The sequence below is a fragment of the Rugamonas aquatica genome, assembly GCF_009380215.1.
Taxonomy (GTDB): Bacteria; Pseudomonadota; Gammaproteobacteria; order Burkholderiales; family Burkholderiaceae_D; genus Rugamonas; species Rugamonas aquatica_B.
This window is the reverse complement of the sequence record NZ_WHUG01000004.1, coordinates 448,975-505,895: the sequence shown is the minus strand read 5'-3', so window position 1 is coordinate 505,895 and position 56,921 is coordinate 448,975. Positions and strand designations below refer to the sequence as shown.

The window sequence follows — 56,921 nt, the reverse complement described above, 5'->3', positions numbered from 1 at the left end:
CAGCAGCTTGCGGTACTCGGCCATCTCGTGGATGCGCGCCTTGATCAGGTAGTCGAAGTCACCCGACACCAGATGGCACTCCTGCACCTCCGGTATGCGCAGCACCTCGCGCCGGAACTGCTCGAACACCGGCCCGGACTTCTGGTTCAGCGTGATCTCCACAAACACCAGCAGCTTGGCCCCCAGCGCCGGCGGATCGATGCGCGCGTGGTAGCCGGTGATCACCCCGTCGCGCTCCATGCGCTTGACCCGCTCGATGGCCGGCGTGATCGACAAGCCCACCTGCTCGCTCAAGTCCTTCATCGAGATCCGCCCATCCTCCTGCAGGATGCGCAATATCTTTCTGTCCAGTTTGTCGAGGCTGCGGACCGATTCCTTTTGAATTCGCATGAAAATCCACTGAATTTATCAAGTTATACAGTAACAAATACTAGTGATACAAGCATACCATAGCGGAATATCTGGTATTCAATAATATTCGGGGGACTGTCATGCGCGTTGTAATCTTGGGTAGCGGTGTTATCGGCGTCACCAGCGCCTATTATCTGGCGCAGGCCGGCCACGACGTGACCGTACTCGACCGCCAGCCCGGCCCTGCGCTGGAAACCAGCTTCGCCAACGCCGGCCAGATCTCCCCCGGCTACGCCTCCCCATGGGCCGCGCCCGGCATCCCGCTCAAAGCGATGAAATGGATGCTGCAACGCCACGCCCCGCTGTCGATCACCCCGGACGGCACCCTGTTCCAGCTGCAATGGATGTGGCAGATGCTGCAGAACTGCAATGCCGAACGCTACGCCGTCAACAAGGAACGCATGGTGCGCCTGGCCGAGTACAGCCGCGACTGCTTCAAGGCGCTGCGCGCCGCCACCGGCATCGAATACGAAGGCCGCCAGCAAGGCACGACCCAGCTGTTCCGCACCCAGAAGCAGCTGGACGACGCCGCCAAGGACATCCAGGTGCTGGAAGAAACCGGCGTGCCGTACGAACTGCTGAACCGCGAACAACTGGTCGCCGCCGAACCCGGCCTGGACCAGAACAAGCTGGTCGGCGGCCTGCGCCTGCCCAACGATGAAACCGGCGACTGCCAACTGTTCACCACCCGCCTGACCGCGATGGCCGAACAGCTGGGCGTGAAGTTCCGCTACGGCGTCGACATCACCGGCCTGGTCAAGGCCGGCGAAGAAATCAAAGGCGTGCAGTGCGGCGCCGAGCTGGTGACGGCCGACTCCTACGTGGTCGCGCTGGGCGCCTACTCGACCAGCCTGCTCAAAGACCTGGTCAAGATTCCGGTCTACCCGCTGAAGGGCTACTCGATCACCGTGCCTATCGTGAACGCCTCGGCCGCACCGGTGTCGACCATTCTGGACGAAACCTACAAGATCGCCGTCACCCGTTTCGACGACCGCATCCGCGTCGGCGGCATGGCTGAGATCGCGGGCTTCGACACGCGCCTGAACCCGCGCCGCCGCGAAACGCTGGAGATGGTGGTCAACGACCTGTTCCCAGGCGCCGGCGACACCGCCTCGGCCAGCTTCTGGACCGGCCTGCGTCCGATGACGCCGGACGGCACGCCGGTCGTCGGCCGCACCGGCCTGCGCAACCTGTTCATCAACACCGGCCACGGCACGCTGGGCTGGACCATGTCCTGCGGCTCGGCTCAGCTGTTGTCCGACCTGATCTCGGCGCGCCGTCCGGCCATCCTGTCCGACGACCTGTCCGTCAGCCGTTACAGCCGCGACACCGGCGCGCGCCGTCCGCAGCTGGCCAACGCCTGATACCGCTTGACGCTTCCCCCCGCGCGCGGCCCCTGATACGGCGCCGCGCGCGGCTCCCCATGCGCCGCGCCGCCGCTTTTACCCCCACACTGTCGCATCGACGCCTCCTGCCGCTCAAAGAAGCCGCCCTCACCCCATGATGGCGTTGAGATTGGGGCTGCGCATGCGTATAATTTTGTTCATGAATAAACTCGAAGCATTCGGCCATATCGCGGCGCTGGCCATCCGCGGTGAACTGGTCTTCCCGACCAGCGTCAATGCGGCACTCCGCGTACAACTCGCGCTCGACGATCCGGAGTGCCCGGTGGACAAGGCGATCAGCCTGGTTCTGGCGGAACCGCTGCTGGCGGCGCGCACCGTCGCCATCGCCAATTCGGCGATGTTCAACCGCTCCGGCGCGCCGGTCATCACCAACGTGCGCGGCGCCATCATGCGCATCGGTTACCAGAACCTGTTCGCGCTGGCCGCCGCCATGGTGGTGCGCCAGTTCGGCAGCAAGATCGTCGACCCGCTGCTGCGCGCCAAGGCGGAAAAGCTGTGGGACCACACCATCGCCGTGGCCGCGCTGTCGCGCATCATCGCGCGCCAGGTCACCGGCATCAACCCGGACACCGCGCTGTTCGCCGCCATCGTGCATGAAGTGGGCGGCTTCTACCTGCTCTCGCGCGCCGACGAATTCCCCGGCCTGCTGGAAGAGGATCCCGAGAACTGGCATTCGGCCAGCGAAGAAATCATCACCCGCGAAGTGATGCGCAAGCTGTGCATCCCCGAGCCGGTGGCCGAAGCCATCGAAGGCCTGCGCGACAGCTTCATGTCGATCCCGCCGGACACCCTGCTCGATACGCTGCTGCTGGCCAATCACCTGACGCCGGTGAAGTCGCCATTGCAGGAAGCGCAGCGCGACCTGCCGCCGCATTCCGACTCCGCCATCGACCTGTTCATCGACGAACAGAAGCTCGAATCCATGCTGGCCGAAGCGAAGATCGACGCCATCGAGATGAACGCCGCGCTGCTGGTCTGAGCGGCGAGGATATCTCACCCCACCGGAGCGTAATTTGCTATCCTGATGGCCGCCACCATCACGGAGATCTTGAATGCAGAATGCGCCCCTGTCCTACGGTTCCGATTCATCGGGTCTGGTTTGCGGCTACCTGTTCGGCCGCGCGCCGGACAGCAAGGGCCTGCCGCTGGACGCCGACGCCGCGCGCGAGTGGCTGGCTGCGCGCGAGCAGCATCCGCAGGAGTTCATCTGGCTGCACTACAACCTGGCCAACACCGCCAGCGAAAAGTGGCTGCACGAGCACACGGCGCTGCCGGAAGAATTCTATGAAAGCCTGCACGAAGGCCCGCGCTCGACCCGCATCGAGATGGCCGACAACACGCTGATCGCCGTGGTCAACGACGTGCTGCACGATTTTTCCTTCGAACCCTCCGACATCTCCACGCTGTGGCTGAGCGTCGACAAGCAGATCGTCATCAGCGCGCGGCGCAAGCCGCTGAAAGCCGTCGACGGCCTGCGCAACGCGGTGCGCAACGGCGAGCCGATACGCTCGTCGGTTGAACTGCTGATCCACCTGCTGCGCGACCAGGCGGATGCGCTGATCAAGATCGTCCGCAACGCCATCAGCACCGTCGACGAGATCGAAGACAATCTGCTGGCCGGCAAACTGAAAACCAAACGCGCCAGCCTGGGCGCGCTGCGGCGCGTGCTGGTGCGGCTGCAACGACTGCTGGCGCCCGAGCCGGCGGCGCTGTTCCGATTGCTGCAACGGCCGCCGGCCTGGGTGGCCGAGATCGACGCGCAGGAGCTGCGCGAGTCGACCGAGGAATTCTCGATGGTGCTGGCGGACATGGCTTCGCTACAGGAGCGCATCAAGCTGATACAGGAAGAGATCGCGGCGCTGGTCAACGAAGGCAATAACCACAGCCTGTTCGTGCTGACCATCGTGACGGTGCTGGCCCTGCCGATCAATATCATCGCCGGTCTGCTGGGCATGAACGTCGGCGGCATACCGCTGGCGCAGGATCCCGAGGGCTTCTGGGTGGTGGTGGCGATCGTCGCCAGCTTCACGCTGATCGCCGGCTGGCTGGCCTTCCGCCGCCAGCGCGACGTGTCATAGGTGTGGTAGTGCTGAACCCTAATAATTCGCTTACATGATTACAGACCGAAGTATTCTGAGGATGTCAAACGCACTTTGCGCCGGAGCGATTGTGCTGTCCGCATTGCTGGCCTCTCGAACCATAAGCATGTCGTGGTTGCCTGCGCTCCCAATGTACGTTGGGATCATCTCAATTGAACGCGTATTTTGAGAGCGGATTGTGTTACGCAGTTTTTAACAAGGCAGAAGCCGTTCAAATGCCGACTGATTTTTGCGAAAATTTTGAAACTCATTTCGCTTCTGCTTTTTCTGGATCCTGGCTGCTGCTTTCGGCCGTGCTCAACTGGGCATCATGGAAATGCCAAGCGGAAGATTTTGTAGCATAGTCGCAGCCTCGTCATCGGGAGCGATGTCGGATTTCGGCCAAGAGCGGGCATGCAAAACAAATCAAGCTCCGCCGCTACTAATACGCCGATAACATTAGTGGTGTAAATCGAATTACTAAATTTGACTCGCTCGATGAAACTCTTCGTGTTCTTGTTCATTCTTGTCTCTTGCTGCGCTGCACAGGCCGATTGTTCTACCACGGTGCAATTGGAGGGGTTCGTCTCGATCAAACAATGTTCCCCCGCGAGTGGCCAGTGCATCCGCGCGGATGAAGCCATGTTTAACTACATGAATGCAAAGCCAGACGACGGACCCACGACACTGTCAATTGCCACCCATAGCAGCCCATGGCACTTATATGACGGGGACTACCGCATTCTTGAGATTGAAGAGCTAGCCGCCATGGTGCGGCAGCAAGGAAGCAAGATCAAGCGCGTGATATTGGTCGCATCGTGGAGCGGCATCGCGCCTGATTCGCACTCCAAGTCCCTGGCTCAGAAACTGTCAGAGGCACTTGATGGCTTACCCGTTACCGGGCAGAACGGGTTCGTGTGGGTATCGCCGAAAGGCGCACTGCACACGACGCACCAAGCTTTCACCGGCCGGGTCAGCGGCCCTTACTGGGTAGGCCAGAATGACCAAGTTATGGCGTCGCTGGTTCCGGGCTGGGCGATTGATTTGGAAGCTGAGTTCGTCAAAGCGCATGACGCGGCCGGCTTGCTGCAAGTTGGTATTGCAAAGGACATTTTCATGCTCTGCCCCGACGGCGCGCTGAAATCGTACGACGCCGGCGCAGCGTTGAATAGTCCTATTGCTGCATTCAACGCTGCTATCATGCGCCTCGAGCGGGACAAGCCTGGAGATGCGGCCGCTGCCGTCGCACTACTCAAGCAATCGGCCGCCCAGGGCGACAAGAAAGCCGAGAAGAAATTGAATTCCTTGATAAGGACAAGCCCGGCAATTTGAAGCTCAGTATCAGTCCGCTACAGGCCGACGTCCGCCTGGCCGTGACAAATCGTGAATTTTGCAAGCAGGCAAGATGCTATTCTCACCATGCGGGCAGCATCCGGCCATCAGCGGTCATCAAAGGGAAACAGCGGTCAATCATAAGCGAATGGAAAACATGAAAGTAAATCCGAACACAGCAGCCTATTGTCTTGTAGATACGGGCCGCACGTAGGCCGCAATACTTTCCCCCAATATGAAATTGGGAGTCAAATACAAAGTTGATGTCAAGAACTCGGCGCCGCCATTCGACAGTCTCGTCGTCGATGCCTGGACACTCAAAGAACATGGCGAACGGTGGTTCTACTTTGAGGACGGCAACCTAGGCCACACTGCTTCGTTCAGCTGGGAGGAGGCAAAACGACAAATGTTGGACGAGTCTTAACCCCTAAGTCGATCCAACACGATGCAGCTAACGGCCACTAGCGGCTATCCAAGATAAAAAGGGAAATTTCAGATGACAAAGTCGGAACGAGCAAGCCAAATTTGGGCTGTTTTAGCGTTTGCCGCTAAGAATCGCCAGTCACTGACCTATGGCATTCTTTCTAAGTTAATTGGCGTTCCTGCCGCAGGTCTTGGTAAGCTACTTGAGCCGATTCAATCCTACTGCCTCATCGAAGGATTACCGCCGCTGACAATTCTGGTTGTCCAGCAGGACACTGGCCTCCCAGGTAGTGGGTTCACCGGCGCAAAAGCTGAGGAGTTTGCTAAGGACCAAATGAAGGTTTTTAGCTTCGACTGGATCGAGCTTGGGAATCCTCAACCGGAAAAATTGGAAAAAGCTGTGCAAGAGCGTCCTTCGAATGGATGACTTATTACGGCCAACAGCAGCCGCTCGTTTTCGTGAACTAATACTTGATAAGAAGCCTAGATGGATAAATTTTCGTTGCTTGATCCCTTGGTGATATTCTTGAAAATGGTACCGGGAATTAAGCCGAGCATCGGCCATGGTTTGTTTGAGGATGGGACATGGTGGGTCAAATTTCAGATCGATATTGGGCATCCGCTGGCATGGCGAGTAGTCCAGGAAATGGGGCACATTTTGAATTACATCTCAATATCTGAACCTCTGCCGACTATCTTCAAACCGGTGTCGCCGCCGCCGTACATGAACGGTGGACCCAAGCACTTCCTGTCATGGGTAATCGAGTCCACTGTGCCGGAGTTTAGTCCAGCATTGTGCGCCGATTGGTTAGGTGGTCGGATGCCTTCACCGGTTAATGACCTTTCTCAGTGGCATCACGGCGATGCGGACGATGAAGAGTAATAACGAGATCGCTGTCAGTTGTCGGCCAAGAGCGGACCTACAATCGGATTCATATACGTCCACATCGTCTTTGAACGCTGAAAATTGAACGGTGACGTGTGAGAATTGAAGAGTATGTTTTCTTTGTTCGCGGCGCTATCATGTGGCTCTGCTCGTAGAACCATTGAAAGTAAAGATGATGAGATTTCAACCGAACCGTGCGACCCTTGTTTCCGTAGCCGCTTCCATTGTCGGTATCGCACTGGTCGCCAATGCCGTATTTTTGGTTCTGGGCGGCCAGCTGGGCCACGCCCTGATGCGCGCTGGCCTAGGCCTATATTGCTGCATCTGGGCCTTCGTCCCCTACGACGACTTCTTCCGCGTTGCGCGTATGCCGGTCGGTCTCGACGACAGCGCGGAGCGCAATGCCTACGCCAAGTTGTTTCCTCCTAGCCTGCTGCCAGCAATGTGGTTGTCGATGGCTCTGATGTTCGGCGGATTTGTCTATAACGTGGTTGACGTTTTTCGCTGAGCGCTGCTTTAACCTCGTTCGCTATCGACTAGGAGCCGACATTTATTTTATTGAAGGACATCATCGCTGATGGTTGCTACTAACTTGGCTGGGCGAATATTGAAAGTGAACCATGCTGGAGAGCATGGCGCGGTCAGCATTTATTCTGGTCAAATTTTTATGGCACGGTTTACTGCAAAACTCCTGTTGCCTGAGCTCCTAACATTCAGAGCGCATGAAGAGAACCACAGAGCTACTTTTCATAACGAGCTCCGACGCCGTGGGCTGAAGCGCTGTAAGAGCTATTGGCTGTGCGCAGCGGGCGGCTATGTGTTGGGAATCGGAACTGGATTGTTTGGCGCAAACGCGATATCGCTTACAACTGTAGCCGTTGAACGAACCGTGCTACGCCATCTACGTCATCAGACTGAACTCTTAGCCGACGACGCTGACGCCATCTCTGCAATTTCTAGTATCCTCAGCGAGGAGCAAGAGCATCATGACGCGGCAGAAAATCACAACCGTACACCTGGAGTGTTTGGGCAAATGCTGAGCTCAGCTTTAGCTGGCGCAACAGAGTCTGTAATATGGCTTGGCATGCGAATTTAGACGGCGAAAACGCCGTAACCGGCCACAAGCAGACCTAGTCAAAATAACCTAGTCCAGATGAATCCAATAATGCATAATTCAAAGCTCGTATCGCATTGGTTGTTGCCAAAATCGGTTCCTCTGGCCGTTGTTCCGGTTGTAGAGGTTCTTAGCAAAAAAGGCATCAAAGTCTGTCGCGTTGGAATCGAGAACCCAAAGGCGCCTACCCACTATGTCTTCGTGGACCAACCATTTGATGCCAAGGCAGTATTGCGTGAGCTACCCAACAGCAACGGCCTGAGCCTTGACCCCGATGGCTCAGGAATTAACTCTTTCGAATATGTCTGGGTCGGGTTTGAGCCAGACGTTTGCAGGCCGGAAGCCGGAGCAGGTAAGACTATGTGGCAAGTGGCGAACAATAGGCCATGGTGGAAATTTTGGGGCTAGAGGTCACGGGCGCTAACGGCCAAAAGCCGTCACTCATCACGATACCGATTTTTTGAAGTTAAATTTATTGCGAATAGAAAAAAATGAGTTTTCTAACCGATGTGTCGCCGCTATTGATTCCAATAATCGCTCTTCTCGTCCCGATTGCGGCAATCATTGCATGGGCCGTAGTGAAAATTACACGAATGAATTTATTGCATGAAACGGCACGGCATTTGAGTTCAAATGGCCAGTCAATTCCGCCCGAGCTATTGGCTGAGATAACGAGCCACAAGAATTCGTAACTGATATGATTTTTTAGCTAGTGGCCTCGTGAACGATGATAAAGACCCGCTTCCGTAAGTGGCCAACAGCCGCCATTAAAACTTGACGATAGATTTGTATGAACGAACGTCCAATACCTACTGCAGCACAAAGGGACGCGGCATCGGTGGAAATGCTGCGCGTATGGGTAGCTGAAAAGCAATTGCATTGCTCATTGAAGATCGGCATGTACAGGGACGGGATGGGCGTTGACGAGGAATTGGCTTGGGGAACGATACTTGCGGATGCGGCTCGGCATATTGCGCGAGCACTTCATCCTGAAAATGCTGATGAAGAGCAGGTAGCTCTGCAAAAAATTCGCCGTGGGTTAAACGAGGAACTCGCCGCGCCGACCTCGGATCTCAAAGGTGGGTTTGTATAATCGACTCAGTTCGGCCAGGAGCCGACCTTCAGTTGAACTGCGATTAGCAAGGTAAACTTGATATGTCGAAAGCAAAAGTCTTTCTGATGAACGTAGTTTTTGCCATGGTTGCAGCCAGTTTTACTTGCTGGCTTAGCGCCGAATTCCGAGCTGATGGCCCACTTGGTACGCTGCAGAGGTTAGTGCAACCGTTCGTTTTCTTGCCCTACTTGGCCAGTGCTATGTTCGGTGAGAACGCGCATTCTCCGAGCGCGCCGAGCTTTGCGGGTACACTCTTTGTACAGTATCTTTTATTGTTTGCGGTGCTTTCGAAAATTCTCAGACACAGTCGAGCAAGCACCTAACCGTTAATCAATTTTGTCTTTGGGCAGAAGCCGGCCAAATGCGGCTGCTCAGCCACTAAGAATTTTTAAGAAAAGACTGTCTAATGACGAGCCCCACAGAATATGCCGGGCTTCCTCGCGACACTAAGCGCGAGGACGAGATGTGCGCAGTGCTCAGAACGAAGAGTGAGCATGAGAAGTTTGAGTTCGTTTGGCGAGTTATGAGAATTAATCCAGGTGCCGGATTGCGGCTCGTTAAGCGAGTACAGCTTGTTCCAGTATTTTTGGAAGTTATCTTAGAACATGGCTTCGTCTATGGAAATGCTAGTTCAGTGCGAATGTTCTATGAGGCAACTGTCGATGGCTTAGGGGAGCGCCGCGTGTATCAATTAATTTCTGCTCATCTGGAAAGAGCGCCTTTAATCGTAGACAAGATGTTGTACTGGTTTCGGCCGGATGATGAAGCGCTTATGCAAGAAGTGCAGGCGTTGAAGGCAAGGTTTAATGAGATGTATCCTAGCTTCCAATCAAATCATAGCACTGGAATTCTTCCCACCGGTCGTTAGCAATTTGACCTTTGCATGTAGTTGAAATGTATGCGGTCTGCTTTAGCGAATTCGGAAAATAAATTCGAAGGTCCGAGATGGGGCGGAAGCAGCCTGTCATCTGCCCGTTGTGTCAGGTCGACGCTAGTACACGTAAGGAGAATGAATGAACGGACCATCACCGAATAACCCGCATCCGATGGCAGGCTTCCCACAAGTCTGCTACATCAAGAACACAGTCAACAACCCGAACATCGTCATCGGCGACTACACCTACTACGACGATCCCGAGGACTCGGAGAACTTCGAGCGCAACGTGCTGTACCACTTCCCCTTCATCGGCGACAAACTGGTGATCGGCAAATTCTGCGCGCTGGCGCGCGGCGTCAAGTTCATCATGAACGGCGCCAACCACAAGCTGTCCGGCATCTCGACCTATCCGTTCCAGATCTTCGGCAAAGGCTGGGAGCAAGTGATGCCCGCGCAAGGCGAGCTGCCATACAAGGGCGACACGGTGATCGGCAACGATGTCTGGATAGGCTACGACGTGCTGGTCATGCCAGGCGTGAAAATCGGCGACGGCGCCATCATCTCATCGCGCTCGGTGGTAACGAGCGATGTCGCACCCTACACAGTCGTCGGCGGCAATCCAGCCAAGCAGATAAAGGAGCGCTTTGCGCCGGAGATGGCCGCGCGCTTGCAGGCGATCGCCTGGTGGGACTGGCCGGTCGAACACATCACGGCCAACCTGGCCTTCATCGTGGCCGGCGATATCGATCTGCTGGAGCGCCTGCGACCGCATTCCTGAGGTTCCAGACGCGCCGGCCGCCGTAGGCCGCGAACAGCACGCCCATCGCCAGTGCAACCAGATTGTCGCGGCGGTAGCTGCCCTGCACCACGGCCAGGCTGGAGACCTCCTTGCCGCCGACGCTCACGCCATAGACCGCATAAAACCGCCCCGGCACAAAACTGGGGCTGCTGACCTGCTCCGGATGGTAGCGCACCTTGATCGGATAAGCCTCCGCATCCTGGATCGCCAGCCGCAGGCGCTGGTCCGCGTCGCCCTTGACGAACACCACGAACTGGCGCTCCTCGCCGCCCAGCGTGAAATACAAACCGCCCTGCGCAGCGCGCGACCACGTCACGCGGCCGCTGGCCGTCTCCAGCTGATCGGCGCGCGGAAAGTGGCGCTCCAGCGCGACGAACAACAGCATCAGGCCGATGCCGAGCAGCAGAAAAAAATACGCGCCGCGCTGGCTGACAAACCAATTCTTCATGTGTTTCAGTGTAAGAGTGATGCCGCATCATAGCGCATCAAGGTATAGTGAAGGCCCTAAAAACAGAGGAAACCCACAACGTGCGCCAGCAACTGAGAGAAAAAATTATCCGCGTCTGTAACGACAAGATCACTCAAAAAGGCGAAACGGTCGGCCTGTCGTTCTACGCCTTCTTCGCCAACCGGAACGACGATCCCGAGCTGCTGATGGAAGCGGCCGAATGGTGGATACGCACGCACAAACTCGATCACTTCGAGAAGGCCGTCAAGATCCGCACCATGATCGAGCAGCAGCAATAAGCGCCATGCAGATCGACCACCTGTTCATCCGCGCCCGCGCCGGCGCGCCAGAAGCCGAACAGCTGCGCGCCCTCGGCCTGACCGAAGGCTCCGGCAACCGCCACCCCGGCCAGGGCACGGAGAACCGCCGCTTCTTCTTCCACAACGCCTTCCTCGAACTTCTGTGGATCGCCGACGATGAAGAAGTGCGCAACGCGCAGACCAGCCCCACCCTGCTGGCCGAACGCCTGACAGACGGCAGCCCGGCCTGCCCGTTCGGCGTGTGCTTCCGACCCAGCGGCAACGACAACGACAGCGCCCCCTTTCCAAGCTGGCAGTACGCACCATCCTATCTGCCGCCCGGCATGCGGATCGACATCGGCGCGGCGGTTCCGGCATCGGAGCCGATGTGGTTCCACCTGCCCAAAGGCGCGGCGCCGTCGAGCTACGCGGAGGCGCGCCGCCAGCCCTTGCAGCACCCGGCCGGCGTCAAAGCCATCACCTCGGTAACGCTGACACTGCCGCCGCAAGCGCTATCCGCGGCGGCGCAGGCGGCTTGCTCCGGCACCGGGATAACGCTGCGCGCAGGCGACGCCTACCTGATGGAAATCTGCTTCGACCACGGCGCGCAAGGCACCACGAACGACTGCCGCCCCAACCTGCCATTGCTCCTGCGCTTTTGAATAAGTAAACATTTTTGTTTACTTATTTACCGTATGCGCCTACAGTAGCGCTACTGCTTCAATGGAACATCAACGATGAAAACACCCCTGCTGATCGGCGCCGCCTGCCTGCTGGCGCTGCTCTCGACGATAGGCGCATCCCTGCCCTACCCCATCCTGCCGCCGCTGTTCGCCGCAGGCGTCAGCAATGGCCTGAACCAATTCCTCGGCCTGCCGCCGAAGCTGCTGTTCGGCCTGGCGCTGACCATCAACCCACTGGGCCTGCTGATCGGCTCCGCGCTGCTGGGCCCCATGTCCGACCGCTACGGCCGCCGCCCGGTGCTGCTGATTACCGCAGTCGGCGCCGCCATTGGCCATGCCGCGACGGCCTGCGCGCTGCTGCTGGAATCCTACCCGCTGTTCATCGTAGCCCGCTTCGTCACCGGTCTGCTGGAAGGTAACGGCTCGGTGGCGCGCGCCATGCTGGCCGACCGCCTCGACGGCGACCTGCGCCGCAAAGCCCTGTCATGGCTGAACGGCGCCTTCTACATGGGCTGGCTGGCCGGACCTCTGCTGGCCGGCATGACGCTGGTGTGGGGCATCACCGTGCCGTTCTGGATCGCCGTGGCCGCGCTGCTGCTGGTGGCCGTGCTGGTGGCCGCCGTGCTGCCTACCGAGGCACCATCCCTGGCGACCACCTCGTGGTGGCAGGTTGCGCGCGACCGCCACTCATTGAACCTGCTGCGCGAACCGGACCTGCGCAACCTGTTCATCGTCACGCTGGCCTACACCTGCGGCGTGACGGCGTTCTACGAATTCTATCCACTGTGGCTGGTCGAAGTACCAGGCTTCGGCGCGCGCGGCATCGCCTGGACCACCGCCGCCATGTGCGCGGTGATGACCACCACCACCATGTTCGCCGGCCGTCCGTTCAAGGGAGAGCCGCTGCTGCGGGCCCGCCGCTTCGCGCTGATCACCGCCTCGCTCATCGCGCTGCTCGCGGCCAGCAATGCGTGGGTCGGCATCGCCGCCATCATCCTGTATGGCATACCGCATTCGATCTACAACGCCATCGTGCCCAACTGGTGCGCCGAGCGTTTCGGCGCGCACGGACAAGGCGCCGTCATGGGCCTGATCTCCACCACCTTCTGCTTGGCCAATATCATCATGGCCCTGGTCGGCGCGGTGCTCACCTTGATCGACACGCGTTTGATCCTGGTGCTGGGCGCGATGCTGACGGCGTGGTCGGCCTGGCGCATGCAGACCTGGCACGCCAGCATGGCCCGCGACGACCGCGCCAAGCTGGAAGGCGCGCTGCAATGAACACCGCCGAACAAACGCTGTTCCTGCTGAAGACGCGCGGCCCGCAAACCGCGCAGCAGCTGGCCGGCCTGCTGGACCTGACCTCGATGGGCGCGCGCAGGCAGCTCGAATCATGGCAGGAAAAAGGCTTGGTGACGTATGAGGAAGTGGCCGACAAACCGGGCCGCCCGTCGCGGCGCTGGCTGCTGACCGAGGCAGGCCACGCCCGCTTCCCCGACCGCCACGCCGACCTGACGCTGCAACTGATCGACCAGGTACGCGGCCTGTTCGGCGACGCCGGTCTCGATAAGCTGATCGGCGCGCGCGAAGCGGCCAGCGAACAGCAGTACCGCCAGCACCTGCAGGCGTCGGACACGCTGCCGCAGCGCGTGGCGGCGCTGGTGCAGGCGCGCACCACGGAAGGCTATATGGCCGAAGTGGAAGCCCAGGACGACGGCAGCATGCTGCTGATCGAGAACCACTGCCCGATCTGCGCCGCTGCCCGCCAGTGCCAGAAATTCTGCCGCTCGGAGCTCGATGTGTTCCAGCGCGTGCTGGGCCCCGAGTGTTCGGTGGGCCGCGTCGAGCATATGCTCAACGGCGCCCGCCGCTGCGTCTACGTCATCAAGCCGCTGTAACGTCCAGCAGCGCGGCCAGTGAAGACCGCGGCGGCAACGCCTGGTTCAGCAACAGCTGCCGCAGTTGCTCCGGCGGCAGCGGGCGGCTGAACAGATAGCCCTGCATCTCGTCGCAGCCGTTCTGGCGCAGGAAGGCGCGCTGCTGCTCGGTCTCCACGCCCTCGGCAATCACGCGCAGGCGCAGACGGTGCGCCAGGTCGATGATGGAACTGGCGATGGCTTCGTCGCCGTCGCTGCTGCCCAGATCCCGGACGAATGACTTGTCGATCTTCAGGGTGCTGATCGGGAAGGACTTCAGCGCCGACAGGCTCGAATAGCCGGTGCCGAAATCGTCGATCGACAGCGACACGCCCATCTCCCGCACTTCCGCCATCTTTGCCACGGCCTGCTGCAGGTCGCGCATGATGACGCCTTCCGTCACCTCCAGCTCCAGCCATTCCGGCGCCAGGCCGCTGTCGGCCAGCGCCTGCGCCACGCGCTGCACCAGCAGCTGTTCTTCAAACTGGCGCGGCGACACGTTGACCGACACCAGCAGCGGCGCCAGGCCGGCGTCCTGCCAGGCGCGGTTCTGGCGACAGGCTGTGCGTAGCACCCACTCGCCCAGCGCGACGATCATGCCGCTCTCCTCGGCCAGCGGGATGAAGCGGTCCGGCCCGATGCAGCCATGCTCCGGATGCTCCCAGCGCACCAGCGCCTCGACGCCGAAGATGCGGCCGGTGCGCAGATCCACCTTGGGCTGGTACACCAGCCGGAACTGGCCTTCGTCCAGCGCGCTGCGCAGGCCTTCGAGCATCACCAGCTTCTCTTCGATGCAGGCGTTCATCTCGCGGGTGTAGAACTGACAGTTGTTCTTGCCCATGTCCTTGGCGCGGTACATGGCGGCGTCGGAGTGCATCAGCAGCGTCTCGGCGTCGGCGCCATCGTTCGGATAGACCGCCACGCCGATGCTGCAGCTGACCTGCACATCCTGCCCGCTCAGCGTGATCGGCGCCAGCACCGCTTCGCGCACGCGCTCCAGCACCGGCGCGGCGTCTGCGCCGTTGCGCGGCTCGTTCAACACCAGCACGAATTCGTCGCCGCCGAAACGGCCGACCATGTCCCCGGCGCGCAGGCAGCCGCTCATGCGTTCGGCCACGACCTTCAGCAGCTCGTCGCCGGCGTTGTGTCCAAGGCCGTCGTTGACCAGCTTGAAACCATCGAGGTCGATAAACGCCACCAGCACCGCGCCGCCGTGGCGGCCCGCCTGGGCGATGGTCAGGTCGAGCCGGTCGGCGATCATGCTGCGGTTCGGCAGGCCTGTGAGCGTGTCGTGGTGCGCCAGGTGCTGCATGCGCTCCTCGGCCAGCTTGCGTTCGCTGATGTCGCGCACGATGGCGACGATGCCGCCTTCGACCGGCACCACCTGCTGGTGCAGCCAGCGCGCCCGCAGTTGCGGGATGCTGCTCTCCCATTCCTGCTCATGCACGCCGCCGACCCGCGTGACGTGCACCAGATGCTCGAACATGCCGTTGTCGCGCGCCTGCGGCATCATGCCGCACAGCGTCATCAGGCGCAGTTGTTCCTTGGTGTAGCCGGTCATTTTCTCGGCGCGCGAGTTGGCGTCGACGAAGACGAAGTCGATGATCTCGCCGGCGATATTGCGCACTTCGCGCATGACGAAGAAGGCATCCAGGCTGGCCGCCGAAGCCGCCGCATAGGTTTCCTGCGCGCGCCGCACGCGGGCGCGGTTGCGCGCACCTTGCCACGACCATAACCACAGCAAGGCTGTGCTAATCACCAGTACCGTGCTGGCCACCGAGGCCTCCGCCATCTTCTCGCGGCGCTGGCGTTCGAAGCCCGCCATCAATTCCTTCTCCGCCAGGCCGACCACCACGTTCAGCGCAATGCCGTGCAGCTCGCGCATGCCGCTGTAGCGCCGCACGCCGTCCATGACGGTGATCTCGCCGGCCAGTTTTTCCATGCGCTGGCCGAAGGTCAGCTTGTCGCCGATGCGCAGCGAGCGCACCACGCCATCGCTGCCCACCAGGCCAAGCATGCCGTGCTCGCCGAGACGGCTGCGTTCATAACTGCTGGTGAAATAAGCGGGATCGGTTTCGACGATGACGATGCCGGCGAAGTTGCCCAGGTCGTCGTCCAGACGGCGCGTAAAGTGCAAATGCCATTCGGTGTTGGCGGCGTCGCGCGTGGCGTGGCTGACGAAGGTGGCGCCGCTGTCGCGCTCCTGGTGGAATTTGAAGTAGCTTTGATCGGCCACCGAAATCTGCAGCGCCTTCGGATTGCTGGCGACGGTGACGCCGTTGCGGTCGACGATGCTGACCACGAACACCACGCCCGGCGGCAGCAAGCCTTCGCGGCCCAGCTCCGGCAGCGCGCCCAGCGCGCCCTTGCGTTCGACCGCGTATTTCAGCACGCGCAGCGTCTGGTCGATGCCATCCAGGCTGCGCGCCACCTGCGCCTCGTAAGTGCCCATCATTTCGCGCAGCGTATCGGTGGCCGCCTCGCGCGCGTGCACGCGCTCGGCGTCGATCTCGTGGAAGGTCACCACCCACATCGCCACCAGCAGCAGCAAGGCGAACAGCGGCAGCGAGAAGTGCGTATCGAGTCCGCGCCTCAACCAGCGCCGCAGTCCCCGGGCCTTCATCGCACCACCAGCACGGTCTTGACGCTGGCATCCAGCGCCGAGCGGTCGATGTAGCCGATCATCGACGGGTTCTCCGCCACCATCTTGCGCACGGCGGCGCTGCTGGGCAGCTCGCGCGGAGGCTGGCCGCGCCCGGTGAACACCATCTTGGTCCAGTAAGCCTTCATCAACGCCGGCGACTTGGCCGCCACCTTGCTGTAGAACTCATCGCGCAGCGGGCTGCCGACCGGCTGGTCCAGCGCCATCGATTCATCGCCGCCGGGGAAGCGGCCGGTCTGCGCCAGGAAGATGTCGGCCACCTGGTCGGCGCGCAGCGCCGTCACCGGATTCCTGGCCGAGACGATGACCACCAGTTCGGCCGCGCCGACATGGGCGCAGGCCAGCGCCAGCAGCAGCGCTTGCAGTATCAGTCGGAGGGTAGGCATGGCATCTCCCCTCAGAATACGAAATCGACCGAAGCGCTGACCACGCTGATCGGATGGCCGGACTGGAAGCCCGGCTGCACGTTGATGAAGGTGCCGTTCGAACCACGCAGCGGCGTCAGACGATCATACTGCAGCTTGAGCGCGTAGTTGGCGCGCACGTCCCAGCGCAGGCCGGCGTTGATGCTGCGCTGGTGCGGTATCGTGGCCAGCATCTGGTTCAAGCCCCCGTTCAGCTGGGCGCCGGCGGCGGCCAACTGCGGCGGCAGGCCGCGCAGATCCAGGCCGTCGATGCGGGCCGGCGTGCGCGAACGCGACATCGCGTAGCCCGCATACGGCGTCAGGTCGCCATAGCGGTAGCCGGCGCTGAAGTAGGCGGCGGTTTTATCGCCCAGGTAGGAACGGGCGTTCATGCGCCCCACTTCGCCCATCAGGAACCAGGCGCCAGGATCGTAGCTGGCGCCCAGCGTGACCACGTCGGCGCGCTTGGCGTTGACATCGTAGCGCGCGGCCAGCGCCGCGCCCTGCGGCCCGAACTGGCTCAAGCCGGCGAACAGTTCGCGCGCCAGGTTGACCGTCAGTTCGGTCGTCATCGCGCTGGCGCGCACGGTCAGCGCGCCGCTGGTGGTGGTGTTGGACAGGCCCGTCATCGCGCGCGCCGTGGCATGCGCCTGCGGCGTCACTGCGATGTCGGTGCGGCCGAAGAAGAACTGGGTGACGTTGTGGACGCCCATTGCGCTCCAGCGGTAGCTGGCGTCGACGCCGTCGCTATTGCTGATCGGGATGGCGCCATACAGCTCGACCGGCGGCCGCACCCACGGCAGCGCATAGCCGGCCTTGCGATAGTCGCCCGCCAGGAACAGCGGCAGCGCGATGCGCCCTACCCGCAGGTTCAGGTCCGGCGTGGCCTGGTATTTGATGTTGGCCCATTCGACCGTCGGCGCATAGCCGCTTTGCAGCGTGCGCTCGGATACCACCTGCAATACGGCCGACCAGCGGCTGTTCAGGTTCAGGCCCAGTTGCATGCCCAGGCGGCTGTCGACGGTGGCGCTCCACTCGTGGCTGGCACCGGCGTTGCCGGGATTGAGCACGTTGGCGGTGAAGTCGGACTGGCTGTCGTTACTGTGCACAAAACCCAGCGTGCCGTAGCCGCCGAAGGTCCACAACGGCGCGGCGGCGGTGTCGTCGGCCTGCGCCATGGCGCAAGCCAGCATCGTCAGGCTAAAGGTCAACGCAGCCCGGGCGGCGCGCAGCGGTGAAAAATCAACGGTCATTCGTGGTTCCTGTCTGTCGTCTACATACGGCATGTTCTGCCAAGTGCACCGTGTTCAGGACGCGCGAAGACGCGAACACCGTCCGCGAGGACGGGGGGAAAACTCAACAAGGTGGGAAGGTCGCGGCTAACGCGCGAGGCACGTGGCTAAGGCGCCGCTCCGAAGAACTGAATCGGATGCAGTCACTTTATACTGCCGTACGGCAACTGTCGATCAATTAGAGCGCCACACCAAAAAATCTATCGAAAAACCACGAATTTCAATAATTAAATATTAATTTGCATAGCATCCAGCTATCGAATGTATTGTCTCGACGACCATCTTGATGGTTGGATCAACGTGTTCCCTATATCGCCGAGACGGTTGCCAATTAAATAAATTCCATATATTATGAGAATAAGAATCATTATCATTATGGAGACACATGGATATTCCTCAAGAACTGCGCAAGCTCGGATTGAAAGCAACCCTGCCCCGCCTGCGCATACTGCAGCTGTTTCAGGAATCGAAGAGCAAGCACCTGAACGCGGATGACGTCTACCGCCTGCTGCACGCGGAGAACATCGACATGGGTCTGGCCACGGTCTACCGCGTGCTGATGCAGTTTGCCGATGCCGGCATCCTGATACGACGGCATTTCGAATCGGTGGCCTCGGTGTTCGAGCTGAATGAAGGCGGTCACCACGACCACCTGATCTGCACCAACTGCGGCCGCATGGAAGAATTCCTCGACGCTGAAATCGAGCAGCGCCAGGAGGCCGTGGCGCGCGAACGCAATTTCGTGCTGCACGAGCATTCGCTGTCGCTGTACGGTTTCTGCGGCGACTGCGCCGGCACCATCAATCCGCTGGCGGGAAGGAAGCTGCGGCGTTCTTGAACAGCGTGTCGACGAAATCGACGAACACCGCCACGCGTGCGGCGCGCTGGTGCCGCTGTTGGTACAGTACCGACACGTCCGGCCCCGGCGCCTGCCACTGCTCCAGCAATGGCACCAGCGCACCGCTGCGCAGCGGCTCGATCAGCGACACGGACAGGTGCTGCACCACGCCGCCGCCCTGCACCGCCATCTCGATCAGCGATTCCACGTGGTCGATCGCCACTGCGCCGCGCGGCGTGCTGGTGAAGGGCAGGCCGTCCCGCTGGAAGCTCCACGGCCGCAGCTGGCGGGCCTTGGGGTAGACGAAGTTCAGGCAGGGGAAATCGTTCAGATCATCAGGATGCTGCGGCCGTCCGTGGCGGGCGATGAAGTCCGGCGAGGCGCAGCAGATGTAGCGGTTCTTGAAAACGCTGCGAGCCACCAGGCCGGAATCGGGCAGTTCGCCGATGCGCAGCATCACGTCCACGCCCTCGTCCACCATGTCGATCAGACGATCGCTGGCCGTCAGGCGCACGCTCAGCTCCGGGTACGCCGCCAGGAAGCGCGGCAAGGCCGGCGCCACGAACTGCCGCGCCAATATGCCCGGCATATCCACCCGCAGCATGCCACGCGGCGTCTGGTGGGCGTCGCTCATGCTGCTTTCCAGCTCCTCCATCTCCGCCAGCAGGCCGCGCGCCTGCTCGACGCAACGGCGGCCCTCATCGGTCAGCGACATGCTGCGCGTGGTGCGGTTCAGCAGCTTGACGCCGAAGTGCGCTTCCAGCACGCCTATCTGGTGGGTCACGGACGATGTCGAAATCCCCAGCTTGGCCGCAGCGCGGCTGAAGCCTCCGGCATCGACGACGGCGCAAAACACCTTCAGTGCATCCAGACGGTCCACGTGTTCTCCCTGTTGTACAGGGCGATTCTAGCCTGATTATTCACGATCCCGGGATACTGAATGCGGCGGCGCCCACTTTTTCGCGCCGTCGCGTGGCCGCAGAATAGCTCCATCAACCAACCATCAAGGAGCAGCACCATGAACACCATGCAAGCCGTCGTACTGAACGCCTTTGGCGCCCCGCTGTCGGATATGCAGATCGCCCGCCCTGTCGCCGCAGCCGGCCAGGTGCTGGTGCGCGTGATCGCCAGCGGCGTCAATCCTCTCGATACCAAAATCGCCGCCGGCAAGGCGGACCACGCCCGTGCCCAACTGCCCGCAGTGCTGGGCATCGACATCGCAGGCATCGTCGAGAGTGTGGGCGAAGGCGTGCAAGGCTACACACGCGGCGACCGCGTCTTCGGCATGACGGGCGGCATAGGCGGCGTGCAAGGCTCGCTGGCGCAGTACGCGGCGGTCGATGCCGACTTGCTGGCGCACGTGCCCGAACAAATGTCGATGCGCGAAGCAGCCGCCATGCCGCTGATCTTCATCACCGCTTGGGAAGGCCTGGTCGATCGCGCACGTGTCGGCGCGGGCATGAAGGTGCTGGTGCATGGCGGCGCGGGCGGTGTCGGGCATATGGCGGTGCAGCTGGCGGTGGCGCTCGGCGCTACCGTCTACGCCACCGGCAGCGCCGGCCAGCGAACCGCCATCGAGAACATGGGCGCGACCTTCATCGACTACCAGAGCACCAGCGTTGAACAATACGTCGAGCAGCACACTGGCGGCGAAGGCTACGACGTGGTCTACGACACGGTGGGCGGCGCCACGCTGGACGCATCGTTCCGAGCAGCGCGCCAGTACGGCGGCCATGTGGTGAGTTGTCTCGGCTGGGGAACGCATGCGCTGGCGCCGCTGTCGTTCCGCGCCGCGACGTATTCGGGCGTGTTCACGCTGCTGCCGCTGTTGTCGGGCAAAGGCCGCGCGCACCACGGCGCGATCATGCTGCAAGCCGGCGCACTGGCCGCAGCCGGTAAGTTGAAGGTGGCGCTGGATGCAGGCGTCTACACGCTGGACGCGGCCAGCGTCACCGCCGCCCACACCGCGCTGACCGAAGGCACGGCACGCGGCAAGGTGGTGGTGCAGGTGGCGGAAGGCTAAGGCTTGAGGGTGTCGGCCTCGCCGAACGCGGCCGGCGGCGCGAACTGCATGCCAGGATTGGCGAACATCTTCACCGGCCGGGTGCTATTGTTCTTGATGAAGCCAAACTGGCCGGGATCGTACTGGAAGTGGCCGGCCTCGTTGTCGATCGAGATGCCGCCCGCGCTGACATGCACGTGCAGGCCGGGCTCCAGTCCCGGCGACGGTTCGGCATCGCCCTTCCCTGTCAGGTATTCGAGGAAGAAGGTGGTGCCGCGTATGCCGATCGTAGCGCTAGGCGTCTTCATCGCGAACTTTTCCTTGTTACGCTTGCCGAGCAAACCGCTCAGCGAACGCAGGCCGCCCTTGACCAGCGTGAAGGCCGCGTGGTCTGCCTCCGGCTTGTCGCCATCGAAGGAGAACTGTTCGACGACGATGGTGGTGCCCGGCTTCAGTGTCAGCTCGCTGTTGTCGATGAAACGCACGGTGGTCCAGGCGCCGGATGCTGTGACCAGCGTGTCGCCGCTTTCCACTTCGGATTGCAGCTTGAGCTGTCTGACCGCACCGGAGGACGAACGCGCCGTCAACGGACCACTGGCCTGCGCCACCACCCCAGCCACCTGCGCCGCCGAAGCCAGCGCCGCACAGCACCACATCAACAGCGCCAATACAGACTTGATCGACATGAGTCACCTGCTCTAAATTTGAACAGGCCTTTATACCACGGCCGGCAATTGACCGGATCAGACAGCTCAAGCGGCCAGCGCCTCCTTCCGGTAAAACGGATAATCGGTGTAGCCCGCCGCCGTGCCGCCGAAGAAGCTGTCGCGGTCATACTCGTTCAGCGGCCAGCCGTTGCGCAGGCGCTCCGGCAGATCCGGATTGGCGATGAAGTGGCGGCCGAATGCCACCAGGTCCGCATCGCCGGCCGCGATGATCGCTTCGGCGGATTGCTGGTCGAAACCACCGGCGGCGATGATGGTGCCCGCGTAGTGCTTGCGTATCAGCTGCGCGGCCACCGGCGCCTGGCTGCGCGTCTCGTCCTCGACATTGCCGGCGATGCGCGGCTCGATCAGGTGCAGGTAGGCCAGCTTCAATTCCGACAGCCGTCCCGCCACGTAACTGAACAAGCCCTCGGGGTCGCTATCCGACATATCGCCCCAGCTGCCGCTTGGGCCGATGCGCACCGCCACCTTGTCGCTGCCCCAGACAGAGATTACAGCGCGGGTAGCTTCAAGCAGGAAGCGCGCGCGGTTTTCAAACGAGCCGCCGTAGATATCGGTGCGCTTGTTGCTGCCGTCCTGCAGGAACTGATCGAACAAGTAGCCATTGGCAGCGTGCAGTTCAACCCCGTCAAAGCCCGCCTCTTGGCCACGGATGGCGGCCAAACGGAAGCTCTCGACCAGGCCTTCGATTTCCGGAATCGTCAACGCCCGGTTGGGCGTGTTCGGCACCCAGCCTTCCAACGTGTAGGCCACGCCGCCATGCGGCACTTCCGACGGACCGACCGGAGTGCTACCCGCTGGCTGCACGTCCTTGTTGGACTGGCGGCCCGCATGGTATAGCTGAAGGAATATCTTGCCGCCCTTGGCGTGCACGGCGTCCGTCACCATCTTCCAGCCGGCGATCTGGCTATCGTCGTACAGACCGGGTGCGCCGAGGTAGCCGTTGCCGTTTTCCGCGGCGATGGTGGCCTCGCCAATCAGCAGGCCGCCTTGCGAGGCGCGCTGCGCATAGTATTCGGCCATCAGCGGGCCAGGCCGGGCGCCGGCTTCGGCGCGCATGCGGGTCAGCGGCGCCAGTACCACGCGGTGGTTGATGGTATAAGGACCGACTGCTACAGGGGACATCAGCTTGTTCATGATTCGCTCACTAAGTTGGGAATACAGCCAATGTAAGGCTTCCCTCATTGAAGATAAATAGCTTGCAATTCCAAAGATATCGGACACATACTTCCGCAATCTTCCCAATAAGAGTGATCCATGGACAGCCTGAGTGGCATTTCATTGTTCGTCGCCGTCGCCGAAGCGCGCAGCTTTACCAGGGCCGGCGCGCAGTTCGGCATCTCCTCGTCCGCCGTCGGCAAGAGCATCGCGCGCATGGAGCAGCGGCTGGCGGTACGGCTGTTCCACCGCAGCACCCGCAGCATCACCCTGACCGCCGAGGGCACGCTATTCCTGGAACGCTGCCGCCGCATCCTCAGCGAGGTGGAAGCGGCGGAGGCCGAACTGTCCGAACTCTCCGGCACACCCAGCGGCCGCCTGCGCGTCAGCACGCCGCAGCTCACCGGCCTGGTGATGCCGACGCTGACAGGCTTCATGCGCCGCTATCCCGAGATCGCGCTGGAAATCGACCTGTCCGAACGCATGGTCGACATCATCGAAGAAGGCTACGACGCCGTGATCCGCACCGGCTCCCATCACGATTCGCGCCTGGCCTCACGCCGCATCGGCGCCTGCCCGCAGGTGGTGGTGGCGTCGCCCGCCTACCTGGCGAAATACGGCACGCCGTCGCATCCGCGCGAACTGGCGCAGCACCACTGCCTGCTGCACCGCTTCCCGGCCAGCGGCCGCATCGAACGCTGGCCCTTCAAGCTGGCGGACGGAGAACCGGAACCGCAACTGAAGGAACGCATGACCTGCAGCACCGTCGAAGCGATCACCTACGCGCTGCTGCAAGGCGAAGGCATCGCTTTCCTGCCCACCTTCATCATCGAGGATGAGCTGAAGGACAACCGCCTGCACACCATCCTGGCCGACTACATGGAGCAGACGGTAACGTTCACGATGCTGTGGCCGGCCAGCCGCTACGCCTCCCCCAAGCTGCGCGTGTTCATCGACTACATCGTGCAGCACATGCGGATTTGACGGCAAGCGGATTCGCACCAAATAGCCACGCCGGCATGAGGACAGCCCGGCCGGTAGTGGCGGCCGCGCACGGTTTCCGCTACGCTGCTATCCATGAAACCCGCGAAACTCTACGAAACGCTGGCGGACGCCATCGCCAGCCAGGTCGCGCAAGGCGTGCTGCGCGAAGGCGAGCGCATTCCGTCGGTGCGCCAGACCGCCCAGCACCACCAGCTGAGTATCTCGACGGTGATCCGCGCCTTCCTGCTGCTGGAAAGCCGAGGCATCATCGAAGCACGGCCGCAGTCCGGCTACTTTGTCCGCCGCCGTCCGGATACCCCGGTGCGCAAGGACGCCATCTCCGCGCCGCTCTCCCCTGCCGACCTGGCGCGCGCGCCGGCGCTCGACACCAGCACGCTGGTGCTGACGACATTGCGCTCCATCGGCCAGGGCAGCATTCCCCTCGGCTCGCCCTTCCCCGATCCGGCGGCCTTCCCTTGGGCGCGGCTCAATTACCATGCGGGCGTTGTCTCGCGGCGCGTGGGCCAGAACCAGCAGCTGTCCGATCTGCCGCCGGGGAATCCGGAGCTGATACGCCAGATCGCCCGCCGCCATCTGGAGAACGGCCTGACGGTGGATGCCGCCGAAATCATCATCACCACCGGGGCCACCGAAGCGATCAATCTGTGCCTGCAAGCGGTGGCGCAGCCCGGCGATCTGGTGGCGGTTGAGTCGCCGACCTACTACGCGCTGTTGCAGGCATTGGAACGCATGGGCATGCGCGTGCTGGAAGTCGCCACCGATCCGGAACAAGGCATAGACATCGCCGCACTGGAATCCGCCATCGTCAACCAGGGCGTCAAAGCCTGCATCCTGATGCCGAACTTCCAGAATCCACTGGGCTTCATGATGAGCGACGAACGCAAACGCGCGCTGGTGGAGATGCTGGCGCGGCACGACGTGCCGGCGATCGAGAACGATGTCTATCACGAGCTGTATTACGGCGACACCCATCCCAGCTCATTGAAGCAGTACGACAGGCACGGACTGGTCCTGCACTGCAATTCATTTTCCAAGAGCCTGGACACCGGCCACCGCATCGGCTGGACGCTGCCGGGCCGCTACCGCGCGCAGGTGGAGAAGCTCAAGTTCCTCAACTCGCTCAACACCGCCGCGCTGCCGCAGCTGGCCATCGCCGAATACCTGAAGAACGACGGCTACGATTTCCACTTGCGCAAGCTGCGCAAGGCCTACGCGCAGCAGGCCGCCATCATGTCCGCCGCCGTGCGGCGCTTCTTCCCGCCGGGGACCAGCGTGACGCAGCCGGCCGGCGGCTATCTGCTGTGGGTGACGATGCCGCCGTCGGTGCGCGCGCTGGAGCTGTATGCCCGGGCGCAGGAGCGCGGCATCAGCGTCGGCGCCGGCAATATGTTCGCCACCGGCGACGCCTGGCAGCACTGCATCCGCTTGAACTACAGCTATCCGTGGAGCGCGGACGTGGAAGCGGCGGTACGCATGCTGGGCCAGCTGGCGGGCGAACTGACAGCCAGCTGACGCTCAATTGACGTTGTAGGCGGCGTTGGCGGCGACCGGCTCGGGCTTCGGCTGGCCGCACTGCTCCAGCAGCGAGCGTTCGATATTGCGCGTCATCGCATGCAGCGCCAGGCAGTTCGGATCGGTGCCGAACGGTTCGGAAATCTCCTGCGCGATGGCCTCCAGCGCGAACAGCGTGTAGGCGACGAACACGGAGATGAGCGGCGTCGCCAGGCCGATCGCGTCCACCAGGCCGAAAGGCAGCAGGAAGCAATACAGGTAGACGGTGCGGTGCACCAGCACGCCGTAGGAAAACGGTATGGGCGTATTGCTGATACGCTCGCAGCCGCCGACCGCCGCCGCCAGTTCGCCCACTTGCGCATCCAGCATCCACAGCATCTGCTCCGGCCCCTGCCCTTTGCGGGCGGCGCGCGCCAGCATCAGGCGCAGGCGGTCCAGCAGCGCCACGGGGATGTAGTCCATGCCGCTCAAGTGTTCCAGGTCTTCCTCGTTCAGATAGCGCGCCAGGTCCGGCCTGGGATCGGTGCCGCGCAGCTGGTGCGTCAGCGCGTAGACGAAGGCGATCAGGCGGCGCACGAACAGCTTGCGGGCGAAGCCGTCGTCCTCCTGCGGCAGATAGGTCAGCGCCTGCGATGTCAGCGACCGTGCCGCGATCAGGATGCGGCCCCATATCTGCCGGGCCTCGACAAAGCGCGCATACGCCGCGTTGTTGCGGAAGCCGAGGAAGATCGCCAGGCTGACGCCGACCAGCGGAAACGGCGCCGTATCCAGCGGGATCTTGATGCCGGCGATGCGGCCATCCGTCGCCACCGCCAATGAGCTGATCGCCAGTATCAGCAGCAGTTGCGGGACGATGGACTTGAGCACCGAGCCGTCCCAGACGAACAACATGCGCAGCCAGTTACCGGATGGACGGACTATCATGGCGTCACTTCCCGCCGTTGGCCGGCATGGCGCCCGGCGACAGCAGCACCGGGATCGACTTCGACGTCGGCGTGCCCGCGCCATCGGCCACGCTGGACAGCGGCACCAGTGGATTGGTCTCCGGGTAGTAAGCGCCTATGCAGCCGCGCGGGATGTCATAGGCCACCAGCATGAAACCGTCGGCGCGGCGCTCCACGCCATCGTCCCAGACGCTGCGCACATCGACCCAGTCGCCCGCCTTCATGCCCAGCATGTCGATATCGGCCTGGTTGATGAAGATCACCCGGCGCATGCCGAACACGCCGCGATAACGGTCGTCCAGCGCATAGATGGTGGTGTTGTACTGGTCGTGCGAACGCGTCGTCATCATCACCATCAGTCGCTCGCCGTAGCGGATGCGGGCGCGCGCGATCGGCGTGTCGCGTTCCACCGCGTGCGGCACGAATTGCGCCTTGCCGCTGGCGGTGTTCCATTCGCGCTCACGCGAGGCCACCTTCAGATGGAAGCCGCCCGGCACCGCCACCCGTGCGTTGTAGTCGTAGAAGTCGTCGAACACTTTCTCGATATCGTCGCGGATGCGCGCATAGTCGTCGCGATAGGCGGGCCATGCCAGCGCATACCGTCCGCGTCCCGCGCCGCTGCCCAGCGTGGCCTCGGCCATGTGCGACACGATGGCGATCTCCGACAACAGCTCCTCCGACGCCGGCTTGTTGATGCCGTACGAGATGTGCACCATGCTCATTGAATCCTCCACCGTCACGCCCTGCGGCACGCCGTTCTGCACATCGATCTCGGTGCGGCCCAGCGTCGGCAGGATCAGCGCCTGGCGGCCGTGGATCAGATGGCTGCGATTGAGTTTGGTGGCGACATGCACCGTCAGCTCGCAGGACTGCAAGGCCTTGCAGGTAAGCGGCGTATCCGGCGTGGCGACGGCGAAGTTGCCACCCAGGCCGACGAAGACCCTGACCTTCCCTTTCGCCATCGCCGCGATGGTGGCCACCACGTCGTAGCCATGGTGACGCGGCGGATCGAAATCGAAGACCTCGCGCATGCGGTCCAGGAAGGCTTCGGTCGGACGCTCTTCGATGCCGACGGTGCGGTCGCCCTGCACATTGGAGTGGCCGCGCACCGGGCACAGGCCGGCCCCGCGCCGGCCGATATTGCCGCGCATGAGCATCAGGTTGGACAGCATCTGTATCGTCGGCACCGAGTTTTTATGCTGCGTCAGGCCCATGCCCCAGGTGGCGATCACGCGCTCGCCGCGGATGTAGACCTGGGCCAGCTTCTCGATCTCCTCGCGCGGCACGCCGGATTCCTCCACCAGCAGCGGCCAGCTCTCCATGCGCAAGTCCTGCGCGAACTCGTGGAAGCCGCTGGTGTGACCGGCGATGAAGTCCAGGTCCAGCTGGCGCTTGCCGCCATCCAGCAGCGCGTGATCGTCCAGCTCCAGCAGCCGTTTGGCCAGCGCCTTGATCAGCGCGAAGTCGCCGCCCAGGCGCGGCTGGATGAACATCGAACTGATGGGAGTACTGGACATGGTGAGCATCTCGACCGGATGCTGCGGGCTGGTGAAGCGCTCCAGCCCACGCTCGCGCAGCGGGTTGATCGACACGATGGTGGCGCCGCGCCGCGCGCATTCGCGCAGCTCGCCCAGCATGCGCGGGTGGTTGGTGGCGGGATTCTGGCCGAAGATCAGCAGCGTATCCGCATGTTCGAAATCGTCCAGCGTCACCGTGCCCTTGCCGATGCCGACGGTGCCGGGCAGGCCGCGGCTGGTCGCCTCGTGGCACATATTCGAACAGTCGGGGAAGTTGTTGGTGCCGTAGGCGCGCGCGAACAGCTGGTACAGAAAGGCCGCCTCGTTGCTGGCGCGGCCGGAGGTGTAGAACGCCGCCTGGTCCGGATGGTCCAGCGCCTGCAGCTCGCGCGCCACCAGCGCGAACGCTTCGTGCCACGATACCGGCACATAGCGGTCGCAGTCGGCGTCGTAGCGCATCGGCCGGGTCAGGCGGCCGTGCTGCTCCAGTTCATAGTCGGACTGCTGCAGCAGTTCGGCGACGGTGTGGCTGGCGAAGAAGTCCGCCGTCACCCGCTTGCTGGTCGATTCCGCCGCCACCGCCTTGACGCCGTTCTCGCAGAATTCAAAGGTCGATCCGTGCTCGCGGTCTGGCCACGCGCAGCCCGGGCAATCGAAGCCGTCCGGCTGGTTCTGCGCGAACAGCGATTTGTAATTGACGCCGCTGACCCGCTCCTTGAACAGATTAAGCGCAACATACTTCAACGCGCCCCAGCCGGCGGCGGGATGGGTGTAGGGTTCGATCTTGCCTGCGGGGGCTGGCGGTTTGCGGTCTTCCATGGCGGATGCTCCTTGATATCGTCAAGGTAAGCATAATTGCCAACGCCGCCTCCACAGGAACACAGATCGCACCGTCTCCGGCAAGTACAGTGGCCTGTGGCCGGCCCGAGCTAGACCGCGCGCAGCACCCGTTCCAGGTCGTCGAAGGTCGCCGGTTTGACCAGGTGGAAGTCGAACCCCGCCTTGGCGGTGTTCTCGTGGTCGCGCGCCGAGCCGAAGCCGGTGTGCGCGATCAGGCGCGTCTTCGCGAACGCCGGCTCGGCGCGCAGCATGCGCGCCAGCGTGTGGCCGTCGATGTTCGGCAAGCCGATGTCGAGGATGATGGCGTCCGGCAGGTGGGCGCGCGCCTGCTCCATGGCGCCGCCGGCGTCGTGCGCCAGGTAGACCTCGTGGCCCATCACCCTGAGCAGCTCGCCCATCACTTCGGCCGAATCGACGTTGTCGTCGACCAGCAGCAGCCGGCGGGACGCCACCGGCTGCTGCTGCGCCGGCGCCGCCACGGCGGCGGGCGCCGTCGCCAGCAGCGGCAACTCGATGACGAAGCTGCTGCCCTGGTTGATGCCGGCGCTGTCGGCGGCCACGCTGCCGCCATGCATACGCGCCAGCGTCGACACCAGCGACAGTCCGATGCCCAGCCCGTCGTGCGCGCGGTCGTGCGCCGAGGCGCCCTGCGCGAACATATTGAAGATGCGCGGCAGGTTGTAGCTGGTGATGCCGATGCCGTTGTCGCGCACCGCGATGCGCACCGTCTGCTGCGCAGTCAGGCGCACTTCGAGCCGCACTTCGCCGCCGCTGTTGGTGAACTTGGCGGCGTTGTGCAGCAGGTTGCCGACCGCCTGCGACAGCCGCACCGGATCGCCGTTGAGCCAGATCGGCTGCTCCGGCACATCCACCAGCAGCAGATGCCCGCGCGCCTCGATCAGCGGCCGCACCGCCTCCAGCGCCGGCTCCAGCACCGCGTGCAATTCCACTTCCTGCAGGCGCAGCGTCAGCTTGCCCTCCGAGATGCGCGCCACGTCGAGCAAGTCGTCCACCAGCCGCGACAGATGCCCGACCTGGCGCACGATGATCTCGCGCGCCTTGCGGTGCACCTCGGTCTGGCCGGCGTCCGCTTCGCCCATCAGCGTGACGGCGTTGCGGATCGGGCTCAGTGGATTGCGCAGCTCGTGCGCCAGCGTGGCCAGGAAGTCGTTCTTGTTTTCGTCGGCCGAATGCAGCAGGCTTTCCATTTCCTTGCGGTGCGTGATGTCGCTGGTGATGCGGGCGATGCGGTATGGCGCGTCGCTGGCGTTGCGCACCAGGAAGGCGCGGTCGCGCACCCAGCGCAGCACGCCGTCTGCCTGGCACAGCCGGTATTCCTGCTCGTAATGCTCGCCTTTCTGCACCGCCTGCCAGTGCGCCTCGACGCCGGCGCGGTCGTCGGCGTGGATCGCGTTGATCCAGTCGTCCGGCTGCTGCTGCAGCTGCTCCGGCGGGCGGCCCCACATCGCTTCATAGGCCTTGCTGACGTACAGCAGCTCGTTGCTGTACAAACCGAACATCCAGAACACGTCCTCGATATTGTCGGTCAGCTGGCGGAAGCGCTCCTCGCTGTTGCGCAGGTCGGCCTGGGTGCGCTGCAGGCGCAGCAGCGCGTTGACGTTGGCGATCAGTTCGTCGGCCTCGATCGGCGCGGCGAGGTAGTTGTCGGCGCCGCCTTCCAGGCCGCGGATCTTGTCGTCGCGCCCCGTCAGCGCGGCCGAGGTCTGCAGCACCAGCACGCTGCAGGTGGACAGGTCAGCCTTGATCTGGCGACAGACCTCGATGCCGTTGATGTCGGGCAGTTTGACGTCGAGCAGCACCAGCGCCGGCACCAGCCGCCTGGCCAGCGACAGCGCATCGGTGCCGTTGGCCGCCTCGGCCACCTGGAAACCGGCGCCTTGCAGGATGCGGGTCTTCACATAACGCGCGCCGTCGTTGTCGTCGACGTTAAGGATCAGAATATCGCTATTGCTCACGGGCTTGTCCTTCATCATAAACTGCCTCTGTCGCCATCGCCGGGCTCGAACTGGCGCGGCAAGCGCAGGAAAAACGTGGAGCCGGCACCGGCTTCACTACTCACATCGACCGCGCCGCCCAGCAGCGTGGCCAGTTTGCGGCACAGGGGCAGGCCCAGGCCGGTCCCCTTCGAGCGGCGCTGCAGCGGGTGCTCGATCTGGCTGAACTCTTCGAAAATCAGTTGCAGGTTGTCGGCGCTGATGCCGATGCCGGTGTCGCTGACCGCAAACGTAACATGGTCGGGGTCGTCACTGGCGCGCAGCTCGACGGTGATCTGCCCCGCTTCGGTAAATTTCAGCGCGTTGGAAATGAAATTGCGCAGGATCTGCGCCACCTTGCCCTCGTCCGACAGCAGCAGCTGCGGCTGCGGCGGCGCCACGAACACCAGTTCAACCATGGTGGGGTTGCGCGCCAGCGGCCGCAGCATGCCCTTGAGCGCGCTGAACAGATTGCCGATATCGATGGGCGCGATGGTCAGCTCCACCTTGCCGGCCTCGATCTTGGCCAGGTCCAGCAAATCGTTGACCAGCTCCGACAGGTCGCTGGCGGCGCTGGCGATGAAGCCGACCTGGCGCTCCTGCTCCACCGTCAGCTCGCCGTCCATGCGGTCGAGCAGCAGCTTGGCCAGCGCGCGAATCGAGCTGAGCGGGGTGCGCAGCTCGTGGCTGGTGTTGGACAGGAAGCGCGACTTCATCTCGTCGGCCTTGCGCAGGCGCTCGGCCTTTTCCTCGATCTCCGCGTACAAGGCCACCACGCCGCGATTGGTGTCCTCCAGCTCGCGCGTCAGCGCCAGCAGGTCGTCCTGGCGCTGGCGCAGCTCGGCCAGCGCCGAACCGAGCTCGCGGTTCTGCTGCTGCATTTCGGCGTAGGTGTTTTGCACCGGGCTGGCCGCCAGCACCGCCGCCAGCCGGTCCAGGCCGGCGTGGTCGAGCTGCTGGCGCGGCCCCAGTTCCTTGTGCATCGTCACATGCAGGCCCGGTTCGGCGCCGGGCTGCACGCTGCAGCCATCCATCAGCCGCTCTGCCGTGACGATGGCGTTTTCAAATTGCAGCAGCGGCGACTCGGCCTCGACGCCGGGCGGCAGCGCCACCGGCCGCAGCGCGCCGCCGTCGGCGCGTATCGTCACGCTGAGCCGCTGCGGCTGGGCCTGGAGGTCGAGCGCGAACTGCGCGCGGCCGCCGGCCAGCCGGCCATAGGCGCAGCGCGCCACTTCCGACACCGCCGTCGCCACCCGCACCTGGTCCTGCACGCCGAAGCCGAGCAGTGCCGAGATCTGGCGCGCGCGCTGGCGCACCATCACCACGTCCGGCTCGCTGTCGATGCCCACCTGCAGGATCCGGGTCGGCACGTTCATGCGGCCTCCGGGCAGCGTTGCACCAGGATGCTGGCGTCGTCGCGGCCGCGCGCGCAATCGCGCAGCAGCACCGCCGCGATCACCGACGGCGCGCAGCCGGCCAGGCCGGGATACTGCTCCAGATCCCACTGCGTGCTGATGCCGTCGCTGGCCATGACGATCAGCGCGCCCGGCGCGCACGGCAGCGTGAACTCCTGCACCTTGCGCATATTGTGGCCGACGATGCCGTTGTGCGACACCAGCTGGCGCCGCGGTCCCTGATCGATGATGCAGGCGCTGATGTTGCCGACGCCGGCGAAATGCAGCACACCGGCCGCCGGATCGAGCAGCGCCACGGCCAGCGCCGCGCCGCGCGTGGGCCGCAGCGCCTGGTGGCATACCGCGATCTGTTCGGCCGGCCGCAGGCTGGGTTGCTGCGCCATCGCCTGCACCGCCGCCGTCGCCGCCTTGGCCGCTTCCGGCCCGTGGCCGAGGCCGTCGACCATCAGCAAGGTCAGCGTATGGCGCTGGCGCGCCACGGCCCAGGCGTCGCCACAGGCCGTTTCGCCCGCCAGCGGCAGGCACAGCGCGCCAGTCTGCAATGGCGCGGCCGCAATCTTGCCGTCCCACAGCCGGGCGAAGAACACCGCGCCCTTGCCACGCGGCGCGTAGACGTCGAACTCGTCGGCCAGGCGCTTGAGCGCGCCCAGCCCGGTGCCGGCGGTGCCGGCGCTGGAGACGCCGTCGCGCAGCGCCTGGCCCAGGTTGGCGATGCCCGGTCCGCGGTCGTAGCCGAGCACCTCGATGCCGTTGGCTTCGCCGCTGTGCACCACCGACAGCGCCATGCGGCCTTCGCCGGCGTGCTTGAGCATATTGGTGGCGACCTCGGTGATGACGATGGCCAGCTGGCCGGCGCGGGTGTCGTCAAAGCCCAGTTGCTGCGCCAGCCGCTGCCCCAGACGGCGGGCGGCGGCGATATCGCTGGTATGGGTGATCGCCACCCAGTGCGGTTCTTCCAGCGAATTGATTATTTTTTCCATTTGGTGATGGCTACCGCCGTACCTTCTCCGCTGCGTGAATCGATGTCGAACTCGTCGACCAGGCGCTTGGCGCCGCCCAGTCCCAGACCCAGCCCGCCGCCGCTGGTGTAGCCGTCGCGCAAGGCCTGGGCGATGTCGGCGATGCCGGGGCCGTCGTCGGCGAACACCAGCCGCAGGCCGCGCCGCACGCCGTCCGACAGCGTCTGCGCCAGCACCATGCCGCCGCCGCCGTACTTGATGGTGTTGCGCGCCAGCTCGCTGGCCGCCGTCACCAGCTTGGTCTGTTCGACCAGGCTCAGTTTCATGTCCAGCGCCTGTTCGCGCACCACCTTGCGCACGCCGACCACGTGTTCGTCGGTGTGCAGCGGCAGCGTGCTGCTGCGCTGAACCTGGCCGCCGCCGTCCAGCAGGCGCGACGTAAACCGCACCGCCTCGGATGCACTGGCGTTGCTCATCGTAGATAACTCTTCCCGAGCAGCGTCATGCCTTTCTCGACGTTGAGGGCGGTCTTCACGCCCGGCAGGGTCAGGCCCAGTTCGACCAGCGTGATCGCCACCGCCGGCTGCATGCCGACCAGCACGGTCTGGGCGTCCAGCACGCGCGCCATCGCCGCCGTGTTGCTGATCATGCGGCCGATGAAGGAATCGACCAGGTCCAGCGCCGAGATGTCGATCAGCACGCCCTTGGCGTTGTCGCGCACGATGCGCTCGGTCAGGTCGTCCTGCAGCGTCATCGCCAGGCGGTCATGCATGTCGACCTGGATCGTCACCAGCAGCAGGTCGCCGATGCGCAGAATAGGTATGCGTTCCATGGGCGGCTCAGGCGGCGGTGCGGGTCACGCTGGCGCCGACGCGGGCCAGCGCCACCATGAAGGCGTCCGCCAGCGTTGCCTTGGTGACCACGTCCTCCAGGTTGACGCCCAGGTGGACGATGGTTTGCGCGATCTGCGGGCGGATGCCGCTGATGATGCAGTCCGCGCCCATCAGGCGGGCGGCGGCGATGGTTTTCATCAGATGCTGGGCCACCAGCGTGTCCACGGTCGGCACGCCGGTGATGTCGATGATGGCGATCGCGGCGCCGGTCTCGACGATCTTCTCCAGCAGGCTCTCCATGACCACCTGGGTGCGCGCGCTGTCGAGCGTGCCGATCAGCGGCAGCGCCAGGATGTCCTGCCACAGCTTGACCACCGGGGTCGACAGCTCCAGCAATTCCTGCTGCTGGCGCACGATGATCTGGTCGCGGCTCTTCTGGAACACTTCCACCGTGAACAGGCCCAGCTTGTCGAGCAGCGTGCTCACGCTCCACAGCGCCTCGGCCAGCAGTTCCGGCTCGGCGGCCAGCGACTGGCGCAGGCTGGCAAACAGCGATTGTTTCAGGGAAAACACGAACATCGCCGTTTCGCTCGGGGTCGAGCCCTGGCGCGCGCGCTGGGTCGAGATCTCGGTCAGCTGGTCGCGCACCTCGTCGAAGGCGCGGCCATCGATGCTGTCGAAGCCGCCGTTGAGCGTGGCGCTCGGCAACAGGGCCAGGAACTGGCCGCAGTGGCGGCGCAGTTGCTCCTCGGACGCGGCGTCGCTGCGGAAGGACAGACCTTGCAGCTGCGCTATCCATTCAGCCTGGATCTCGGCCTGGTGTTGCTGGATCAGCGTGCCGATGCGGCGGGCGTTATCGTTCGAGCTCATCAAATCCCCATTTTTAGAAAGTAAAGGTTGAAACAACACAAAATTGCTGGCTAGCATAGCAGGCGCAGTGGCTTTTTTTGTAGGAGCATTCCTATCGGACACAAATATTTTTAATGCAACTCACTTTATTCCTCAATAACACCGCGCAGCATGGCGTCCAGACGCGCCAGATTGATCGGCTTGGTCAGGTGCCGTTCGAAGCCGGCTTCCATGGCGCGCCGGCGGTCGGCGTCCTGGCCGTAGCCGGTGACGGCGAACAGGCGCGGGTTGCCGTTGCCATGCGCGGCCTGCTGGCGCAGGCGCCCCGCCAGCTCGTAGCCGTCCATGCCGGGCAGGCCGATATCGAGCAGGCACAGGTCCGGCCGCAGCAGCGGCGCCAGTTCCAGCGCGGCCGGCGCGCTGAACACCACCTGCACCGAATAGCCCAGCATCTCCAGCGCCTCGCCCAGCGCGCGGGCGGCGTCCTCGTTGTCGTCGACCACCATGATGCGCATGCCGTCGGCCGGCGCCGCGATGCCGCTGCCGGCCGGCGCCGCCGCCGCGGCCGGTTGGTCCGCAGCCTGCTCCAGCACCGGGATGTACATGGTGAAGGTGCTGCCGCAGCCGATGCCGTCGCTGTGCGCCTGCAGGCGGCCGCCGTGCAGCGTCACCATGCTCTTGGCGATGGTCAGCCCCAGTCCCAGCCCGCCCTGCGAACGGCTCAGCGCCTGGCGCTCCTGCACGAACAGGTCGAACACCGAACCGAGCATCTCCGCCGAAATGCCGATGCCGTTGTCGCGCACCTGCACCGCCACCTCGTCGCCATCGCGCCAGACGCGCACGCTCAGGCGGCCTTCCGGCTCGGTGTACTTGGCGGCGTTGGTCAGCAGATTGGCCACCACCTGTGCGCAGCGGCTCGGATCGGCCATCACCGCCAGCCCGCCGGACGGCACGTCCAGCTCCAGCACGTGGCGCTTCTGTTCGATCAGGGGGCTGGCCGTTTCGATCGCGCGCGCCACCACCTCGGCCATCTGCACCGGCTGGCGGCGCAGATGGATCTTGCCCTCGGCCACCCGCGAAACATCGAGCAGATCGTCCACCAGCGCCACCAGGTGGTTGGTCTGGCGCTCGATCACGGCGCGCTCCTTGACGGCGTAGTCGCCGCCGCGCAGCTGCATCAGCTGCAGCGCGGTGACGATGGGCGCCAGCGGATTGCGCAGCTCGTGGCCCAGCATGGCCAGGAATTCATCCTTGGCGCGGCTGGCCTGTTCGGCCGCGCGCTTGGCGTTGGCCAGTTCGGTCACTTCGAACACCACTACCGCCACGCCTTCCGGCAGGCCGGCGTCGTCCAGCAAGGGCTGGTAGACGAAATCGAAATAGCAGTCGGCCAGTTGCGCCGGCTGGCCGCGCATCAGCCGCACCAGCATCGAACGGCCCACGTATGGCTGCCCGGTTGCCAGCACGCCGTCCAGCAGTTCGTAGATGCCCTGCCCCGCCAGCTCCGGCAGCGCCGCGCGGATCGGCAGGCCCGCCAGCGGACGATGGCCGACCAGCTCCTGGTAATACTCGTTGGCCTGTTCGAACACGTGCTGCGGCCCGCGCAGGATGGCGATGGCGACCGGCGCCTGGCTGAAAATGCTCTGCGTGCGCCGCGCCACCGCCTGCTCCACCGTGCGCGCCTGCTGGCGCTGCCGCAGCAGATCGATGCGGGTGACCAGTTCGCGGCCGGAGAACGGCTTGACCAGGTAATCGTCGGCGCCCGCCTGCAAGCCTTCGAGCCGCGCCTCCTCGCCGGCGCGCGCCGACAGCAGGATGAACGGCGTGCCGCGCACGGCCGGATTGGCGCGCACCGCCGCCAGCAGGCCGAAGCCGTCCAGCTGCGGCATCATCACGTCGGACAGGATCATGTCCGGCGCCTGCCGCGCCATGGCCTCCAGCGCCTCGACGCCGTTGGTGCGCACTTCGACCTGCCACTCGGCTTCCAGCAGCCGCTGGAGGTAGTCGCGCATGTCGGCGTTGTCGTCGACGATCAGCAGGCGGCCGCGCTTCGCCGCGTCGGACAGGGCGGCGGCGCGCGGCGCGGAGGCCGGCTGCGTCCAGCCTTCGACTTCGGCCAGGTAGGCGCGCGTGGTCTGCTGCTGCGCCGGTTCCGGTTCGCCGATCTGCGCCGGGTCCAGGTGCGCGGTGCCGAGCGGGATGGCGACGCAGAACTCGGTGCCGCTACCGAGCTCGCTGCGCACGACGATCTCGCCGCCGTGCAGCGTCACCAGGTCGTTGACCAGCGCCAGCCCGATCCCCGAGCCTTCGTGCGTGCGCGAGCGCGCGCCTTCGACGCGGTGGAAGCGTTCGAACAGCCGCGGCACCTGGTCGGGCGCGATGCCGGTGCCGCTGTCGGCCACGCACAGGCGCACCTGCTGCCCCGCGCCGCGCAGGCTGACGCGGATTTCGCCTTCGAAGGTGAACTTGAAGGCGTTCGACAGCAGGTTGAGGACGATCTTTTCCCACATGGTCCGGTCCACGTACACCGGCGACGCCAGCGGCGGGCAATCGACCGCCAGCCGCATGCCGGCGCCCTCCACCGCCGAGCGGAAGCTGCTGGCCAGGTCGGAAGTGAGCGCCGCCAGGTCGGTCGGCACGAAGTTGGCGCGGGCGCGGCCGGCCTGCACGCGCGAGAAATCGAGCAGCGTGTTGACCAGCTTCTGCAAGCGCAGGCCGTTGCGGTGCATCAGTTGCAGGCGCTCGCGCTGCGCCGGTGGCAGCGGCTGGCCGACGTCGTCGAGCGCCTCCTCCAGCGGTCCGAGCAGCAGCGTCAGCGGCGTGCGGAACTCGTGGCTGACGTTGCTGAAAAACTGCGTCTTGGCCTGGTCCAGTTCAGCCAGGGCGACCACGCGCAGGCGTTCGCCCTCGGTCGCGCGCGCCTGCTGGATGGCGTTGCCGGCCTGCGTCGCGATCAGCCCGAGGAAGCTGCGGTAATCGTCATCGAGCTTGCGCGCCGCGCTCACGCCCAGCACCAGCGCGCCCACGGCTGCCTGGTTGCCGGCCCCGACGCCCGCCAGCGGCAGCACCAGCGCCTGGCGCAGCGCCTGGTTGGCCAGCCCCCGCGGCAGGCCGGCGACCGGCCCCAGCGCCACCTCGCGGCCGACACCACCGGCGATCACTTCGGCGACCGGAAAGCAGGCGGCGTCCATGCCGGCGTGGGTGGCGCCCACCAGCTGCGCCGGGCCGCCGTCGGGGTTGGCCAGGTACAGCTGCGCAAACGACAGGTCGTCCGGATTGCCGGCCAGCGCGGCAATGGTGCTGGCGCAGGCGTCAAGCACGGTCTTTTCCTGCAGCGAGCGGCTGCTCACGTCCGACAAGGTGCGCAGCCGGCGCGCGTTCAGGTGCTTGGCCGTGACGTCCAGGTTGGGACAGAACAGGCCGGCCACGCGCCCGGATTCGTCGCGCACCGGGCTGTAGGAAAAGGAGTAGAACATCTCTTCGAGAAAATCGGCGCGGCGCATGAACAGGCGCACGTCGTCGGCCAGCGTGGCTACGCCGTGATGGAACACGCGGTCCACCAGCGGTCCGCAATAGTCCCAGATCTCGGCCCAGACGTCGGCCGCCGGCTGACCCAGCGCCCAGGGGTGCTTGGCCGCGGTGAGGACGTTGATATAGGCGTCGTTGTATAAAAACGTCGCCTGCTCGCCCCAGCCCATCCACATCGGCTGCGGCGAGCTGAGCATCAGGCTGACCACCGCCTTCAGGCTTTGCGGCCAATCGGCGATCGGGCCCAGCGGCGTCTGCGACCAGTCGTAGGCCTGGATCTGCGCGCCCAGCACACCTGGGGCCGTCAGGAAGTCGGGGATGGGCGGTTGGGAGCCGGGCTGTTGATTCATCGTGAACGCCTAGGTGAATTACTTAATGACAATATTGAAGCGTAACATTGTTCTGCTTCCGACGAAGTCTGTTTGACTTCGGCCGCATCATCCCCATCTAATAGCGTATGCACGCCCGACCGACCGCCCCACGCCATGCCTTCCATCCCGCCGTGGCGGCATGGTTCGCCGACGCCTTCCCGCAAGCGACCGAAGCGCAACTGCGCGCCTGGCCGCTGATCCAGGGCGGCCGGCCGGTGCTGGTGGCCGCGCCCACCGGTTCCGGCAAGACGCTGACCGCCTTCCTGGCCGCCATCGACGCGCTGGTGGCGGAAAGCGCAAGCGGCCCGCTGCCAGATGAATTGCGGGTGCTGTACGTGTCGCCGCTGAAGGCGCTGTCCAACGACATCCGTCTCAACCTGGTGGCGCCGCTGGAAGGCATCAGCCGCGAGCTGGCCGCCATGGGGCTGGCCGACCACGGCATCCGCAGCGCCGTACGCACCGGCGACACCACCCAGGCCGAACGCAACGCCATGCGCCGGCGCGCGCCGCACATCCTGGTATCGACGCCGGAATCCCTGTACGTGCTGCTGTGTTCAGACAGCGGCCGCGCCATGCTGTCGTCCGTGCGCACGGTGATCGTCGACGAGATCCACGCGGTGGCAGGCGGCAAGCGTGGCAGCCATCTGGCCCTGAGCCTGGAGCGGCTGGATGCGCTGTGTGCGCAGCCGCCGGTGCGGGTGGGCTTGTCGGCCACGCAGAAACCGCTGTCGCTGGTGGCGCAGTTCCTGGTCGGCGCGGACGGTGATTGCGCGGTGGTCGATGTCGGCCATGTGCGGGCGCGCGACCTGGGCCTGGAGCTGCCGCCGGTGCCGCTGGAGGCGGTCATGCCGAACGAGGTGTGGGAACGCGTGTACGACCGCCTGGCCGAGCTGTCGGTGCTGCACAAGACCACGCTCATCTTCGTCAACACCCGCCGCATGGCCGAGCGCATGGCCCGCCACCTTGGCGAGCGGCTGGGCGCGGAACTGGTGGCGGCCCACCACGGCAGCATGTCCAAGGAATACCGGCTCGACGCCGAGCAGCGCCTCAAGCGCGGCGACTTGCGGGTGCTGATCGCCACCGCGTCGCTGGAGCTGGGCATCGATATCGGCGATGTCGATCTGGTGTGCCAGATCGGATCGCCGAGGAATATCGCCGCGCTGCTGCAACGCGTGGGCCGTTCGGGCCACCATGTGGGCGGCCTGCCCAAGGGCCGGCTGTTCCCGACCTCGCGCGACGATTTGATCGAATGTGCGGCGCTGCTGGACTGCGTGCGCCGCGATGAGCTGGACCTGCTGCACATTCCCGCCGCGCCGCTGGACGTGCTGGCGCAGCAGATCGTGGCCGAAGTGGCCTGCCGCGAATGGAGCGAGGACGAGCTGTTCGCGATGGTGCGCCGCGCTGCGCCCTACTCGCTGCTGCCCCGCGACCGTTACGACGCCGTGATCCGCATGCTGGCCGACGGCTACACGGGCCGCAACGGCGTGCGCGGCGCCTATCTGCATCGCGACACGGTGGCCGGCACGCTGCGCGGCCGGCGCGGCGGCAAGCTCACCGCCGTGACCTCCGGCGGCACCATACCGGACAACGCCGACTACACGGTGGTGCTGGAGCCGCAGGGCCAGATGGTCGGCACGGTGCATGAGGACTTCGCCGTCGAGAGCCTGGCCGGCGACGTTTTCCAGTTGGGGAATACCTCTTACCGCATCCAGCGCGTGGAAGCGGGCAAGGTGCGGGTGGAGGATGCGCACGGCGCTGCGCCCAACATTCCATTCTGGCTGGGCGAGGCGCCGGGCCGCAGCGACGAATTGTCGATGGGCGTTGCGCGTTTGCGCGGCGAGATCGAGCGGCAGCTGGCCGGCAGCCAGGGTGCGGCCCCGGACGGCGCTGCCGCCATCGAGCGCGCCGTCGACTGGCTGTACGAGCATCTTGGTCTTGGCGAGGATGCGGCGCGGCAGATTGTCGAGTACCTGGCCCGGTCGCGCGCCGCGCTGGGCGCGCTGCCAACCCGCGACACGCTGGTGATGGAGCGCTTCTTCGACGAATCGGGCGGCATGCAGCTGGTGCTGCACTCGCCATACGGCAGCCGCATCAACCGGGCCTGGGGACTGGCGCTGCGCAAGCGCTTCTGCCGCAGCTTCAACTTCGAACTGCAGGCCGCCGCCACCGAGGATGCCATCGTGCTGTCGCTGTCGATCGCGCACAGCTTCCCGTTGGACGAGGTGTGGCGCTACCTGCGCTCCGCCACCGCCGAGCACATACTGATCCAGGCGCTGCTCGACGCGCCGCTGTTCAATGTGCGGTGGCGCTGGAACGCCACGACCGCGCTGGCCTTGCCGCGCTATACGGGCGGCCGCAAGGTGGCGCCGCAGCTGCAGCGCATGAAGAGCGACGATCTGCTGGCCTCCGTCTTCCCCGATCAGGCGGCGTGCCTGGAAAATATCGTCGGCGAGCGCGAGCTGCCCAGCCATCCGCTGGTCGATCAGACGCTGGACGACTGTCTGCACGAAGCCATGGACAGCGAGGGATGGCTTGCCCTGCTGCGCCGCATGGAGGCGGGCGAAGTGACGCTGCTGGCGCGCGACCTGCCGGCGCCGTCGCCGCTGGCGATGGAGATTCTCAATGCCCGTCCCTACGCCTTTCTCGACGATGCACCGCTGGAGGAGCGGCGCACGCAGGCCGTCATCAACCGGCGCTGGACCGATCCGGCGTCGACCGACGACCTGGGCGCGCTTGACGCGGGCGCCATCGCCAGCGTGTCCGAGGAAGCCTGGCCGAATGCGCGCAATGCCGATGAGATGCATGAGGCTTTGATGTCGCTGGCCTGCATTACGCATGCGGAGGCGGTTTCCAATGAAGGCTGGATCGGCTGGCTGGAGGCGCTGGCGGCCGGCGGGCGGGCGACACGCATGCGCGATGACGCGGGCGGCTTCGATTTTTGGGTGCCGCTGGAGCGCCTGGCTTACGTACAGGCCGCCTATCCGCAGGCGCGGTGCACGCCACCGCTGGCCCCACCGTCCGCCGACATCGATAGCGAATGGCCCGCCGACACCGCGCTGGTCGAAATCCTGCGCGCGCGGCTGAGCGGCTTCGGCCCGCTGGCGGTGGACGCGATTGCCGGCTCATTGGGCCTGAAAATCAGCAGCGCCACCATCGCCCTCACCCATCTGGAAAGCGAAGGCTATGTGATGCGCGGCCGCTTCACACCCGGCGCCGGCGTTGAGGAATGGTGCGAGCGCCATCTGCTGGCGCGCATCCACCGCTACACCATCAAGAGCCTGCGGCGCGAGATCGAACCGGTGGAGCGCCAGGACTTCATGCGCTTCCTGTTCGACTGGCAGCACCTGTCGGCGGACACGCAGCTGCAAGGCGAGGACTCGCTGCCGCTGCTGCTGGCCCAGCTGGAAGGCTACGAAGCCGGCGCCGGCGCGTGGGAGAGCGATCTGCTGTCGCTGCGCATGCGGGACTATTCGAAGTCCTGGCTGGATGACCTGTGCCGCAGCGGCAAACTGGTTTGGACGCGCATCGGCGCACCTGCAAGCGCCGCCGGAGGACCGGTGCGCAATACGCCGCTGGTGCTGCTGCCGCGCCGTCAGCTGGGCTTATGGCATGCGCTACCCGCCGTAGCAGGCGAGATCGAAGTATCGCCGCGCGCCGCACGCGTGCTCGAAGCGCTGCGGCGCGACGGCGCCATGTTCTTCGACGAACTGTCGCACGATGCGCGCCTGCTGCCTGTGGAGCTGGAAAACACGCTGGGCGAACTGGTGGCGACAGGCTTGGTCAACGCCGACAGTTTTGTCGGACTGCGCGCCATGCTGCTACCGGCGAACAAGAAGTCCAGCAACGACAAGCGCCGCCATCGTGGCGCAGGCGCAGCGCCCACGATGGAAGAAGCCGGCCGTTGGGCACTGGTGCGGCGCGGCGACGGCGTAACCGTGCGCGAACGCGTGAGCGAAATCACCGCAGGCACTGGCAGCAAAGCCGCCTCCAGCACCGGCCGCCCTCCCCCTCCGCCGCGCAAACCACGCACTGATCCCGCAACGCTGGAGCACATCGCCATGACGCTGCTGCGCCGCTATGGCGTGATGTTCTGGCGGCTGCTGGAGCGCGAAGCCGCATGGATGCCGTCGTGGCGCGAGCTGCTGCCCATCTACCACCGCCTCGAAGCGCGTGGTGAGATACGCGGCGGCCGTTTCATCGCAGGCCTGTCCGGCGAACAGTTCGCCCTGCCCGAAGCCATTCCCCTGCTGCGCGACATGCGCCGCCGCAAACACGACGGCAGCCTGGCGTGCATCTCCGGCATCGACCCGCTCAACCTGTGCGGCACGCTGCTACCCGGCGATAAGATCCCCGCGCTGGCCGGCAACCGCGTGCTGTTCCGCGACGGCCTGCCGGTAGCGACCATGGTTGCCGGCAAATTCAACTATCTGTACCAGCCTTCCGCCGAAGATCGCGAGGCGCTTCACCACGCGCTGGTGCATGCCTATGTTCCCGATACGCGGCCGCCAACGTCCGCAAGGCTTCGCGAGAGCGCTGATCCGACAAGGTCGAATGCAGCATGATGCGAGACGAAGGCAAATCCGGCAATCCAAGCAGCTGACCGACCTCGATCACGTCGGCCGACGCGAGGCGGCAGGAAAAAGGCGCAACCGCCAATCCGGCAGAAACAGCAGCAACAACAGCCGCACTACCGCCCACAAAGACTTCGACCCATTCAATTCCCGCACCGTTCAGCGCGCGCGTGGCGATGTCGCGCACGCCGCAGCCCGGCGCCAAAGCCGCCAGCCGCAACGGCTCCCCGCACCGCTGATTGAAGCCCGGTGCAGCGAACCAGCCGAAATGCTCCGGCCCCAAATCCTCACCATTGCGGCCATCGTCTTCCTGACGCACGATCACGGCGTCCAGTTCGCCGTTGTCGAAGGCATCGAGCAGGCTGCGGGAGTTTTCCAGCCGTACTTCGATGGTCAAGGCCGGGTCGCGTTCATTCAGGCGAGCCAGCAAGGTCGGCACTTCCGGCCCGGCCACATGCGCGGCGATACCAAGCCGGAAGCGCCGGCGCTCGGATGACAGCGCAGCGATTGCGCCGTCATGCGCGGCGATGAAATCGCGTGCGGCATTGAGGAACACCGCCCCTTGCGCGGACAGCCGCACCAGCCTGGGTGTGCGTTCGATCAGCTTGTGGCCCAGCCGTTCTTCCAATCGCTTCAATTTCACGCTGATGGCGCTTTGCGTGGTGCCCAGCGCTTCCGCCGCTTTGGTGAAGCTCTGAAAGTCGGCGATGGTGACGAATGCCTGCACCGCTTCCACATCCAACGTCACTCTGTTCATCATCTATTCGAATTTGTTGTTACTGATATACCCAATCATAGCATTGTGGAATGTATGAGTCTTCCCTACAGTTGCCGTTCACTCCGGTCCCTTAGAAAGTAGCTCATGACTGTTAGCCCTTTACGCCAAAGCACGCTTGCCCTGGCTGCTGTTTGTTTGTCCGCCTTGATGCTGGGATTGGAAATTTCCAGCGTTCCGCCTATCCTCTCCACTGTCGAGCGCGTGATGGGCGCCAGCTTCCGGCAGCTCCAGTGGGTCATGGCTTCCTACACCATCGCCATGACGACCATCCTGATGGCCGTCGGCACGCTGGCCGACCGCTATGGCCGCAAGCGCATGTTCACCATCGGCATCGTGGCGTTCGGCGTCACGTCGCTCGTCTGCGGATTGACCGCCAGTGCGGCCGTGCTGATCGTCGCCCGCTTTTTCCAGGGCATGAGCGCAGCGATGATGTTGATCTGCCAGATCGCCATCCTGTCCACGCAGTTCCGGGACGGGCGTGAACGGGGCGCGGCGTTCGCGTGGTGGGGCATTGTGTTCGGCGCCGGCTTGGGCTTCGGCCCCATCATCGGCGGCGCTATCCTGGCGTTGGCCAGTTGGGAGTGGGTGTTCCTGGTGCACGGTGTGCTGGCCGTCATCACGTATTTATTGAGCCGCGCAGGCGTGCAGGAATCGCGCGATCCGCATGCCAAGAGCCTGGACGTTGGCGGGATCGTGACATTGTCGTTGGCGGTGTTCTGCCTGGTGCTGTACGTCACGCAGGGGCCGGTGCTCGGCTTCACCAGCCTGCCAGCGCTTGGCATCATCGCGCTGTCGGTCGCGAGCTTCGCCGGGTTCATCGTCGCCGAGAAAGTCAGCACGCGGCCCATGATCGACTTTTCGGCGTTTAAGAGCCACCATTTTTCCGGGGCGCTGCTGGGTTCGATGGGGATGAACTTCAGCTTCTGGCCGTTCATCATTTACCTGCCGATCTACTTCCACGTAGGGCTCGGCTACGACAGCGTGCAGACCGGACTGGCCCTGCTGGCCTACACCCTGCCTACGCTGTTCGTGCCGATGGTGGCGGAGCGTCTGTCGCAACGCTACCAGTCGGGCATCGTGATACCGCTGGGGCTATCGATCATCGGCGTGGGCTTCGTGCTGATGAAGATTGGCAGCCTGTCCGCACAACCGGGTTCGCTGATCCTGCCGGGATGCGTGCTGGCGGGCATAGGCCTGGGCCTGACCAACACCACCGTCACCAATACGATCACGGCATCCGTATCGGCCGACCGCGTGGGCATGGCGTCCGGTGCGGACACCAGCGCCCGCATGATTTCGCTGGCCTTCAATATTGCGCTGATGGGATGCATACTGGTGGAAGGTATCATCACGCATCTGCGCAACACGATGAACATAGCCGACAGCGCCAACTTACGGCTGTTCGCGGAGAAGATCGCCGCCGGAGATCCCCAAGCAGCAGCTGGCGACGGCGTCACCGCAGCGTTGGTGTCCGGCTTCGGTGGCGTGATGACGTATGGTGCGGCCAGTGTGTTTGTGCTAGCGGTTGGCAGCTACCTCGTCTTCTCGGCCGAGCCTGGCCGCCGCGAGTGCAACGTGTGATGGCGTACAGAGCGCGCGGCGGTTCCTGCTTACGCTACAGGATGAGAATTCAACCACCAAAGGAATCGCCATGCGCCTGCCCCTGATCGCCCCGCAAGACCTGACGCCCGAGCAAGCATCCCTGTACGACAATATGCGCAAGGGTATCACCAGCAATTTCAACGACTTCATCGCAGTGCGCGAGGATGGTGCGCTGATGGGGCCGTGGAACCCGTGGCTGCACGAGCCGGGCATCGGCAAGGCGATCTGGGACTTGACGCTGGCGATGACCGCCAACGCCACACTAGCCGACAACGTGCGGCAGATCGCCATCCTGGTGGTGGGCGCCAGCTACAACGCGGCCTACGAAATCTACGCCCACATCGCCGTCGCCGAGCGCGAAGGCATGTCGGCCGAACGCCTGGCCACGCTGGTGGCGGACGTCAAGCCGGCGGACCTGAGCAAGGAAGAAAGCATAGCCTACGACATGGCCTATGCGCTGAGCCGCGGCGGTACGCTGCCCGAGCCGGTGTACCGTCTAGCCGTCCACACTTTCGGCCAGCATGGTACGAATGAGCTGATCTACCTGGTCGGGCTGTACGCACTGGTGTCGGTCACGCTGAACGGCTTCAACGTGCCGGTGCCTGAAAGAGAGTAGCCCAATCGGTCAGGCCCGCTGTTGGCCGACAAAAGCCAGCTAGAGAGTATTCCAGTCGACGAACTTCCGGTAAACCTCTTCATCTGGCGTACTGATAAAGTACTTAATCTCTTCCATTGCCAAGGATAGCGCGTCTGCACCCCTGGCTGATTTCCCCATCTGTGGATCGATGTATACTGCATCAAGGTGATCAGCCAATGTAGCAGCGCAGAGACATTGAACCGCGAAGTCTACGGTGCTACGGCCGCTAGCCGTACTAAATCCAAAGCCATCTTCATCCGTCCAAAATTCGAAATACGCCGACGCTGGTTCATTCACGTCTTCTCTCGTGAGAGCGGCCGGCGCGGCCAATACCTTCATAATGAGCACGCCTGTTTCACACTCAGATAAAAAATTTGGTGGAAACTCGATTGCTATGCCATGTTGAGCCAAGGCCTGTACCCATATCGAAGGTAAGTTGGCTGGACGCACATCGCTCTGAACCTCTAGTGTAAATGCCATCTATGCTCCTGAATTCTCTCTGATTCGAAATTGCCTTACGAACGGAAAAGCACTTCTTCCCGCTTGCACCAATATACACTCAGCGCCAGCAGCAAGCCAGCGACGGCGAGCGTCGATGCGAAGACGGTCGCGTATTCCGCTACCGTAATGGTCCCCTTGACCACTTCCTTGATCGCCAGCGAGGTATTGATGATCGGCAGCATCGACGCCATGATCGGCAAAAATACGATCATCACGGTCTGCTGCGAATAAAATCGCCGCGGCGCAGAGTATCACCAGGAACTTGGGCACGACGATCTTTTCGCCTTGCTCCTGGCGGTTTAACTTACTTGTAATCGTCCGGCGTCAGCGCGTACTTTTGCATCTTGTAGTACAGCGTTTGTTTCGGCACGCCCAGCGCGTTGCTCACTTCGGTGACGCTGCCGCTGGCCCGGCGCAGCTCTTGCTCGATGACGGCGCGTTCGAAGCAGCCCACCTGATCCGCCAGCGGCAACGGCGCCATGCTGCGCGCCGACAGCAGGCCGTCGGCGCCGCTCGATAATCCCAGCACAAAGCGCTCGGCGATGTTGCGCAGTTCGCGCACATTGCCCGGCCAGTCGTGCGCCATCAGCGACTGCATCAGCGGTCCCGGCACCGGCGGCGGGGTACGCTTGTAGCGCGCGGCGGCGCCCAGCAGGAAGTGTTCGAACAGCAGCGGGATATCTTCGCGCCGCTCGCGCAGCGGCGGCAGGTTCAATACGATCAGGTTCAGGCGGTAGTACAGATCGCTGCGGAATTTCTGCTGGTCCGACCATTCCTTCAGATCGACCTTGGCCGCCGCGATCACGCGCACATCCACCGGCACCGGGCTGTTGGAGCCCAGACGCTCGACATAGCGCTCCTGCAGCACGCGCAGCATCTTCACCTGCAACGCCATCGGCAGGCTCTCGATCTCGTCGAGGAACAGCGAGCCGCCGTCCGCGTGTTCGATCTTGCCTACCTGCCGCTTGGCCGCACCCGTGAACGCGCCCGACTCGTGGCCGAACACTTCGCTCTCGAAGATGGTTTCCGGTATCGCGCCGCAGTTCAGCGCGACGAAGTTGCGCTGATGGCGGCGGCTGAACTGGTGCAGGCAGCGCGCCACCATCTCCTTGCCGGTGCCGGTTTCGCCGTAGATCAGCACATCGGCCGGTTCATCGGCCAGGTCCAGGATCAGGCGGCGCAGGTCGCGGATCGCGGCCGAGTCGCCCAGCAGCGTGGCTTCGATGCCCTCGCCATGCTCGATGCGGTGGCGCAGCGCGGCCACTTCCAGCACCAGCCGCCGGGTTTCCATCGCCCGCTGCACCACCTCGGTCAACTGCTCCGACGAATACGGCTTGGCGATGAAATCGTAGGCGCCGTCGCGCATCGCGCCCACCGCCATTGTGATGTCGCCATGGCCCGTCACCAGCACCACCGGCAGTTGCGCGTCGATGGCCTTGACGGCGGCCATGAAGTCCAGCCCGCTCATGCCGGGCAGGCGCACGTCGCTGACCACCACGCCGTCAAAGCCCGGCGTAATCAGCGGCAGCGCCTGTTCGGCGGTGTGGAAGGCCTGCACGTCGATGCCCGCCAGGTCCAGCGCCTGCGCGCTGCCGGCGCGCACGGTGGCGTCGTCCTCAATCAATAATACTTTCATGTTGTCTCCGGCTCCGCAATCGGCAGTTCGATGATAAACCGGGCCCCGCCTGCGGTGGTCGATTCAACCAGCAGCATGCCGCCAAATTCGCGGATGATCTGCTCGGAAATCGCCAACCCCAAGCCCAACCCCTGCCCTTGCGGTTTTGTTGTAAAAAATGGTTCGAATAAATGGTTGCGGATCGCCTCCGGTATGCCCGGCCCCGTATCGGAGACGGCGATCATCGCTTTCTGAAAACTGCGCGTCACGCTGACCGTCAGCTGCCGCGTTTCGCAGCCGTCCATGGCGTCCAGCGCATTGGTGAACAGGTTGACCAACACCTGCTCCAGCCGGTTGCTGTCGCACAGCGCGTGCACGCCCTGGCTCAGCATCGACATGCGGAAATTGACCCGCTCCTGCTCCACCCGCCGTTCAACCAGGAACAGCGCGGCCGTGATCGCGGCCGCCACCGGCACCGGCTTGAGGCTGGCGTCGGCCTTGCGGGCGAACTGGCGCAGTTGCCCGGTCAGCGCGCCCATGCGGGCGATCAATTGCGAGATGGTCGTCAGGTTGCCCTTGGCTTCATCCAGACGGCCGCGCTCGATCAGCACGCGGGCGTTGTCGGACATGGTGCGCAGCGCCGTCAACGGCTGGTTCAGTTCATGCGTGATGCCGGCCGACATCTGCCCCAGCACCGCCATCTTGCCGGCCTGGACCAGATCGCTCTGCGCCTGCCGCAGCTTTTGTTCGGCATGCCGACGCACCACGTTTTCCTCGCTCAGATTGTGCGTCATCTGTTGAAGGCTGGCGGTGCGCTCGGCCACCATCGTTTCCAGATGGTCGTAGGCGCGCTGCAAGTCCAGACGGGCGCGCTGCCGCTGCCGTCCCAGCCGGCGGCGCTGGCGAGCGTACAGCACCAGCATCACCAGCAGCGCTTCGGACAGCCAGGTGAAAAGGAAGGCGTTGCGCGCGCTGGCCTCGGCCGGCGCCAGGTCCGACAGGTAGACGAACTGCCACTTGCGCGGCGACAGCGAACGCGTCTGGCTCAGCATGCGCGTGCGTTCGGCCGGGGCCGGCGTGGCGACGATGCTGGCGCCGTTGTCGAGCTGGCGCAATTCACGCAGGCCCAGCGGCAGCAAGGCGTGCGAGAAATACTGGCGCGATACTTCCAGCTCCTGCAGCACCGCCGGCTCCAGCGGCGCCAGCGCGTGGTATTTCCAGTCGGGTACCGAGCTGAGGAATACAACACCGTGGGCATCGGTCAGCATCACCTTGTCCGTGCCCTGCACCCAGCCCTTTTCCAGCTTCTCGATATTGACCTTGACGGTGGCCACGCCCAGCATGTGGCCGTTGTGATAAATGCCGTGCGCGAAGAAGTAGCCCGGCTCGCCGCGCGTGGTGCCGACGCCGTAGAAGCCGCCCGGCGTGCGCCGCAGCGCATCGCGCACGTAAGGCCGGAAGGCGACGTTGTCGCCGACGAAGCTGTCCGGCTCGCGCCAGTTGCTGGAGGCTTGCGTCAAGCCCTGCAGGTTGACGATGTAGATGGTGGTGGACTTGGAGAGCTTGTTCAGCTGCTCCAGATGGGCGTTGACCTCGGCCCGCAGCAACTCGTCGTCGGGCTGCTGCAGCAAGGCGATCACGTCCTTGTTGAGCTCCAGCGTGCCGGGCAGGAAATCATACTTTGACAACAGGTTTTCCAGGCTGACGGCGTAGCTGTCGAGCCGTTGCGCGCCGGCCAGGCGCAGCTTGTCGATGGCGGCGTTCTCGGTCCAGCGCCAGACCAGCAGCGCCAGCCCGAGGCAGCACACCAGCACCAGCAGCCACAGCACGAACCGGCGCAGCAGCCGGCTTCCCGACCCGGACGGCAAGACGGTCTGCGCTGCTGATGCCATAAGCTCCCCTGTTGTTATTGTAGTTTCATCCGCTCACATTAAAACACATGGCGCACGCCGAGGTTCAGTCCGGTTGTACCGGCGCCACTATCGGTCGCATTGCCGACGTGGAAATTGGCGCCGTTGCGGTTGATGATGTGGCCGTACGCGGCGTACAGGTCGGTGCGGACCGACAGCGGATGCACATAGCCGACCGCCATCTGGCGCGCGCGCTGCTGCGCGGCCGAGTCGTCGCGATGGTCGACATACGAGGCCAGCAGCTTGCCCGCACCGACCGCCACGCTGACGCCGAGCAGGCCGTCGTTGCTGGTGTTGCCCAGCAAGTCCTGGTTGCGCGAGTAGGCGGCGTGGGTGGTGACGCCGCCGAAACGGTAGCGTCCGGCCAGCATGGTGTTGCGGCTGTGCGCGGTGGCGGTGGCGTTGTCGCGCTGATGATGGACCAGCACCAGGCTCAGCGGACCGTTGTCGTAGCTGGCGGCGGCGCCGATGGCGCGGTTCCTGGCGCTGTCGCCGGCCACTTCACCGAAGCCGTACAGCACATCGGCCGAGAAGCCCTTGTAGCGCGGCGTGGTGTACTCGACCGAATTATCGACCCGCGAATTGGGCGAGAAGATATTCTGCGCATTGCCCGCCAGGCCGATCACGAAAGGATCGGCCACGTCGCGCGTGGCCTTGTAGTACGGCGAATACTGGCGGCCGATGCTGATGGCGCCGGCCTCCTTGCTGGACAGGCACACATAGGCCTGGCGGCCGAACAGCAGGCCGCCCTGCCCGGCGGCGCCGGTATCGACGGTGAAGCCGTTCTCCAGCACGAAGCCTGCGGTCATGCCGCCGCCCAGGTCTTCCTTGCCCTTGAAGCCTATGCGCGAGCCGGAGGCCACGCCGCTGCTGATGTTCTGCGTGTTGCCGGCGGCGCCGCCGCGCTCCAGCACCAGGCCGGCGTCGACGACGCCGTAGACGGTCACACTCGATTGCGCTTGTACTTGCGCCGCGGCCGATACCAGGCCCAGCGCCAGCGCGCCGATCACATACTTTTGCATCTTTCAGTCCCCTCTATTTTTTTCAAGCCGCGCGCATCGTGGCGGCGACAGGTTGCTGCACTTCTTCTTCCAGCGCGCCTTCCCACTTGGCGACCACGGCCGTGGCGACGGCGTTGCCGACCGCGTTGGTGGCCGAACGGCCCATGTCCAGGAACTGGTCGATGCCCATCAACAGCAGCAGGCCCGCTTCCGGAATGTGGAACTGGTTCAAGGTGGCGGCGATTACCACCAGCGAGGCGCGCGGCACGCCGGCGATGCCTTTGGACGTGACCATCAGCAACAGCAGCATGGTGATCTGGGTGCCCAGCGACAGGTCGATGCCGTAGGCCTGGGTGATGAACAGCACGGCGAAGGTGCAGTACATCATCGAGCCGTCCAGGTTGAAGGAATAGCCCATCGGCAGCACGAAGCTGGAGATCTTGCGTTGTACGCCGAACTGGTCCAGCGCCACCAGCAGTTTCGGGTAGGCCGCTTCCGAGCTCGCGGTCGAGAACGCCAGCAGGAAAGGTTCGCGGATCAGCGCCATCAGGCGGAACACGCGCTTGCCGATGAAGGCGAAGCCGCCCAGGATCAGCAGCGCCCACAGGCACACCAGGCCCAGGTAGAAGCCGCCCATGAACTTGGCGAAGGTGGCCAGGATGCCCAGGCCGTTGGTGGTGATGACCGAAGCCATGGCAGCGAACACGGCCAGCGGGGCCAGGTTCATGATGGCGCCGGTGATGCGCAGCATGACTTGCGCCAGCTGGTCGATGACGGCGGTCAGCTTGGCGCCGGCTTCGCCGAGGGCGCTCAGCGCGCTGCCGAAGAAGATGGCGAACACCAGCACTTGCAGGATTTCGTTGTTGGCCATGGCCTCGATCGGCGACTTCGGCACCATGTGGCTGACGAAGTCCTTCAGCGTGAAGGCCGAGGTTTTCAGGCCGGTGGCGGCGTCAACCGGCGGCAGCGGCAGGCCCAGATGGGTGCCCAGCTGCATGAAGTTGGACAGCACCATGCCCAGCGTCAGCGATACCAGCGAGGCGATCACGAACCAGCCCATGGCCTTGATGCCGACGCGGCCGGCAGCCTTGCCGTCGCCCATGTGGGCGATGCCGACCGCCAGCGTGGAGAACACCAGCAGCGAGATGATCATCTTGATCAGGCGCAGGAAGACATCGGTGGCGATCGAGATGTGGCTGGCGATGTCGGCGGCGATCTTCTTGTCCGGGAACGTGTCGTGGCAGGCATACCCGACCAGCACGCCGAGCACCATGGCGATCAGGATGTAGAGGGTTAATGGACGTTTCTTTTTCACTTGGCTTCTCCAAATTCTTGTTGTCGTAGTCCCTCGGCATGCGCCGTGGGTCTGGGCTAGTTAGCAATGGTTGTGCCAGCATGAAACAAGCTTAAATTCGGAAGCAAGTCCTTGATTCTAAATATAATTCATTATAGAAACATTTGGCGGGGCGGGCCTGGAGTCCCGAAATCCATACGCCCCACGGCGGTCCTGTATGGAAAGTTGGACAGTGTTCAGGCGGCGGGCGCCGTCTGGCTCCACTCGAACCAGCCGCCGTCGTAGACGCTGATGTCGGGCCAGCCCATCAGCCAGGCGTAGAAAAAGGCCATGGAAGCGCGCCAGCCGGTGCCGCAATAGAACGCCGTCGGTCTGCCCTGGACGATGCCGTATTCGGCCCATTGCGCGACGATATCGGCGGCCGGTTTCATGCTGCCGTCGGCCAGGTGGTAGGCGCTCATGCTGTTGACGTCGCCGTCCTCGCCCGCCCTGCCCCAGCGCGCGCCGGGGATGTCGCCGGCGGCGATGTAGTTGTAGCCGGAAACCCTGCCGATGAATTCAGCCTCGGTGCGGATGCTGGCCAGCACCGCGTCTTCGCGCGCCAGCAGAGCGCGCGCCTCGGCCGTGCCGATCAGGTATTCGGGATGTGCGGGAAAGGAGATGCCGAAGTCGATCACAGCAACCGGGGCGGCTGCCGGGCCGGCCATGCTGGGGTGGCCGCAGGCCTGCCAACGCGTATAGCCGCCATCGAGCAGGCGCACATCGGCCACGCCCGCGTACAGCAGCAGATGCGCCAGCCGTGCGGCGGCCAGGTTGTTGCGGCCGTAGACGATGACGGTGGTGTCGTGACGCACGCCGCGTTCCAGCAGCAGTGCGTGCAGGGCTTGGTCGGAAACCTTGTTCCACAAGGGTTCCTGCTCGATACTACCAGTATCGAAGTACGCCGCGCCGGGAATGTGGGAATGATCGAACAACGCCGCACCATCACAGCCAGCTTCGAACAAGCGCCAGCCCGCCTTCGGCGCAGCCTCGACCGCCGCACCCGCAGTCAAGGCCGCCAGCCAGGCCGGCGTGACGAGCTGGCGCCAACGGACCAGGTCGGCACGAAAGCCTGCGGCAGCAATGGTGGGGGTCAAACCGGAATTCATAGGGAATGGTGCGTCGCTTGGTGGAGGGGCGATATTTTACGCTAAGGCACTCTCAAGGAACTTTTAGCGGCACCTGTAGTCCTATAAAGAGCAAAAATGGTTTTGTTGTTTTAACACGTATCCAAAAATTGATTGAGAATACTCAACAGCATTTCCTTAACGCCTGCGCTATTATCCGACCATGGAACCGAAAAAAAACACTCGCTGGCTTTACCGCTCCCAGTCTGGAGTGATGGCGTTGTCAGCTAAAAAAGCTGGCAAAAGTAGTGCTGCCGTCGTCACCACGGCATCGCGCGGAGAAGTCGCGGCTGCGACAGTTCAGTTCAAAGCGGGCGCAAAGCATGTGCTTGAATTAAGAAGTAACACTGCCAAAGTCATACGCAACGCAATTTCCACCCCCATATCGGACACCCAGCGAACCAAGGCCATGGAACGTGCAGAGCGTGTCCGTGCGGCTGAAAACCCCGCCGTTACCGCTCGTTTCCAACGCTCCTGACATGCTCCTCTCGGACGAGGGATATTCCGCGCTCATACCGATCGATCAGATTACGTCCGAGGCGGAAGCTTTTATTCCTGCCTTCACATGTGGGACTATCAGTCTGGATTCGTTTCTTAAAGAATCTGCGCTGGACATGCACCGCGACTATCTCAGCCGAACCAGCTTGCTGTTTCACGAAGCGTTCGATGGACTCGTCGGCTACGTCACCCTTGCCAACGACTCTATCCCTCTGACAGTCGTGGAAATATCCCACATGGCACTCAACTACAACTGCACGCTGCCCACCTTCCCAGCGGTGAAGATATGCAGGCTAGCCGTCAACGCACGGCTACAAAATCAGCAGATCGGGCGACGCATCCTGGACTTGGTCACCGGTGCCATCGTTGACTCAGCCACTGCCGCGCGTTTTCTCATCACGGATGCGATAGACCAACCGCGCGTCGTAAAGTTTTATGAAGACTATGGTTTCACCCGATCTATCTGGGCCGCCGACAAACATGGCAAAGACCGGAAACACAAAGGCGTGGCCACCGTCAAAATGATCAAGGACATATACGGCGAAGAATAGACGTCCGGCACCTATCTGGCGCGCCTATCCGTGCTGCTTGCGGTATTGCAGCGGCGTGGCGTCGTAGCGGCGACGGAAGTGTTTGGCCAGATGGCTGGCGTGGGCGAAGCCGCAGCGCTCGGCCACGGCCGGCATCGCCAGCGCGGTAGTGCGCAACAGCTCGGCCGCCCGCTGGCAGCGGCTTTGCAGCACGTAATCGTAGACGCTGGCGCCGAACAACTGGCGGAAGCCCTGCTTCAGCGTGGCCTCGTTCAAGCCCGAGGCGGCGGCGATGCCGGCCACGCTGAGCGCCTCGGCCACATGGGCGTCGATATGGCGGCGCGCGTCCAGCAGGCTGCGGCGATCGCGCCCGGTCAGCGCCATGCGCTTGCCTGCGGCGACGCCGGCGCCCTCCTGCTCCAGCCGGTCCTGGCCGCCGGCCAGTTCGGCCGCCACATCGTGCAGCGCCTTCAAGGCTTGCGCCTGGGCGCGCAGCAGCGCCAGCGGTTCGGTCGGCAGCCCTTGCGCTATCAGCTCGTTGGCGAGCTCCAGCATCCACGGCATCATCGGCAAGCGCGCCAGCCACGCCCGCGCGCGCGGATGCGGGTAGACATCGCAACCGGTGCGCGGCACCGGCGCCGCCTCGCCGAACACCAGCCGCAGATTCAGCGGATAGCGGAACAGCACCGCCTGGAAATGGGTATGCGCCGGAATGAAATCCTCGCCGCCGAAAGGCTCCCAACCGCAACTCAACAGGCAGTGCCCGCTCACGAACTGGCAGGGCGTGACGTCGCCGCCCATCAGGAAATGTCCGCGTCCTTCGATCAGCAAGGTCAGCGACAAATGCGGCGCCACCGATTCCGACGGCAGGCTGACATCCTGCTCCACATGCCGGTCCACCAGGCCGATATGCACCGCCTCGCCGGACAGCCCCCACGCCACGCCATCCATATCCGTGCTCTGGCGCGCATGGTGGGGAATGACGAGTCGGGAGGCGGGACGCTTGGACATGGGCAGGCCACTCAATTGAGAATAAGTCTCATTATAATTCCTGAACGTGTTATTTGATACCGGATCTTGCTCCCCCTGCACGGCGCACTGCCCTACCTTCGATGCTTTCAGGCATAGAGGAAGCAATATGAAAGCAGCAAAGTACTGGATGGGACTGGCTTTATGCGCGGGCAACGCCGTGGCGCAGGATGCGGCCACGGAAGCAACCCTGCCCACCGTGACGGTGACGGCGACCAAGCGCGACCAGAAAGCCGACGACATCGCCGGCGCCTTCGACACCGCCGGCCAGTCGGCATTCAGGCCGCGTGGCCTGAGCAGCGTGGACCAGATCGACCGCGTGTTCACCGACGTGAACATCCGCAAGCGCTCCAGCAGGGCCTACACCAACGTCACCATCCGCGGCCTATCCTCGGTGGACTACTACAATCCGACCGCGCAGCTGTACGTCGACGGCCTGCCGCAAGACCAGGCGCTGTTCTCGCAGTTACTGCCGCAGGGGCTGGAGCAGGTGGAGATCCTGTACGGCCCGCAAGGCACTCTGTACGGACGCGGCGCGGTGGGCGGCATCATCAGCGTGGTGACGCGCAAGCCGGACGGCAAGCCGCGCTTCGATGCATCGGCCGATGTCGACCAGCGCGGCCATGGCGCGCAACTGCTGATGAACACGCCGCTGATGCAGGATGGCTTGTTTGCCGACTTCGCCGTCGGCAGCCGCAAGGACCGGGGCGAAATGAAAAACATGATGACCGGCGCCCGCCTCGGCGACGGCAGCGACGTCAACGGCCGCATGCGGCTGCGCTACGCGCCGGCCAACAGCCCGCTCGACCTGATGCTGACGGCCGCCCGCGACACGCTGCGCTTCGACGAGGAGTACTACGTAGTCGGCCCCGACCTGGGCGCTCGCCAGGCGCTGCCCATGCCCTCGCACTACAAGCTGCGCACGGACAGCTTCGGCCTCAACGCCGCCTACGACTTCGGCGCGGCCACGCTGTCGTCGCTGACCGGCTTCCAGGACCGCAATTTCGACCGCACCATCTTCGCCACCTACACGCCGGAAACCCAGCGCACCCTGAGCCAGGAACTGCGGCTGGTCTCCAAACCTGGACCATCCATCGACTACGTGGCCGGCATCTACTATCAAGACCTGGACTTCACGCGCGACGTACCCGCCGCGAC

50 protein-coding genes and 1 pseudogene (2 of these 51 only partly in view) are annotated in these 56,921 nt (G+C 63.9%); 25 read left to right on the top strand and 26 right to left on the bottom strand.

Annotated elements, in window-relative coordinates:
* A protein-coding gene (locus GEV02_RS13630) for an Lrp/AsnC ligand binding domain-containing protein (RefSeq protein ID WP_008447634.1) crosses the window boundary here: on the bottom strand, positions 1-390 show its 5' portion. 108 nt of this gene lie to the left of the window's left edge; the window shows 390 of its 498 coding nt (coding positions 1-390); the start codon lies at positions 388-390; its stop codon lies off the left edge, out of view.
* Positions 391-491: 101 nt separating this feature from the next.
* Here GEV02_RS13630 and GEV02_RS13625 point away from each other — a divergent pair, with 101 nt between their 5' ends.
* The 11 genes from GEV02_RS13625 (at position 492) to GEV02_RS13575 (ending at position 10,419) form a co-directional block, all read left to right on the top strand.
* Positions 492-1,775: a D-amino acid dehydrogenase gene (locus tag GEV02_RS13625; protein WP_152807154.1), complete on the top strand. Its 1,284-nt coding sequence runs from the start codon at positions 492-494 to the stop codon at positions 1,773-1,775.
* Positions 1,776-1,956: 181 nt separating this feature from the next.
* Complete coding sequence (locus GEV02_RS13620; RefSeq protein ID WP_174999092.1) at positions 1,957-2,796, top strand: HDOD domain-containing protein; 840 nt, start codon at positions 1,957-1,959, stop codon at positions 2,794-2,796.
* A gap of 73 nt (positions 2,797-2,869) precedes the next feature.
* Positions 2,870-3,895: a transporter gene (locus GEV02_RS13615; protein ID WP_152838460.1), complete on the top strand. Its 1,026-nt coding sequence runs from the start codon at positions 2,870-2,872 to the stop codon at positions 3,893-3,895.
* 498 nt (positions 3,896-4,393) lie between these two features.
* The gene (locus tag GEV02_RS13610; RefSeq protein WP_152838459.1) at positions 4,394-5,227 is read left to right on the top strand and encodes an SEL1-like repeat protein; all 834 of its coding nucleotides are present in this window, start codon (positions 4,394-4,396) and stop codon (positions 5,225-5,227) included.
* Between the two features lie 496 nt (positions 5,228-5,723).
* Positions 5,724-6,077, top strand: a complete 354-nt coding sequence (locus GEV02_RS13605; RefSeq protein WP_152838458.1) for a hypothetical protein — start codon at positions 5,724-5,726, stop codon at positions 6,075-6,077.
* Positions 6,078-6,137: 60 nt separating this feature from the next.
* Positions 6,138-6,533, top strand: coding sequence for a hypothetical protein (locus tag GEV02_RS13600; protein ID WP_152838457.1), 396 nt, complete (start codon positions 6,138-6,140; stop codon positions 6,531-6,533).
* 175 nt (positions 6,534-6,708) lie between these two features.
* Entirely contained in the window at positions 6,709-7,044 is a 336-nt protein-coding gene (locus GEV02_RS13595) for a hypothetical protein (protein ID WP_152838456.1), read from the top strand.
* Between the two features lie 69 nt (positions 7,045-7,113).
* Positions 7,114-7,632: a demethoxyubiquinone hydroxylase family protein gene (locus GEV02_RS13590; RefSeq protein ID WP_235922759.1), complete on the top strand. Its 519-nt coding sequence runs from the start codon at positions 7,114-7,116 to the stop codon at positions 7,630-7,632.
* Between the two features lie 808 nt (positions 7,633-8,440).
* On the top strand, positions 8,441-8,743 hold the full coding sequence (locus GEV02_RS13585; protein WP_152838171.1) for a DUF5076 domain-containing protein: 303 nt from the start codon (positions 8,441-8,443) through the stop codon (positions 8,741-8,743).
* Positions 8,744-9,287: 544 nt separating this feature from the next.
* Entirely contained in the window at positions 9,288-9,632 is a 345-nt protein-coding gene (locus tag GEV02_RS13580; protein WP_152838454.1) for a hypothetical protein, read from the top strand.
* 145 nt (positions 9,633-9,777) lie between these two features.
* Positions 9,778-10,419: a Vat family streptogramin A O-acetyltransferase gene (locus GEV02_RS13575; RefSeq protein WP_152838453.1), complete on the top strand. Its 642-nt coding sequence runs from the start codon at positions 9,778-9,780 to the stop codon at positions 10,417-10,419.
* On the opposite strand, the gene GEV02_RS13570 is transcribed toward GEV02_RS13575, so the two are convergent.
* The gene (locus GEV02_RS13570) at positions 10,367-10,888 is read right to left on the bottom strand and encodes a hypothetical protein (protein WP_152838452.1); all 522 of its coding nucleotides are present in this window, start codon (positions 10,886-10,888) and stop codon (positions 10,367-10,369) included. The two genes, GEV02_RS13575 and GEV02_RS13570, sit on opposite strands and share 53 nt — an antisense overlap.
* A gap of 80 nt (positions 10,889-10,968) precedes the next feature.
* On the opposite strand from GEV02_RS13570, the gene GEV02_RS13565 reads away from it, so the two are divergent.
* The 4 genes from GEV02_RS13565 (at position 10,969) to GEV02_RS13550 (ending at position 13,768) form a co-directional block, all read left to right on the top strand.
* Positions 10,969-11,187 (top strand): DUF6500 family protein, encoded by a 219-nt coding sequence (locus tag GEV02_RS13565; protein ID WP_328595808.1) that lies wholly within the window; start codon positions 10,969-10,971, stop codon positions 11,185-11,187.
* Positions 11,188-11,192: 5 nt separating this feature from the next.
* Positions 11,193-11,849 carry a VOC family protein gene (locus GEV02_RS13560; protein WP_152838451.1) on the top strand — a complete coding sequence of 219 codons (657 nt, stop codon included), beginning with the start codon at positions 11,193-11,195 and terminating at the stop codon, positions 11,847-11,849.
* A 75-nt stretch (positions 11,850-11,924) separates the two neighbouring features.
* On the top strand, positions 11,925-13,151 hold the full coding sequence (locus tag GEV02_RS13555; protein WP_152838450.1) for an MFS transporter: 1,227 nt from the start codon (positions 11,925-11,927) through the stop codon (positions 13,149-13,151).
* The gene (locus tag GEV02_RS13550; protein WP_152838449.1) at positions 13,148-13,768 is read left to right on the top strand and encodes a helix-turn-helix transcriptional regulator; all 621 of its coding nucleotides are present in this window, start codon (positions 13,148-13,150) and stop codon (positions 13,766-13,768) included. Before GEV02_RS13555 ends, GEV02_RS13550 begins: the two co-directional genes overlap by 4 nt.
* Here the strand turns inward: GEV02_RS13550 and GEV02_RS13545 are convergent.
* Genes GEV02_RS13545 through GEV02_RS13535 form a run of 3 tightly spaced genes read right to left on the bottom strand, consistent with a single transcriptional unit; the run spans position 13,755 to position 18,105 of the window.
* On the bottom strand, positions 13,755-16,409 hold the full coding sequence (locus GEV02_RS13545; protein ID WP_152838448.1) for a bifunctional diguanylate cyclase/phosphodiesterase: 2,655 nt from the start codon (positions 16,407-16,409) through the stop codon (positions 13,755-13,757). The two genes, GEV02_RS13550 and GEV02_RS13545, sit on opposite strands and share 14 nt — an antisense overlap.
* Positions 16,406-16,834 (bottom strand): type 2 periplasmic-binding domain-containing protein, encoded by a 429-nt coding sequence (locus tag GEV02_RS13540; protein WP_152838447.1) that lies wholly within the window; start codon positions 16,832-16,834, stop codon positions 16,406-16,408. The genes GEV02_RS13545 and GEV02_RS13540 overlap by 4 nt, the downstream gene beginning before the upstream one ends.
* An 11-nt stretch (positions 16,835-16,845) precedes the next feature.
* Positions 16,846-18,105, bottom strand: a complete 1,260-nt coding sequence (locus GEV02_RS13535; RefSeq protein WP_152838446.1) for a porin — start codon at positions 18,103-18,105, stop codon at positions 16,846-16,848.
* A gap of 424 nt (positions 18,106-18,529) precedes the next feature.
* Between GEV02_RS13535 and fur the strand changes: the two genes are divergently transcribed.
* Positions 18,530-18,982, top strand: a complete 453-nt coding sequence (fur, locus tag GEV02_RS13530; RefSeq protein ID WP_008447620.1) for a ferric iron uptake transcriptional regulator — start codon at positions 18,530-18,532, stop codon at positions 18,980-18,982.
* On the opposite strand, the gene GEV02_RS13525 is transcribed toward fur, so the two are convergent.
* Positions 18,945-19,862: a LysR family transcriptional regulator gene (locus tag GEV02_RS13525; protein WP_328595807.1), complete on the bottom strand. Its 918-nt coding sequence runs from the start codon at positions 19,860-19,862 to the stop codon at positions 18,945-18,947. The genes fur and GEV02_RS13525 overlap by 38 nt on opposite strands.
* Before the next feature lie 138 nt (positions 19,863-20,000).
* On the opposite strand from GEV02_RS13525, the gene GEV02_RS13520 reads away from it, so the two are divergent.
* A complete protein-coding gene (locus tag GEV02_RS13520; protein ID WP_152838445.1) occupies positions 20,001-21,005 on the top strand; it encodes a zinc-dependent alcohol dehydrogenase family protein in 1,005 nt (334 codons plus the stop codon).
* Here the strand turns inward: GEV02_RS13520 and GEV02_RS13515 are convergent.
* Together GEV02_RS13515 and GEV02_RS13510 are read right to left on the bottom strand one after the other, a co-directional pair.
* A complete protein-coding gene (locus GEV02_RS13515; RefSeq protein ID WP_152838444.1) occupies positions 21,002-21,670 on the bottom strand; it encodes a FecR family protein in 669 nt (222 codons plus the stop codon). The genes GEV02_RS13520 and GEV02_RS13515 overlap by 4 nt on opposite strands.
* A 66-nt stretch (positions 21,671-21,736) precedes the next feature.
* A complete protein-coding gene (locus GEV02_RS13510; protein ID WP_152838443.1) occupies positions 21,737-22,846 on the bottom strand; it encodes an alkene reductase in 1,110 nt (369 codons plus the stop codon).
* A gap of 120 nt (positions 22,847-22,966) precedes the next feature.
* Between GEV02_RS13510 and GEV02_RS13505 the strand changes: the two genes are divergently transcribed.
* On the top strand, positions 22,967-23,851 hold the full coding sequence (locus GEV02_RS13505) for a LysR substrate-binding domain-containing protein (RefSeq protein WP_152838442.1): 885 nt from the start codon (positions 22,967-22,969) through the stop codon (positions 23,849-23,851).
* A gap of 93 nt (positions 23,852-23,944) precedes the next feature.
* Positions 23,945-25,384 (top strand): aminotransferase-like domain-containing protein, encoded by a 1,440-nt coding sequence (locus tag GEV02_RS13500; RefSeq protein ID WP_152838441.1) that lies wholly within the window; start codon positions 23,945-23,947, stop codon positions 25,382-25,384.
* Between the two features lie 3 nt (positions 25,385-25,387).
* On the opposite strand, the gene GEV02_RS13495 is transcribed toward GEV02_RS13500, so the two are convergent.
* The 9 genes from GEV02_RS13495 to GEV02_RS13455 all read right to left on the bottom strand — a co-directional run bounded on the left by GEV02_RS13495 (position 25,388) and on the right by GEV02_RS13455 (position 38,610).
* Positions 25,388-26,308, bottom strand: coding sequence for a bestrophin family protein (locus tag GEV02_RS13495; protein WP_152838440.1), 921 nt, complete (start codon positions 26,306-26,308; stop codon positions 25,388-25,390).
* A gap of 4 nt (positions 26,309-26,312) precedes the next feature.
* Complete coding sequence (locus tag GEV02_RS13490; RefSeq protein WP_152838439.1) at positions 26,313-28,664, bottom strand: FdhF/YdeP family oxidoreductase; 2,352 nt, start codon at positions 28,662-28,664, stop codon at positions 26,313-26,315.
* A gap of 110 nt (positions 28,665-28,774) precedes the next feature.
* Positions 28,775-30,679: a hybrid sensor histidine kinase/response regulator gene (locus tag GEV02_RS13485; protein ID WP_152838438.1), complete on the bottom strand. Its 1,905-nt coding sequence runs from the start codon at positions 30,677-30,679 to the stop codon at positions 28,775-28,777.
* Positions 30,676-32,055 (bottom strand): sensor histidine kinase, encoded by a 1,380-nt coding sequence (locus GEV02_RS13480; protein ID WP_152838437.1) that lies wholly within the window; start codon positions 32,053-32,055, stop codon positions 30,676-30,678. Before GEV02_RS13480 ends, GEV02_RS13485 begins: the two co-directional genes overlap by 4 nt.
* Entirely contained in the window at positions 32,052-33,074 is a 1,023-nt protein-coding gene (locus GEV02_RS13475; RefSeq protein WP_152838436.1) for an ATP-binding SpoIIE family protein phosphatase, read from the bottom strand. The genes GEV02_RS13480 and GEV02_RS13475 overlap by 4 nt, the downstream gene beginning before the upstream one ends.
* Positions 33,062-33,529 (bottom strand): anti-sigma regulatory factor, encoded by a 468-nt coding sequence (locus tag GEV02_RS13470; protein WP_174999091.1) that lies wholly within the window; start codon positions 33,527-33,529, stop codon positions 33,062-33,064. Before GEV02_RS13470 ends, GEV02_RS13475 begins: the two co-directional genes overlap by 13 nt.
* Positions 33,526-33,885 (bottom strand): STAS domain-containing protein, encoded by a 360-nt coding sequence (locus GEV02_RS13465; RefSeq protein WP_008447609.1) that lies wholly within the window; start codon positions 33,883-33,885, stop codon positions 33,526-33,528. Before GEV02_RS13465 ends, GEV02_RS13470 begins: the two co-directional genes overlap by 4 nt.
* A 7-nt stretch (positions 33,886-33,892) precedes the next feature.
* Positions 33,893-34,756 carry an STAS domain-containing protein gene (locus GEV02_RS13460; protein WP_152838435.1) on the bottom strand — a complete coding sequence of 288 codons (864 nt, stop codon included), beginning with the start codon at positions 34,754-34,756 and terminating at the stop codon, positions 33,893-33,895.
* Between the two features lie 125 nt (positions 34,757-34,881).
* Positions 34,882-38,610 carry an ATP-binding protein gene (locus GEV02_RS13455; RefSeq protein ID WP_152838434.1) on the bottom strand — a complete coding sequence of 1,243 codons (3,729 nt, stop codon included), beginning with the start codon at positions 38,608-38,610 and terminating at the stop codon, positions 34,882-34,884.
* Between the two features lie 107 nt (positions 38,611-38,717).
* Here GEV02_RS13455 and GEV02_RS13450 point away from each other — a divergent pair, with 107 nt between their 5' ends.
* Positions 38,718-43,193 carry a DEAD/DEAH box helicase gene (locus tag GEV02_RS13450; RefSeq protein WP_152838433.1) on the top strand — a complete coding sequence of 1,492 codons (4,476 nt, stop codon included), beginning with the start codon at positions 38,718-38,720 and terminating at the stop codon, positions 43,191-43,193.
* Here GEV02_RS13450 and GEV02_RS13445 read toward each other — a convergent pair.
* Positions 43,090-43,962: pseudogene (locus tag GEV02_RS13445) on the bottom strand (LysR family transcriptional regulator); the annotation flags it as partial. The gene GEV02_RS13450 and the pseudogene GEV02_RS13445 overlap by 104 nt on opposite strands.
* 102 nt (positions 43,963-44,064) lie before the next feature.
* On the opposite strand from GEV02_RS13445, the gene GEV02_RS13440 reads away from it, so the two are divergent.
* Complete coding sequence (locus GEV02_RS13440; protein ID WP_152838432.1) at positions 44,065-45,561, top strand: MFS transporter; 1,497 nt, start codon at positions 44,065-44,067, stop codon at positions 45,559-45,561.
* 70 nt (positions 45,562-45,631) lie between these two features.
* Positions 45,632-46,198: a carboxymuconolactone decarboxylase family protein gene (locus GEV02_RS13435; protein ID WP_152838431.1), complete on the top strand. Its 567-nt coding sequence runs from the start codon at positions 45,632-45,634 to the stop codon at positions 46,196-46,198.
* 39 nt (positions 46,199-46,237) lie between these two features.
* On the opposite strand, the gene GEV02_RS13430 is transcribed toward GEV02_RS13435, so the two are convergent.
* The 7 genes from GEV02_RS13430 to GEV02_RS13400 all read right to left on the bottom strand — a co-directional run bounded on the left by GEV02_RS13430 (position 46,238) and on the right by GEV02_RS13400 (position 53,676).
* Positions 46,238-46,699, bottom strand: coding sequence for a hypothetical protein (locus tag GEV02_RS13430; RefSeq protein WP_152838430.1), 462 nt, complete (start codon positions 46,697-46,699; stop codon positions 46,238-46,240).
* A gap of 35 nt (positions 46,700-46,734) precedes the next feature.
* Complete coding sequence (locus tag GEV02_RS13425; RefSeq protein ID WP_152838429.1) at positions 46,735-46,932, bottom strand: hypothetical protein; 198 nt, start codon at positions 46,930-46,932, stop codon at positions 46,735-46,737.
* 92 nt (positions 46,933-47,024) lie between these two features.
* Positions 47,025-48,356 (bottom strand): sigma-54-dependent transcriptional regulator, encoded by a 1,332-nt coding sequence (locus tag GEV02_RS13420; protein ID WP_152838428.1) that lies wholly within the window; start codon positions 48,354-48,356, stop codon positions 47,025-47,027.
* On the bottom strand, positions 48,353-50,227 hold the full coding sequence (locus tag GEV02_RS13415) for a sensor histidine kinase (RefSeq protein WP_152838427.1): 1,875 nt from the start codon (positions 50,225-50,227) through the stop codon (positions 48,353-48,355). Before GEV02_RS13415 ends, GEV02_RS13420 begins: the two co-directional genes overlap by 4 nt.
* A gap of 38 nt (positions 50,228-50,265) precedes the next feature.
* Complete coding sequence (locus tag GEV02_RS13410; RefSeq protein ID WP_152838426.1) at positions 50,266-51,267, bottom strand: porin; 1,002 nt, start codon at positions 51,265-51,267, stop codon at positions 50,266-50,268.
* A 22-nt stretch (positions 51,268-51,289) separates the two neighbouring features.
* The gene (locus GEV02_RS13405; RefSeq protein ID WP_328595806.1) at positions 51,290-52,561 is read right to left on the bottom strand and encodes a dicarboxylate/amino acid:cation symporter; all 1,272 of its coding nucleotides are present in this window, start codon (positions 52,559-52,561) and stop codon (positions 51,290-51,292) included.
* A 215-nt stretch (positions 52,562-52,776) separates the two neighbouring features.
* Positions 52,777-53,676, bottom strand: a complete 900-nt coding sequence (locus tag GEV02_RS13400) for a sulfurtransferase (protein WP_235922758.1) — start codon at positions 53,674-53,676, stop codon at positions 52,777-52,779.
* A 193-nt stretch (positions 53,677-53,869) separates the two neighbouring features.
* Here GEV02_RS13400 and GEV02_RS32875 point away from each other — a divergent pair, with 193 nt between their 5' ends.
* Both GEV02_RS32875 and GEV02_RS13395 read left to right on the top strand, forming a co-directional pair.
* Positions 53,870-54,184: a hypothetical protein gene (locus tag GEV02_RS32875; RefSeq protein ID WP_174999090.1), complete on the top strand. Its 315-nt coding sequence runs from the start codon at positions 53,870-53,872 to the stop codon at positions 54,182-54,184.
* Positions 54,138-54,755, top strand: coding sequence for a GNAT family N-acetyltransferase (locus GEV02_RS13395; protein WP_152838424.1), 618 nt, complete (start codon positions 54,138-54,140; stop codon positions 54,753-54,755). The genes GEV02_RS32875 and GEV02_RS13395 overlap by 47 nt, the downstream gene beginning before the upstream one ends.
* Positions 54,756-54,779: 24 nt before the next feature.
* Here the strand turns inward: GEV02_RS13395 and GEV02_RS13390 are convergent, their stop codons facing one another.
* Complete coding sequence (locus GEV02_RS13390; protein WP_174999089.1) at positions 54,780-55,745, bottom strand: helix-turn-helix transcriptional regulator; 966 nt, start codon at positions 55,743-55,745, stop codon at positions 54,780-54,782.
* Between the two features lie 127 nt (positions 55,746-55,872).
* Between GEV02_RS13390 and GEV02_RS13385 the strand changes: the two genes are divergently transcribed.
* A protein-coding gene (locus tag GEV02_RS13385) for a TonB-dependent receptor (protein WP_217433131.1) crosses the window boundary here: on the top strand, positions 55,873-56,921 show its 5' portion. 931 nt of this gene lie beyond the right edge of the window; 1,049 of the gene's 1,980 nt are visible here — the first part of the coding sequence; its start codon is at positions 55,873-55,875; its stop codon lies beyond the right edge, outside the window.

Bases quoted from the DNA above. Each gene is read 5' to 3' on its own strand.
- GEV02_RS13625 (WP_152807154.1), top strand. From the start codon at position 492: ATGCGCGTTGTAATCTTGGGTAGCGGTGTTATCGGCGTCACCAGCGCC.
- GEV02_RS13620 (WP_174999092.1), top strand. From the start codon at position 1,957: ATGAATAAACTCGAAGCATTCGGCCATATCGCGGCGCTGGCCATCCGC.
- GEV02_RS13615 (WP_152838460.1), top strand. From the start codon at position 2,870: ATGCAGAATGCGCCCCTGTCCTACGGTTCCGATTCATCGGGTCTGGTT.
- GEV02_RS13610 (WP_152838459.1), top strand. From the start codon at position 4,394: ATGAAACTCTTCGTGTTCTTGTTCATTCTTGTCTCTTGCTGCGCTGCA.
- GEV02_RS13605 (WP_152838458.1), top strand. From the start codon at position 5,724: ATGACAAAGTCGGAACGAGCAAGCCAAATTTGGGCTGTTTTAGCGTTT.
- GEV02_RS13600 (WP_152838457.1), top strand. From the start codon at position 6,138: ATGGATAAATTTTCGTTGCTTGATCCCTTGGTGATATTCTTGAAAATG.
- GEV02_RS13595 (WP_152838456.1), top strand. From the start codon at position 6,709: ATGATGAGATTTCAACCGAACCGTGCGACCCTTGTTTCCGTAGCCGCT.
- GEV02_RS13590 (WP_235922759.1), top strand. From the start codon at position 7,114: ATGGTTGCTACTAACTTGGCTGGGCGAATATTGAAAGTGAACCATGCT.
- GEV02_RS13585 (WP_152838171.1), top strand. From the start codon at position 8,441: ATGAACGAACGTCCAATACCTACTGCAGCACAAAGGGACGCGGCATCG.
- GEV02_RS13580 (WP_152838454.1), top strand. From the start codon at position 9,288: ATGAGAATTAATCCAGGTGCCGGATTGCGGCTCGTTAAGCGAGTACAG.
- GEV02_RS13575 (WP_152838453.1), top strand. From the start codon at position 9,778: ATGAACGGACCATCACCGAATAACCCGCATCCGATGGCAGGCTTCCCA.
- GEV02_RS13570 (WP_152838452.1), bottom strand. From the start codon at position 10,888: ATGAAGAATTGGTTTGTCAGCCAGCGCGGCGCGTATTTTTTTCTGCTG.
- GEV02_RS13560 (WP_152838451.1), top strand. From the start codon at position 11,193: ATGCAGATCGACCACCTGTTCATCCGCGCCCGCGCCGGCGCGCCAGAA.
- GEV02_RS13555 (WP_152838450.1), top strand. From the start codon at position 11,925: ATGAAAACACCCCTGCTGATCGGCGCCGCCTGCCTGCTGGCGCTGCTC.
- GEV02_RS13550 (WP_152838449.1), top strand. From the start codon at position 13,148: ATGAACACCGCCGAACAAACGCTGTTCCTGCTGAAGACGCGCGGCCCG.
- GEV02_RS13545 (WP_152838448.1), bottom strand. From the start codon at position 16,409: ATGAAGGCCCGGGGACTGCGGCGCTGGTTGAGGCGCGGACTCGATACG.
- GEV02_RS13540 (WP_152838447.1), bottom strand. From the start codon at position 16,834: ATGCCTACCCTCCGACTGATACTGCAAGCGCTGCTGCTGGCGCTGGCC.
- GEV02_RS13535 (WP_152838446.1), bottom strand. From the start codon at position 18,105: ATGACCGTTGATTTTTCACCGCTGCGCGCCGCCCGGGCTGCGTTGACC.
- fur (WP_008447620.1), top strand. From the start codon at position 18,530: ATGGATATTCCTCAAGAACTGCGCAAGCTCGGATTGAAAGCAACCCTG.
- GEV02_RS13520 (WP_152838445.1), top strand. From the start codon at position 20,001: ATGAACACCATGCAAGCCGTCGTACTGAACGCCTTTGGCGCCCCGCTG.
- GEV02_RS13515 (WP_152838444.1), bottom strand. From the start codon at position 21,670: ATGTCGATCAAGTCTGTATTGGCGCTGTTGATGTGGTGCTGTGCGGCG.
- GEV02_RS13510 (WP_152838443.1), bottom strand. From the start codon at position 22,846: ATGAACAAGCTGATGTCCCCTGTAGCAGTCGGTCCTTATACCATCAAC.
- GEV02_RS13505 (WP_152838442.1), top strand. From the start codon at position 22,967: ATGGACAGCCTGAGTGGCATTTCATTGTTCGTCGCCGTCGCCGAAGCG.
- GEV02_RS13500 (WP_152838441.1), top strand. From the start codon at position 23,945: ATGAAACCCGCGAAACTCTACGAAACGCTGGCGGACGCCATCGCCAGC.
- GEV02_RS13495 (WP_152838440.1), bottom strand. From the start codon at position 26,308: ATGATAGTCCGTCCATCCGGTAACTGGCTGCGCATGTTGTTCGTCTGG.
- GEV02_RS13490 (WP_152838439.1), bottom strand. From the start codon at position 28,664: ATGGAAGACCGCAAACCGCCAGCCCCCGCAGGCAAGATCGAACCCTAC.
- GEV02_RS13485 (WP_152838438.1), bottom strand. From the start codon at position 30,679: ATGATGAAGGACAAGCCCGTGAGCAATAGCGATATTCTGATCCTTAAC.
- GEV02_RS13480 (WP_152838437.1), bottom strand. From the start codon at position 32,055: ATGAACGTGCCGACCCGGATCCTGCAGGTGGGCATCGACAGCGAGCCG.
- GEV02_RS13475 (WP_152838436.1), bottom strand. From the start codon at position 33,074: ATGGAAAAAATAATCAATTCGCTGGAAGAACCGCACTGGGTGGCGATC.
- GEV02_RS13470 (WP_174999091.1), bottom strand. From the start codon at position 33,529: ATGAGCAACGCCAGTGCATCCGAGGCGGTGCGGTTTACGTCGCGCCTG.
- GEV02_RS13465 (WP_008447609.1), bottom strand. From the start codon at position 33,885: ATGGAACGCATACCTATTCTGCGCATCGGCGACCTGCTGCTGGTGACG.
- GEV02_RS13460 (WP_152838435.1), bottom strand. From the start codon at position 34,756: ATGAGCTCGAACGATAACGCCCGCCGCATCGGCACGCTGATCCAGCAA.
- GEV02_RS13455 (WP_152838434.1), bottom strand. From the start codon at position 38,610: ATGAATCAACAGCCCGGCTCCCAACCGCCCATCCCCGACTTCCTGACG.
- GEV02_RS13450 (WP_152838433.1), top strand. From the start codon at position 38,718: ATGCACGCCCGACCGACCGCCCCACGCCATGCCTTCCATCCCGCCGTG.
- GEV02_RS13440 (WP_152838432.1), top strand. From the start codon at position 44,065: ATGACTGTTAGCCCTTTACGCCAAAGCACGCTTGCCCTGGCTGCTGTT.
- GEV02_RS13435 (WP_152838431.1), top strand. From the start codon at position 45,632: ATGCGCCTGCCCCTGATCGCCCCGCAAGACCTGACGCCCGAGCAAGCA.
- GEV02_RS13430 (WP_152838430.1), bottom strand. From the start codon at position 46,699: ATGGCATTTACACTAGAGGTTCAGAGCGATGTGCGTCCAGCCAACTTA.
- GEV02_RS13425 (WP_152838429.1), bottom strand. From the start codon at position 46,932: ATGATCGTATTTTTGCCGATCATGGCGTCGATGCTGCCGATCATCAAT.
- GEV02_RS13420 (WP_152838428.1), bottom strand. From the start codon at position 48,356: ATGAAAGTATTATTGATTGAGGACGACGCCACCGTGCGCGCCGGCAGC.
- GEV02_RS13415 (WP_152838427.1), bottom strand. From the start codon at position 50,227: ATGGCATCAGCAGCGCAGACCGTCTTGCCGTCCGGGTCGGGAAGCCGG.
- GEV02_RS13410 (WP_152838426.1), bottom strand. From the start codon at position 51,267: ATGCAAAAGTATGTGATCGGCGCGCTGGCGCTGGGCCTGGTATCGGCC.
- GEV02_RS32875 (WP_174999090.1), top strand. From the start codon at position 53,870: ATGGAACCGAAAAAAAACACTCGCTGGCTTTACCGCTCCCAGTCTGGA.
- GEV02_RS13390 (WP_174999089.1), bottom strand. From the start codon at position 55,745: ATGTCCAAGCGTCCCGCCTCCCGACTCGTCATTCCCCACCATGCGCGC.